Source organism: Taibaiella soli, from assembly GCF_003236175.1.
In the GTDB taxonomy this organism is placed as follows: domain Bacteria; phylum Bacteroidota; class Bacteroidia; order Chitinophagales; family Chitinophagaceae; genus QKTW01.
In genome coordinates, this window is the sequence record NZ_QKTW01000025.1 from 1 (window position 1) to 57,671 (window position 57,671).

The following is a 57,671-nucleotide window of genomic DNA, read 5'->3' on the forward strand; positions in this document are numbered from 1 at the left end:
AAAATCCCGGCCACTTGAGGCAACCGGGACTATTTAAAATCCGTCAACTTTTTTCAGGACTATTCAGACACAATTGGCAACTTAAATTTAGATTTACCTCCCGCCTTCATGTCTCCCTCTTTTTGCACATTTATAAGAACCTGCTGCTACAAAAAAACAAAAAACCGGAGCGTACCAACACCCCGGCCTTAAAACGCTGAGTTCTTACTTTATCCTTGCACCTCCGCTTTCTTTGGGAAATTGAACAACGCAGATGTAATAATCGGCACAAAGAAAATCAATACCGTAAGAACCGAGATACTTACGTCAGCAGTGTGACTTCCAAGGAACTTACTAAAGGCGGCTTCGGGATAAAAATGCTCGTAGAGTGACAATGCCAGTTTTATGCCAAGAATACCAATGACCACAAATGCTGCGGTTTCAAGAAATGCATATTTTTCCATCAGTTTTACAAACCATTGCGCTATAAAACGCATGGCCAGAATACCAATAAACACGCCAGTACAAACCAGTATGATATTTGGTGTAAATGCAACAGCCGCAAAAACATTGTCAATTGAAAATGCCATATCCATCAATTCAACAATCGCTACTGTAGCCCAAAAATTCCCAAGTGACCCTACAGTAACCCGATAAAGCCAATTGCCATTTTTATCGACAGTTTCCTTCCCACCTTCATCAGATTGTTTTCCTTTCCAGAAATCATATACCAGATAAAGCAAGTAAATACCGCCAACCGGCTTCAACCACCAGATTTTAATCAGAAACGAAGCAAAAATCATTGCAAAACCACGAAAAATATAGGCGCCCCAAATACCATAGCGTAATGCTTTTTTTCTTTCCTTGGGCTCAAGGTCCATCACCATTGTAGCCAGCACTGCCGCATTATCTACGGAAAGAAGACTTTCGATAACAACAAGATTTCCAATAATAGCAAGCGATGGAAGAGGATTATCTACAATCTGTTGAATTAACTCTGTCATTTAATTTAATAATTTGGAATTTTAGTAGTGTGGATTACATCAAATCTGTGTTCAGCATAGTTTTCAAAATATTGGCCTGTACATCCACATTACTGAGATTCTGAAGGAAATTTACGTCTTCTATCTTCTCTAAATATTCTGCCAGCAATTTTTGAATTTCCTTTGGAACACTTGTTTTGATAATGCCTGCCTGCATTTCCAATGCACTGTTTTTATGCTGCAGCTCTTGCACAATTTTTGCTTTCTTCGACACTTCATTGGGAAAATCCAGATCAGCAAACTGGCTAATATCTGTAAGTAAAAACAGTCCACGCGAAGGGAAAAACAAGAAATAACGATCTGTATCCTGTATTTTATAAAACTCCGCAAATAGATTACCTGCTTTGAGACCATTCAAAAACACTACTTTAAAATCATATTTACAAAGTAGCCCCATCAGCTTACGATGAATGGTAGCATGCGGATGCGTGTACACCTGATCTGGTTTGTATTGAATAAGCGCGCTCAATCGTTCCGGCGGAATAGCATGAAAGTAATCAGCGGCGTATTCGCTGAATGTCTCCAGATTATTAGAAAATGGATATTCACGTGAATTAGCAGACAATACCTGATAAAGTTTGCGTAACGAAATACCGAGCTTGATGGCCTGCCGCTGTTTGTCTTCATTGAAGTCAAGCTCAGACAATACCGAGATGCTCAGCGTGTCTATCAGCTCTTTATTAAGTCGGATCTCGTCATACAACACGCTTACGTTCTGTTCATTTGTCCGTTTGATTTTTTTTAATAATTCAATAACCGTAACGGTAAACTGCAAATGAAATAAATCAAGCTTGTTAATGTCGAGCTCCGGATTGTTTTCAAATAGCTTCTGAATTACCTGGCTGCGCAAAAAAATCTTGTAAATAATATCATCTTCAAAAAAGCCAGCTAGTAGCTGCAGTTTGCTGATGATTTTATTCGATTCTCTTAATATGTTAGCCTGATTTTCGTCCATTGTTAGCTCCCTATCCGTGTAAGATAGCAATTGATCAAAGCAATCAGTTACTATACATTCGTAACGTTCTTCTTCAATTCGTTTTCAAGATTCTGCAGCTCTCCGGTCAGTGTTTTGCGATTTGCAGCACCTTCTTCGTGGATACGTTTTACTTCGTTCAATGTTTCAATAAGCGATGCTGTCGTACGCTTCAGCGTATCGAGAGAAACCACTGTCTTCTCATTTTCTTTTGCTACATCGATGCTGTTCTGTTTAAGCATTTCTGCATTTTTCTGCAAGATAGTGTTTGTGGTATCAGAGATTTTCTTCTGCATTTCCACATTTGCCTTTTGTCTTTGCAGTGCAACTGCAATCGTGAGCTGATTTTTCCACACCGGAATCGTGGTAGAGACAATGGACTGTGCTTTCTCTGCAATCGATGTATTATTGTTTTGTACCACTCTTATTTGCGCCAGCGACTGCAACATAATAAAACGAACAACCTTCATATCAGCGAGACGCTTGTCCAAACGACTAATAAAATCACGCATATCGGCAATTTCATAATCGTTATAGTTTGCCGCGTTAGCCTCCATTTGCGCCAGCGTTTCGTTCAGCTCATTATATTTCAGCTGACCTGAGATAATCAGTTCTTCCATTTGTTTGATGTAGGCAATATTGTTATCAAACATGGTTTGCAGCGAACTATTATCCTTTATAGAGTTGAGTCTACCAGCTTTAATCTTATTGGTAATTTTATCTACATTGGTGATTACTGTATCATACTTCTGAAAAAGCTTTTGCGCATCCACGACCATTTTTTTCAGAAACGGAATTTTTGAAAGCAAACCTTTCACGCCTTTGTGATCGAGCTCGTCTACATCAATATAATTTAGCTCTGTCAGCAAATCACTAATAAGACCACCCACTTCACCCGAATTAAATGTTCGCACCGAAGTCAGAAATTCGTTGCTATACCGCTCCATCGTATTCTGCGTATCTGCACCATAATTGAGGATTGAGTTCACATCACCCGGTACGAGCGCCTTGCTGATCTCTCGATATTTCTGAGCTTCCTCCGGTGTTACAGCAGTTACATCCACATTGCCTTCTTTGTCTATTTTATTTTGATGCACGGTCAGTTCAGCCCCCCCGTTATCATTGGCATTTACGTCCATGAGTAATTACGTTTTAAAAAATAAGCTGTGAAAGAATTCCAGAGAAACGATTGCTCATTTCCCCGGAATATTTTTTATAAGTACTGCGCCATTACTGTATTTACGGTTTCCTGCAGTTTTTTATCTTTTGTTGGTTCACCAATCGCGTTAAACTTCCATTCATTGTTCTTTTTATAGAATACACCCATCACCATTGATACGTGGCCTGCAAAACCTGCCCCATGTGCTATGTCGTACTTAGCGAGTACTTCCGTAACATGTGTAGGTGTGCCTTCGTAGATGCGGATCGAGGCAAACGGAATGCTGCCGAAATCCTGTCCACGGAAGCTATTCAGCACAAATGCCACATAATTTATGGAAGGATGCAAATGTGAAAAATCAACCGTGATTACTTCATTATCCAGTCCATCGTCTCCGCCTACGTCGCCAGTCAGATCGTCACCGCTGTGTTTTACTGAATTATCTTTAGAACGAAGGTTGCCAAAATAAACTACATCATACAGACCTTTGTTTTCGTCAAACAGTGCACAGCTCGCATCGAGATCTACTGCTTCTTTTGTTTTGGTAAGACCAAAGAGCCCTTTCTTTTCTATAGCGCCCCAGTTGATGCCTACACAAACAGTTTGCACTGCCCTACCGTCTGCTTTCGCAAGGTTGATTCTTTGTCCTTTTTCCAGATTGATAGCCATAGTAAAATGGAATTTAAATTGCTTAGTTATATTTGTTTAAATAATCCTGCAGACCGCCTTTCATACCTGCGCCTACGGCTTCAAATTTCCATTTACCTTCACGTTTGTAGATGCGTCCGAATTCTACAGCCGTTTCAATAGAAAAATCTTCTTCCAGTTCATATTTCAACAATACTTCGTTAGTATCAGCATTGAAAATGCGCACGAAAGAATTACGTACCTGACCGAAGTTTTGGCGTCTGTTTTCTGCTTCATGAATAGTTACAACAATGCACAATTCAATTGCATTGCCATCGATTTTCGTAAGATCTACTTTAATTTGTTCATCGTCACCTGCACCATCACCAGTAAGATTATCGCCGGTATGTTCTACAGCTCCGTTTGGAGATTTGACATTGTTGTAAAAAACGAAATGTTCGTCTGAAAGAATCTTTTTATTATCGCCAAGAATAAAAACAGACGCGTCTAGGTCAAATGCGCTGCCGGTTGCTGAGTTATTGGCATCCCAGCCCAGTCCGATGGTGAATTTAGGAGCGTCAATTGCTTCACGCTGGCCTTTCTGTAAGTTAATTGCCATGTTGAATATGTTTGAATTTTGGAGTATTCAGATAATTGCTGATAAATTTAAGATTTTGTGCATACGCTTCAATGTTATGGTAGCCGTTGCCCAAAGCCATATTATATAAAAGCTCTATAAAACTAGTCGTCTGATTCTGAAAAAAAATACAAAATGCCTCAAAATCATAGTTCAAAATGTATTTGACGATCCGCGTGTTGATATAAAAATTATCGCTCTGAATAATCGGCTCCAGATCGAAAATTGACTTCACGCAGTGATAATTGAGAAAATTCTCAATGTTCGGATGAATATTGTGATTGACCAACTCGCCATAATACAGCATGAAAACATCATTCAGCAGTCCGTAGTCTTCCACCATTTTCGTGATCATGCGCTCGTGACTACCAGTAATCTTTATATCATCGAGAAATAAAATTGTTTTGCCCTCCAGAAAATGTTTGTCAATATGGAAACTATCGTTGCCAATCAAACGCATGCGTTCTTCAGCATTTAGCTCTCCGTAATCTTCCTTATAAGTAATAGTTCGATGTACTTTTGTTTCCTGTACTACTGGAAATCCATTTTCAGCCAGCCATCGGTTGAGTCGATAGACAAAATGATTTTTCATCGCGAAAGTTGCCGTAGGAATAAACGAATAAGGGCTGGAAACCACCACCATCTGTTGCGCAACAGGCGTTACCGACAAATGATTGCGAATAAAACCCTCGGCCAGCTGGTGACCAAACATTCGGGCTATGGCATCGTCACCGTATTTAAAACGGCTATAATCATTGGGTGAAAAACCAAAATGATCTACACTGCTTATTTTATGAAGTGAATAAGTCGTTGTCATTAGTTCAGAATAGTTGAGATACACTTGTTATTTGAATTAACGAGCAGGCCGTGCATACCCACACGCGTAGCACCAACGATATCAGCACGTTCATTATCGCCGATATGTATGATTTCAGAAAATGCTACCGTTTCATATTCAACGTGCCACAGTGTATCAACCGCTTTTTTCATCATTTGAAAAAAAAGCGGATTAGGTTTTGATAAAACAATTTCATCAGAATATAGCTGAAAGTCGAAATATGGCGCCAGTTCCAGTGTGTCCAGAACTTTACGCAACGTACGACCTTTGATAAAACCCGTGTTGCTCAGCAGACCGATAGTACTCTTACCGGTTTCTTTGATGCGTTGCAACACCTTATGCGTTTCGCCACAATACACAACCGGCATATATTTCACGACCAACTGCTCCATTTCTTCATATAGTTTCTGCACATCAATTTCCCGGAATGGACTAGTATAATCATTGATCATACTGATAACCATCAGATACATTTCCTCTGCATGAATGTTCCCTCCATTTTTTTCATTGATCGCATTACACATCAAATCCACATTACGAAACGTCTGTTGTATGGTTTCGAATGATTTACCGGTATAATTATAATTTTCGAAAAAATAACGGGTGCGTTCCTGTTTAAAAGAAGGATTTGATTTGATGAGTGTCATCCAAAGATCAAAGGAATAGTGTTTGTATACTGCCATGCGGAAAAATCAGGATTTAATTAGCGCGTTCTATCTGCTTTTCAATATTACTTTCATTGTCAAAGCCTTTACACAAGCACTTTTCGTTGGTTTACGCGGCAAGTTAATATATTTTGTAAACCCAAACGCAAACCGATAAGGCTAAATTTTGGGTGAGTTTTCACATGCAACCAAGCTCATACGTACAATTAAATAAACAATACATAAACAAACACATTATCAGACATTAATACCGACTAGTTGATGCCAGCTTTTGCTGCATCAGCTGTCTGTCCCCCTCGGTTCTGGTGAGCGTAAGCGCTTGCTCATAGTGCTGACGTGCGATTTTATCATCCACGTCACGGTATAATTCGCCAAGTAATGCGAAATAGAAATGATTGTTTTTGAGTTCGAGCTTTTCCGCTTCTGCAATGGCTTCTTTCTTCCCGCGTGCTTTAGACATAGCATAGGTGCGATTTAATGCAGCGAGCGGTGAGTATTCTATCAAAAGTAACTGATTGTATAGCTGTAAAATGTTTTCCCATTTTTCAACCGTATCCTCTTTGTGTGTATGCCAATATGCAATGGCGGCTTCCAGATGATAACGGCTCAGCTTACTACCAACGGCCGCGCGGTTGAGAAAGTATTCGCCTTCGTGGATCAGTGCTTCATCCCACAGCGATGTGTCTTGCTCTTCATAAAGTATCATTTCTCCCTGCGCATTTATTCTTGCTTCAAACCGCGAGGAATGAAAACACATCAATGACAGCAGAGCGTTAACCTGCGGCAAATTGGTGGCCTCATTTTCGGTAAGCATAAAACAAAGACGCATGGCCTCTACACAAAGCTCTTTGCGGATAGTTGCCTGCTGACTGGCGGAATGATACCCTTCACTAAATAAAAGATAAATGGTGGTCAAAACAGCTTCCAGTCTATGGTTCAGCTCAGACGCCGGAGGGAATTCAATCGAAATATTTTCTTCTCTCAGTTTTTCTTTGGCACGAAAAAGACGCTTGTTGATGGTTTCTTTATTCGTTAAAAAAGCATCTGCTATTTCTTCAATGCCAAAACCACAAAGAATGCGTAAAGCCAATCCTACCTGAGATTCTGCGGATATGGACGGATGACAAATAGCGAACAGCATTTGCAGTTGACTGTCCAGAATATTTTGCGGCGACAGATCTATTTCAACAGTTGGATTGCCTTCCGTCTTTGCAATATTTTTAGCGATTTCGTTTTTGAATAATGATTCGCGCTGCAGATAATTACGGGCTTTGTTTTTAGCCACATTATATAGCCATGCTGCCGGATTCGCGGGAATATCCTGCAGTTGTCCCCAGGTTTCAGACGCAGTGAGAAAAGTATCGCTGGCAATATCTTCGGCTACCGCCACCTGATCCAGACCAAAATATTTACACAGCACCGAAACAATTTTCCGGTACTCGGTTTTAAATAATTGCGGAATCAGTTCGGGAGAAGTCAACATTCAGAAGTTAAAAGTCAAAAATAGTGAAACGTCAATGGTATTTAAAACAAAGTCTCGCTGCAACACCGTGCCACCGCGAGACTTGACTGGTAATAAAAACAATTCAAATCAGAAGTCAACAATTTTTGTTTTTGAATTTTGACTTTTGACTTGCTATCACATTTCCATAAACGGTCGCACTTCCACGTTGCCGCCAACCATAAAGATCGGACAACCTTTGGCCAGCTCTGCAGCTTCGTCCAGATCCTTTGCTGAAAGCAACACAAATCCGCCAATCATTTCTTTCAGTTCTACGTAAGGACCATTTGTTACAGTGCTGCCGCCTCTCACTACTCTACCGTCGGTATCCAATCGCTTACCGGGGTTCACCACTCTGTTTTGAGCCGCCAGACTGCCCATCCAATCCTGCCATTTCATCATCATGTCCTGATATTGTTCCGGATTAAAAGGAATTGCTGACTGGTCTGCGTCTCTTCTGAATACTAACAAAAACTCTTTCATATTATTTGGTTTAAAAGATTAACGATGATGTGTATAAAATTATTGAAGCTTCGCGAAATCCCCTGGCTGGTAGTAACCTGCGGTTGTACGAAAGGCGATGTTGAAGCGGTTGTAACTATTGATCGTAGTTACAGCCAGTGTAAGATCTACAATTTCCTCTTCAGAAAACTGCGTGCGTACTTGTTGGTACACTTCATCCGGCACATCACCGCCGGCAATACGTGTTACTGCTTCAGCCCAGGCAAGTGCCGCACGTTCGCGATCACTATAGAAGGGTGCTCCATGCCATGCATTGAGTAAGTACAAACGTTGTTCGCTTTCGCCTTCAGCGCGCATATCCTTTGCGTGCATGTCCAGACAAAAAGCGCAACCATTGATTTGTGATACTCTGAAATAAATCAGATTCAGCAGTGGGGTTTCGATAGAACATTTGCTCAGATACGCACCGAGGCCATACATTGCTTTGAGCGCTGTAGCGCCTTTCTCCATGATGTTGATTCTTTGGTTTCTCATGTTGTTATTGTTTTTAAAAGTGTTGTTTTGAAATACACACCTATAACAAATGAGCTTTCCCAAATTGGACAGGATTGGAAAAATATTTTTTTTAAAAAAGCTAAAAGCATAACGCTCAAAGCATAAGACTTATCTCATTTTTCAAAAACGGATATGGCGGAACAGCTTTCAGCCTTAAGCTTTAGGCTTTCTGCTTTAGATACCAAACTGTCTTAAATGATGATCAGCGTGTTTATAAGCCAGCTGGCCGGATTGCTGACCGGTTACATTTCCGAAGAATGGATGCAGATGTTCTTTTTCGGGATGATTCGCATGCTCCTCGATCAGTGTCTTCCAACGAAGCTTTTCTGCAGCAATATCACCGTTATCAGTGATCACCAGATCAGGAATCGTTGGCGAACCTTTACTCAGCGGACGTTCATCTTTGGTTAAAGAATTCAATGCAATCCTGCCAAAAATTCTTCCGATAAAAGCGCGTTTATATAATTTTCTTCCCAACGCCATTTCCTCCCAAAGCGCACAGTGGCGCACCATCTGAAAAGCATTCATCTTTCCCCATTGACGGGTACTGTTTTCACTCAGCTGATCGATACGACGAAGCAGTTCAGCTTTTATTTCCGGATCATAAATTGTTTTCATGAGCGTTGAACTTACTCATTAAAAATACAAAATATTTGCCCGCGTTATAGAATCCCTTTTCCGTGCTTCAGCTTAAAAATCTCATCCACGGCCATTCTATAACCGCCTGCGTTTTTAAACGATTCACTGATTTTGTGAATGCTTTCGCGATAGCGATCTTCATTCATTACTTTTTCTACAGCACTGCGCAATAATTCTGGCGTGATCGTATTGGCATCTAGTGCGATCGTAGCACCCAGTTCTTCCGCACGCCGGGTCATTTCCGGTTGATCTGCGCCAAGTGGCAACGATACAAAAGGCACTTCATTGTAAATAAGATCGCTCATGCTATTCATACCGGCATGAGTCACCGCTGCATTTGCATACCTCAGAATGGCAGATTGCGGCACGTAATTACGTACAATAAAATTATCCGGAATAGTAAATTGCGAAATATCAACGCCGTAGGCAGTCATCACAACAACGGCATCCATATCGGCAAAACTCCGGAAGAAAATATCATAGAGACCGCGGTTAAAATTTCCGAATACAGTACCGAGCGAAACATAAATCACCTTTTTACCCGCCAGCTTTTCAAATGGAAAATCAAGGTTTTCTTTCCGGTCAAACACAGGCGGACCAACGAATTTCACAGTGTCACCAAAAATCTTGTATAAAAACTTCCGGTCTTCATCGGGAAGAAAATAATCGGAAGTATACACCAGATTCAGATCGCCTTTATTAAACATCAGCTGCATTACATCATCCGGCATTTGCACCGAATATTTTTCTTCAATTTCTTTTGACACCTTTCCGTAAGCACGCATCATCCTTTGCGCCAGAGGATGTTTCATTTGTTCATCGTTTTCATCCGTTTCCAGAAAGCCTTGCAAACCGGAATAAACAGCCAGTGAAGAAACTGTGGGCACCTGCAGCATTTGCGCCATAATACGCGCAAACGGCGACGAAACAGAATGAATGATATAATCAAACTGATAACCTTGCGTCTGTTCCAGAATATCATTGATCACCAGATCGGTCGATTGCAGTATCGTTAAAAACGGATCGGAATCTTCATCTTCTTCGCCCTGTGGTCCCATTTTAAAAAGGTCAAGATCGATGATGTATGGTTTATAAACGGCCCCAGTAGCTTCAATTTTATCTTTGAACTGTTCGGAAGAAAAATACACAACTTCTTCTCCACGTTTTACTAATTCTGCCACCAGTCCGATTGTTGGGTTGGTATGTCCATGAGAAGGAACACCCAGAAATAATACTTTCGACATAAATATGTGTCTTGTTTCCGCGAAGATCAACAGATTCATGCCAGCAGGAAAACGGATATAGGTAAACAGTAGGAAATAATCGGTGAATACGCCTCAGGTATAAATCTACAATCGCTAATACCCCTAACTTTATCAGACGTCTCGAAAAATCACTAGCTCATGAATTGGACCAATGACATCACTCGCTTACTCAATGTTACCTACCCGATTATACAAGCGCCGATGTTTGGTGTGAGTACGCCGGAAATGGCGGTAGCTGCATCGAACGCCGGGTGCCTCGGTTCGCTGGCCCTGGCCGATCTGCCCGCAGACAAATGTGCGCAACTGATCCGTGCTACCAGACAACTAACTACTAAGCCGTTTGCTGCTAATATTTTCCTGAACGAAATACCTGAAATAACGGACGAGTTAAAACGCCGGTACAATGCAGCCAGGCTCTTCATTGAGCAACTGGCACATGAACATCGGCTGGAAGTGGTGCTTCCGGAAATTGATTCGTTTAAAATCACCGATTATCATGATCAGGTCGATGCGTTGATTGAAGCACGATGTCCTATCGTAAGCTTCACCTTCGGCAATCTTGATACAAAGAGCATAGAAAAACTGAAGGCTGCAGGCACCCTATTAATGGGCACCTGCACTTCCGTAGCGGAAGCAATGGAACTAGAGCAGACAGGCAGCGATATTATTTGTGTGCAAGGATGGGAAGCGGGTGGGCACCGCGGTAGTTTTATTCCGGAAAACATTCCTCAGATTGGTGGATTTTCTTTGCTGGCGCAAGTTTATGATTCGGTAAAAACACCGGTTGTTTACGCCGGCGGCATTTATAACGCAACCACTTTGTCCGCAGCACGAAAACTCGGCGCACAGGGATTTCAGATCGGCAGCATTTTTATAGCTTCTAAAGAAAGCCAGTTACAGGAATTTGAAATAAAACGTCTGATGTCTGCACGTGAGGAAGATATTATACTGACCAAAAGTTTTTCGGGACGATATGCACGCGGCATAAAAAATATATTTACCGAAGCAGTGGAAAATGCAAGCCAGATTGTTCCTTATCCATACCAGAATAAACTCACCGGCGAATTGCGTAAAGCCGCAAAAGCGAATAAAAACGCGGATTTTGTAAACATTTGGGCAGGCCAATCGTTACATCCATTCAGTGAAGCGTCGACTGGTGTAATACTCAAAGAATTGATCGCGGCCGTCAATCAATTGGCTGTTGACAGTTGACAATGAACAGTTATTCGCGACGCAATAAAAACAAATCACTATTGAGGTTTGACGTTTCACAAAATTGACCATTCATCATTGACCATTCACAAAATTCAAAAATGGCACCATTCAACATACAATCAATATTAGAAAACGACCGTGCGATGCTTACGCCACTTCAGGAGAAAGATTTTGATGCACTTTATGCCGTAGCATCCGACCCGAAGGTTTGGGAACAACATCCAAACAAAGACCGTTGGAAACAAGAAGTATTCCGTACTTTTTTTGAAGGCGCAATGGAAAGTAAAGGCGCTTTTAAAATCATTGATAAAGCAACCGGACACGTTGCGGGCAGCACACGCTTTTATGACTACAACGAAAAAGAAAACAGTATTTTGATCGGCTATACTTTTTATGGCACTTCATTTTGGGGTACAGGCATGAATAAAGCTGTAAAAAAGATGATGCTCGATTATATTTTTCAGTTTGTATCGAAAGTGTATTTTCATATCGGAGCTGTCAATACCCGGTCACAGATTGCTATTGGACGGCTGGGTGCGCAAAAAGTAGCTGAAGAAGAAATCGCTTATTTCGGCGAGGCACCGAAATTGAATTTTATCTACGCTATTACGAAAGAAGAATGGGAAAGAACGTCAAAAAGTTAAAGCGGAACACTTAAAGCTTTCCCACCTTGCTTATCATATTGAGCGAGGTTGAAATATGGTTTAGAGGGATTTACTTTGCTACATTATTGAAATTACTTACCCGACTTAATAAAATCTGCCAGCAATTTCATACGATAATAAAGATTGCTGATCTGCAATGAAATATTGTTGCGCACGTTGGCCACAGAATTATTGTTCATCTTTTTGATGTTCTTCAATTCCTCTATTTTCTCATCGATCTTTTCCAGCAATTTTTCTGCCGACCAACCGACGTAACGTTTATTGCGCTCATCATAAACATGATGAGCTTCTATTTTGCCAAGATGTAATTTCTTAAAGTTGAAATTGGCTGTGATTGCCTGTTTGATCGCATCATTTGACAACATATCGATCAACGTATCGTAGGCTACATTGTTGAGAAATCCATTTTTAAATACATTCAGATTATTCTGTAGCTCACGGATCACCTGCCTTTTATGCACATCGTTGGTATCTGCCTTCTTTTGCAGAAACGATATTAAATCTTTCAACGGCCCTAATCCAGCCTTTAGCCATTCCAATTGCATTTGCTAAATTTAGAAGTCAAAAGCCAAAAGTCAAAACTAAAAGCGGAAAGCTTAACGCCTGAAGCCCATTGCTCGCGATGCAATATCTTTGCGCTTTAAGCCAGAATTTAAGGCTCAATTAAATAATTTCACTGACTGATCTTCAATCCACAATCTTTAATCTCAAATAACCATGTTTACTGTAGCACAAATCGAAGCCGCACATAGCAAAGTGAAATCTGGCGCAGATTTTCCAAAATATATTCAAGAGATAAAAGCCCTTGGTGTCACTGGATTTGAAACCTGGGTAAAAGATAGCCACACGGAATATTTGGGCAGCAATAACTACCGTACTGCCTCCAATGCGATGTACGAGCCTTTAGCAATTGCAGATGCTTCTGATAAAAACACATTTGCCGAACGATTGAAAATTCATCAGCAGGGTCAGACTGATTATATGACTTTCTGCAACGACTGCGCAGCAACCGGTGTGGAGAAATGGATTGTTGATCTTGATAAAATGACCTGCACCTATTTTGATAAAGCAGGCAATGAAGTTTTAATGGAGCCCATTCCGGCAGCCTAAATTAAAAAAGTAAGGAATCCATGTTATACTTCGACTCCGGTCAGTATGACAAAGGATTCCAGGTAACGAGAAACAGATATTGCAGAAATAACGCTGCCTAGGCAACGTTATTTCAATTCAAAAACATCCCCCAGCAATTGCAAACATTGCAGACGATGTTGCAGATTGTGCGTGATGCATTGTACCATGATTTCATCCACTTTAAATGTTGCCGCGATCGTCCGTAAATCTTTACGGATGGTTTCCGGTGTACCGATCAGATAACGCGGTGGAACCGTTGCGTCATCTAACACAGACGGACCGGGCATTCCACCCAATAGAGCGATTGCACCGTCTTCGGTTTCCGGTGGCTCATTAAGCTTGCCGGCACGCAGGCGCTGCATCATCAGCACAGCTGGCGCTGCCAGTTTGCACGCAACCTCCATCGTGTCCGCACAGTAAATGCTGAGCGAAAGAATTAGATGCGGCTTATCGCTACCCAATCCATTTGACTGTGGTTGAAAATTTTTGCGATAAGTATCGGTGATATAATAGGCATGATCTGGATTGATAAAACCGGCGAATGCATAATTCAGTCCCCATCTGGCGGCAGCAGCAGCACTCCACGCGCTCGATCCCAGTAACCAGAATTCCGGCAACGCTTCATCATGGTGCGTTTTGATTCCCGCAAAAGGATGTCCCTTTTCAAAACCCTTTGTCAGCCACATTATCAGCTCCTCTAGCTGTTCATCAGAATCATCCGTCATTTGACGGAATTTACGGTTGCGCTGTAATGCATAATCCGCTACAGGACCTGTTGTTGCACGCCCGATGCCCATATTGATCCGGCCGGGAAACATATCGCCCAACAATGTAAATACTTCAGCTACTTTAAACGGACTATAATGATTCAGCAATACAGAACCTGAACCCACTTTAATCTTAGAGGTATTGGACGCGACCATCGGAATAATCACCTCCGGCGCGCGACTAATAAAATTGGCTGTATCATGATGCTCTGCAAACCAGACGCGCGAGTATCCCCAGTCTTCCAGTTTCTGTGCGGTTTCTATCACATTCTTTACAGCCTGATGCCTGTTACCCTCAATCGGTATCGGCCCTAATTCAACAAACGAAAGCTTCACTTTGGATAAATTCAAAAGTCAAAAATCAAAAGTCAAAACCTAAAAGCGTACTGCCGACTATCCATTGTCGACTGTCCATTATTATAACTTGTATCCTGGTTTTTTATACAACTTATCTTCTTTGCTCATGATCTCATTGTCGTACACATTTTTCCATTCTGTTTTTGGGACTTCTTCAATGGAAACAGACAATGGATCGGCTCCGTAACCCAACAATTCCATAAAATCATTTACGATTTTGTCAGCGATGAGTTGTTTCTCTTCTTCGGTTTTTCCCGGAAACATTTTAATACTGATATGTGGCATAACTATGGTTAAAAAATTCGGGGCTAAGGTACAGAAAGCACTGCAGGACTATTTTATCATGCCATAGATTATGAATATAGAATACCGGCAAATCGCTGCTATACTGTCCATATCTCATCTTAGCCCGGAAAGAAGTGGCCGGGAGGTACTTTTTAAGTACCCCGCAATGACTTCTTTAGTACTCAAGAGGTACTTCGGAAATACCTCAGAGGTACTTTTTTAATACCTCACAATGACTTTTTTAGTACTTAAGAGGTACTTCGGAAATACCTCGGAGGTACCTTTTTAATACCTCGCAACCACTTTTTTAGTACTTAAGGGGTACTTCGGAAATACCTCGGAGGTACTTTTTTAATACCTCGCAACCACTTTTTTAGTACCTGATGGGTATACGCAAAAAATTGAAACTAGCTATTTCACCTAGTCCGTTTTTACCCATTCAATGCTGTCTTTCCGCACTAAAAAATAAACGGCACGAAACCATTCATTATAATTTTTTAAGCTGATGTCAAGCGCCACCATAATCTGATATCCGCCGTCTTTCGGAGGGCGAAACCAACTGGAAGCACTATGGCCAAAACCTGAAACAATCCGTATACGGGCAGCTGTATCCTGTATGGTATACATTATTGGTTCGTTTGTGGAATCAATCGCCCCATCAATCCAGAAATCATTTATGAGTTTGCCTTTCTTGTCTATAATATCGGGTAAATAGGGATTTCCGACTTGCCTGTGCGGCAATACTTTCACAGGAATTGGCTTTTCTGCCGGATAATCGTTGACCAGTATCAGTGTGTCATTTTTCATTTTCCAGACACCGGTCATATGCCAGTGACTTTCAAAATAATCACCGCGAAAAACGCATCGGTTATGCTTCTTCAGCTCTACGGTTAATGTATCCAGACGATTCACCCCGTCATTATTATGGACCGTCCCCATATAATGACCTGGAGCGATTTTTTTTAAAATATAAGGCTGCGCAAAACACTTCGATAGAAATAATGCAGCAACCAATAGGAGCAGGTACTTTCTCATTTTATAAAGTTAAAACGATGTTCACCATCGTACAGCAACGCCAATTAACACCATACAGGTATTGCAAGGACGAGGCACGAGGACGTCGTAACCTGACTTCGGAATTTGTTACGATAAAATATCGACTCGTTTGCTGCCTGCAATTCATCTGATGTTCTCAAACAATTCAGCACTCAGCACAATACTTTCCAGTAGCCGAACCATTCATCCTAATTCAGCTCCCGTCCTGCTGTACACTTTTACTCCTCGCTCGTTACCTCGCTGTGGGGTAACCGTTACCATCAGGGCTATTAACTCAGCAACTGTATTTCTATTCCACTATCAGGGTCCGTGCAGGGAAAATAATATCGCCTTCATCCGCACTTACATCAAAGAAACCGACTTTATACTTTTCCGCAAACTTCCGCGTGAAAAAATAAGCATCCTCCGCAAAATTCCAGGGAAAGCTAATGCAGATAAGATCCGTATCCATCCAATAACTGGCGACTCGGTTCTCCGTTTTATCACTGATGGCCAGCGGTTCGCCCACAGGAAAAACTTCCGTCATTGCCTTCATCCATGCCACCAGTTCCGGCGCAGCAGCATCGCGCTCATAGCATGCGGACTCCGTATCAGCTTCCATTTTCTGTTCATACCATTTCATAAAGAATTGTCTGTCCCGGGGAGCGGCGGCAGCACTGAAAACCATTAAATCGTAACTCATTCGTGTGTATGTGTGTGGTTCGTTCTAGTAAAAAGGATTTAAAAGTATTTTTTCAACCGGAAAATGTAAATCACCAAAAAAGGCTATTCAGATTGGCACGTTAGTAGGTTAATAGGTTGATAGGTTGATAGGTTAATAGGTTAATAGGGGTCGCTCCCTTGTCCCAACTAACACCATTGACATTTGACGTTTGACGTTTCACCGTATCAACCATTGACCATTCACCATTGACGTTTCACCGTATTCACCATTGACGTTTGACGTTTCACATTTCACCATACTCACCATTCACCATTGCCCATTGCCCATTCACCATTCACCATTGACCACTCACCATTGCCCCCTCTTACCATATGGTAATTTTTTCGTCCCTATTTTCCCGGATATTGAGTCGATTGAACCTGGCGGTTAGTTAAAATGCAGTCCCCCCGCGCATGGATAGTTCTGTGAACGACTCAGGAAACAACTGGTAGACGTACCGGCTCCACTGAAATGGGAATAAGTATTTAGCTAATCGCTGCAACAATCAGGTTTTAACCCAAAACAGAAACCAAATGTTTTAGACAGCTAATACTCAATAATTTCTTATGAGATTTACTTTTACCAATTCGTTTTCCCGCCGGCTGCTACGGCGCACAGGAGCACCCAACTTCTGGACACAATCCCTTACAATGATCCTACTGTTGCTTGCGGTCGTCAGTACACCCCGTAAAGCTTCCGCCTATTGTACTACAGGCCTCGGTGGTGCCAGTTATGCAGACATTGACAGCGTCTCTATTGTGGGTACAACGTTGGCCAACTACTCACCGGGCTATGCAAGCAGTTTTTACACTGCTTATCCAGCCTCAGGCAATACCACAGCGACTTTACTTCCTGGTTCCACTTATACCTTGTACGCATCTTTTAATGGTTCTCCAAACACCGCCATCGCGTCCCTTTGGATCGACTATAACCAGAATGGCACGTTTGAAGCCAGCGAATGGGTACAGATCTGTACCAATGCTGCAACAGCAACCGTATCGTTTACCGTACCTGCCACAGCATCTATCGGCACCACAGGCATGCGCGTGCGCAGTCGTGGCAACGGCAATACAAACGGCTCAGGTGATGCTTGCAGCAGCTTCGGCTCAGGCGAAACAGAAGATTATACTATTACAATTGCGTCCCCTACCCCATGCAGCGGCGCACCTACAGCGGGTACCGCCAGCGCAACGGTAGACAGCGCCTGTCTCGGCATTCCGTTCAACGTATCGCTTAGCGGCGCAACGATCGCGGGTAATGTTACCTATCAGTGGTTTAGTTCACCGCACGGAACAAACACATTTGCAGCCATCACCGGTGCTACCAACACCAGTTATACAGTTGCCAACCAAACTGCAGGCACCGATTACCGCTGTAAAGTAAAATGTAACAATACGAACGATAGTGTGTTGTCCAACATAGTTTGGGTAGGGCAAAATTCACCATCACAGTGTTATTGTACACCTACAGCAGGCGCCAGCAGCACCTCCTACTATTTCAACAATATCACCACTACCGGCGGCGTTACCAATATGAGCTATACAGCGACTTCTTTCGTGGGGTACAATGACCGTTATAATACTATTTCATTTTCGCAGAATGCAGGTTCGCCGGTAAATATTTCACTTGGCGTAGCCGGCGGCGGTACTTACTTTTATTACTGCTGGGTAGACTGGAACCAGAACGGATCATTTGCAGACCCCGGCGAAACAATCTTCGCAACTACAACGTATACGTCCTCACCGTTCACCAGCACTATTCCTATTGCATTAACGCAACCCGGCGGCAACTACCGCATGCGCATCGCACAGAGCTACATCGGCGCTGTACCGCCTTGTGGACCGGCTCCTTACGGAAACTATGTGGATGTAAAATTAACTGTGATACCATTGCCACCTTGTACGGGCATGCCTACAGCGGGCACAGCTTCCGCCTCAGTTGACAGCGCCTGTGTCAATGTGCCGTTCAACCTGACGCTTACCGGTATGACGACAGCAGGCGGCATCACTTATCAATGGTCCAGCAGCCCGCACGGTGCAAATACATACGCCAATATCAGCGGTGCATCAACAGTCATTTATACAGTTGCCAACCAAACTGCATCTACAGATTACCGTTGTGTAATAAAATGCACCAATACTGGCGACAGCATCATATCAAACATTGTCTGGGTAGGACAGAATACTCCTTCACAATGCTATTGTATACCGACAGGTGGCAGCAGTAGTACTTCTTTCTACCTTAATAATATCACCACTACCGGTGCGATGGCAAATATGTCTTACACGGCTGGTGCTTATCAGGCATATGATGACAAGTACAATGCCATTTCATTCTCGCAGATTGCAGGTCAGAATGTAAACGTATCGCTGGGTGTAGCCGGTGGCAGCACTTACTATTATTACTGTTGGGTGGATTGGAATCAGAACGGTTCATTTGCAGATCCGGGTGAAACCATATTCGCGACCAGCTCCTATATGTCGACGCCATATACGGATGTTATCCCGATCAATGCGAATCAGGCTGGCGGCAACTATCGTGTACGTTTTGCCCAGAGCTATATCGGTACCATTCCTATTTGCGGACCGGCTCCTTACGGAAATTATGTGGATGTAAAACTGACGGTCATTCCATTGACACCTTGTAATCAACCGGTGGCAGGAACCGTCACTCCCGTTACTCCTTGTGCCAACAACGATTTCAACCTGTCTGTAACAGGCAACGCGTTGGCTGCTGGTATCACTTATCAATGGCAGCAAAGCGCCAACGGCACCAGCGGCTGGACAAGCGCGGGTATTACCAATGCCACACAGATTCCGGCTACGGCAAATATTTCGCAGCCTACTTATTTCCGCATGATTGCGACTTGTAACAATACAAACCTGTCTGACACCACAGCTGCTTACACTGTACAGCTGGCGCCATTCTACTTCTGTTATTGCAACTCAGCTGCAGCCACCAATTACGATGATGACATTGGTAATGTAACGGTGATCTCACAACCAGCTAATGACACGTTACTCAATAACGGTATTGCCAGTCCACTGGTACCAAATGCCACTTCCATCAATACATACACCGATTTCAGACAATCAGTGGCGCCGGTTCCGCTGTTCCGCGACAGCACCTACTATTTAAGTGTTACACAGATCGACCAATCTTACTTCTATGCTTGTACCGCAGTGGCATTTATCGATTACAACCGCGATGGTATTTTCCAGACAAGTGAAAATGTCTTCCAGCAAGTAACAGCCGCGACAACGCAAATGGTGAGCGCAACGTTTACGGTTCCCGATACAGCGCAGATCGGCATTACAGGCTTACGAGTGATTCTTTCGGAGCAAACCAGCGGATCAATCAATCCATGTGGTACCAACACCTATTCTTATGGAGAAACAGAGGATTATTTAGCCAACATCAACATGCCGCCTTGTGATGGTCCTGCAAATCCGGGTATCGCATGGTGCACAGACACTGCAATGTGTACAGATTACACGTTCCAGCTGACGGATACCACTCATGAACGCTTCAAATCCGGTCTGACCTGGGTTTGGCAACAAACAACCAACAACGGCAGCAGCTGGACAGATATACCAAACAGCACAGGACAAGACACGCTCTCACTTGTTTTCACGGCGCAATCTTCTTACCGTCTGAAAATGTCCTGCAGTAATACAAATGATGTCACTTATTCCAACGCTGTATCCATAAACATTAAACCGCCGTATAAATGTTATTGTTATAGCACAGCAAACGGTGGTGCAGCAGATACATCAGACATCAGCTCTTTCTCTATCGGCGATTTTGTGGTGACTACAGGCGGCCCGCACATTATGAATCCGCAGGCCACACGCGGTCGTACTGATTATACAGATCTCGGTCCGATAGAATTGTATTCAGACTCCACGTATCCGCTGAGCTTCTATCACACGCTGCGTGGCACAGTAGACGCTGATGCACGAGTGACGATGTTTATGGATTTCAACAACAACCTGGTTTATGATATTCCGGCAGAAAGAATTACCCTGTCAAATGATGTCAGCACACCGGGCAACTGGTATCTGATTGATAGTGTCACGATTCCGGAGGCAATCATCCCTGACGTACCGACAGGTATGCGTATTATCATCAACAACAATGTTGGTCCGAATACGCCATCAGACGATGCCTGCGGTCCTTATACTTCAGGAGAGACAGAAGATTATACCGTTATCTTCCGGAAAGCGAATCCACTTTCGGCGGGCAATATCATCAACATGAAAGATCTGATGATTTACCCGAATCCGACAACCGGCAAATTTGCAATTAGTTTCAGCGCAGCAAGCATTTTACATAATCTACAGATCCGTGTGACGAACGTTACAGGCCAGCAGATCATTATGCGCAGCTATGGTGACAACATCAAACAATTCCACGAAGAGCTGGATATGACAGAACAAGCAAAAGGCGTATACTTTGTCGAATTCACAGCTGACGGCCAGAAACTGGTGCGTAAGCTTGTGGTGAGGTAGACTTCAGGTTTTTATATTTTTAAGTTGAAGAATCCCTGGTCGTTCCCGGCCGGGGATTCTTTTTGCTATTTGAGTTGATAATTCGTTATCGAAGGTTGACTGGTAACGTAAGGAAATGATTGTATAAAACCAGCATGGGAAACACAACTAAAAGCCTTTGGCGTTAGCGTTAAAGCTTAAAACATGCAGACGAAATTCTGATTTTCAACTTAAAAACAAAAAAGCCCGGAGATAGACATCTCCGGGCATACTGATCTATGATACCTCAAGTAGTAAGGTGCACAATTTTCTTACTTTTTTTCTGTAATAAAATTCTCCTCAGATAAACATTGCAAAAAAGAAAAAGCTAGTACCGTACGACGAAAAACGCCCGGAGATAAACATCTCCAGGCGTGTTAATATCACTATGTAATTTGACCCAAAAACTGAAGATAGAAATCTTCAGCTGCTCAATTGAGCACTATCGATACCACTTGATAATGCATCACAATATTCATCGATTTTTTTACGCAGAAATTCACCTGGGATAATTATTACGAAAAGGTAATAGTGCAGCAGATTAAAAAAACCCAGAGATAGAAATCTCCGGGCCTTACATTGTTAATCCATATTTCAAAGTAGTGGTAATATTCCGACATTTTTATTTTGCTATACTTCCCTTCAGTTAATTAGAACAAGGAAAAAAACAAAAAAACGGAGATAAACACCACAGATCTCTTATTCTTTAATCATACCATCGAAAGCTTTGCAATGACGCTACCTTTTTTCTAGAACAAAGCATTGAAACATCAGATGAATTCGAAGGCACTATCCGTAAATAACCCATCAAAATATATTTTTAGGCAATACTGAAAACAAAAAGCAAGAATCTCTGCATTCGAAATGTAGACCACTGATGTAAATCCAGATAATTTAATAAAGAACGATGCCTTATTAAACCATAAACAAAAATGAAAGTCAAAAGCAATTCCGCCTGGCAACTATAGGCAAACAGCTCCCTCATTTTGCAGCAACTAACCGACTGCATTTCTTCAACCCGCGTTCAAATCCCGCTGCTGTGAGAACTAATATTTTATCAAATATTATTTGTAAATATAATTTGCCGCAAATTCATGCTTTCTAAAAAAATCATCTGATGTATTCGCCACAGAATGGCTTCCTTATTGGATTTTCTAATTTTTACACAACTTACCCAAGGGTAATTTTTAGGGATTAAAATTTGGCAATATTGGGAAACTACTATTTTTTTAATCAAAAATTAACATCTTAGTGCATGAAGAATTATTACAACCAACAATGACCAGGTAAATACAGCATCCGCATTCAAGCGAGAAAAAGTTAACCGAACAACCCACCTTGACCTATCAGCCCGCCCAATAAAGAAATGTTCATCCCATACAAAAAACACCTTAATGCTAAAAATTCAAGAACGGATAACAGAGTTTATCAAAAACTCTAACATCGATCTGAAAAGTAACCCGACAATAGACATTATAAAGATGATCATCGACACCGTTAATGGAGAAGAAGATGAATGCTTATGGTCTAAATTCGTAACAAGACGTTTCAGCAAGTGGGAAATAATCAAACATTACGACCGCATCGAGCGTTATTTAAACGTCATTGTAAAAGGCGCGGTAGGCACATTTGCCCGTGGCCCAAAGGAAGATATCTGCATTAATCTCACCTTCGAGAATGAGACCGTTACCGATTACCTTTCTGTATTACAACAAAAACCAACACCAATAAAAACAGTAGCACTCGAAGACTGCGAAGTGCTTTCCATATCACACAACGAACTGTACAAAGCCTATGAATCGAATCCTTACAATTTATACATCCCGAAGACGGGCGTTGAAATAATGTACATCAAAAAATACACGGAGCAGATCGATTGCCTGACGCTTTCTCCGGAACAACGTTATGAACGATTGATGGAGCTGCGTCCGCATATTCTGGAACGTGTACCATTTAAGATTATTGCTTCTTATTTAAAGCTCACGCCACAAAGTTTCAGCAGAATGAAGAGGCGCTATGAGATGAAATGAACGTCTACCAATACTATCGAATAAAAACAACAAAGCCGGAGTGTGATACTCCGGCTTTGTTGTTACTACATCGACATTGAAGGCAATATCTCACAATTTGACGAATCTTTTAGATACCATACTACCACCAGAACCAACTACTATTATATACGTCGCTGGAGATAAGTCTGAAGTATTAATATTTACATTACGATTAAAAATCCCTCTTTCGATACGACTACCATTAAGCGTCCAAATTTCATATGTGCATTGTTGATCACTTTGTATTGATAATGAAAGCTCATTGCTGACAACAGAGGCAACATTCAAACCCGGAATACTACTCAAGTTATCTACCCCCAATGAAGAGGCCCACCATGAAACATAAAAGCTATCAAGATAGCTTGCGCCTCCATTTCCGGAAAGAATCAATTTGACAGGCTCATTTGAATACGTATAAAAATCATTGCTTCCTGTGTAAAAAGTTCCATTTCTTACAAAGATCGGGGCGGCCAACCCGTCACTACCCAAATCAAATAGAGATATACTGCAAACATTCCCGTTGATGCTGACGTTTCCCTCAAGCTTGTACCAATTTCCATCAACAAGCGTGCCTCCATTGACGAAAGTGTAAGAACACGAGCCAGACGGACTGGCTATCGTTATAAGTTCCCGTTCTGCTGATATGCTTATGTAGCCCGTATGATTACACTGCATAATCTTCAATTCCACCGACGGACCATTTCCTTTGTTTTGAAATGAATATTTATCAAATTTAAAACAGACAGACATCGTGGTAGGCAACCGAGACAAATTTCCCAATTGATTAAAAACAGCTTCGCCACCGCGAGATGAAAGTTGCACGCCTCCTCCTGTAATACCCGTACCAGGTATTTGCACCAATCCCGCACGCGTCAAGGTAAAATTATTCACAAAGTCATTATCTGTTGCTGAGGTATAATTATCGAAGTTTATTGAACTCGATTGCATCTGCGCTTTAACAGAGAAAAAAAAGGAGCCGGCTAATAAAATCAGTAAAAGTCTTTTCATGAATAGGTGATAAAGTCTCGATAGCGCCGCCAAAATACCAAAATTATTCGGCAGTCTCTATTTCAAATTTAGACGACGAGTACGATTCACTTCGGCACACCATGAAAATACCGCACTATCTCGTGCATTTTCTTTCTGCTGATGTTGCACAATTCTTCCTGCTCAAAAATTAATTTGCCTGACAGATAAATATTCAACCGGTAAAAATTGCATTCATCTACTATTGTTTCCACCTCAAAACGCAAGTCTCTCACCGGAACGACTATATCCATAAAGGCTGCGTCCTTTTTTAAAAGTCTCAGGTGGCAGGTGGCATTTTCCTCGTCTACATCAATTGTATCAATCCAGTTCACCTCATATTCATGCCTGTCTACTATTCCAAAAAGAAAAAGAAACAAACCCGTGGCAAAACACACAATCAACACACCTGTCGCATCTGACGATACAGACAAAAGTACCAATGTAGACGCCATCAGCGCATCAGCCCAATAATAAACTCTCGGATATAAAAACCGGTCGGTAAAACTGATGTGGTCGTTTATTAGTTCCATAAAAAACAATTTATAGCCTGGTATGGCTTCCTAAACATACCAGCGGAACTAATATAACAGAAATATTACATTTTAAAAATAACAACAATATGTTACCCTCGCCATTCAATCCTATTTTCCGTAGATATAGTAAAACGTGAAACGGTAAACCAGATCATAATCATTGTTGGCTGCGCCATAATCTTTAGGACCGGCGTTTTTGTAACTATTGTACCAGATATTGGGCATCAGGTGTACATTTTTCACCGGCGTAAAATCGATGCCCGCAGTGATGAATTGTTCCTTTGTATTCGGGTCATACTGAGCCGTCAAAGGAGTATATTCTTTGTATTTACTGTTATCAATATTACCTGAAGGATTGTAGTTATCATAGCGGGCAAAGAAACCGAGCTTATCCTTGTAAATACGGCCACGCACAAACACGGAAACCGCCATAGCTTTGGTAGTGATCGTATCTTTTCCGTCGTTCAATGCGTGCGTGGCAACATTATCACCCATCAGACGATTGTAAAACGCTTCTACGCCAACTGTAAACCGGTCAGCGGAATAAGTAACAGCGCCTTTGATCATATTGCGATCATGATGAAAACCCGGATCCCAGTTTATACGGCTATAATCTGCGTATAGATCGACCAGCAGTTTTTTGTCAAGAAATTTACCGAAGACATCTCCATAAAAAGTTTTGAAAAGATCGTTTTCCGGCCTTGCACTGCTGCCGTTGCCCAACATCAGATCGTAACCATATTCATTTTTACCTACCGTATATCTGCCCTGCAGGCTTACGCCAAGATCAAAAGAAGGTGTACGGCGGATATCAGCTACTGTGCGCTCAATAGAACGATACCCCCACACCGTTTCAGTTGTCATCGGAAACGCAGGAGTGACTGCCTGACCAAGCACCAGATCAGTACCTTTAAAAATGCTTTTCCAGCGAAGATTCGCCAGTTTTATGTAGAGAGAAGCTTTTCCGTCTGAAAGCAGGTCACCTGTTGGAGGAAGCTGTGGCGCCGCGTTGTTGTCTTCATACGCGAGCAAAAACTCAGCAGAAAACTTCTGACTGATATCGTAGTTATATCCGAGATAGATGCGGCGGAATTCGAATGAACCATTGTCTTTCGGCACTTTTGTGTACTGATTATTACCACCACGGCCGCCCCCGACTGTATCCGCATGACTTTTAAACGCATAGTCGGCAAATACATAACCCCAAAGCTGCCCTTTTGCAACAAATGCTTTTTTACCGGCTGTATCAGCTGTATTCGTTGTCTGTGCAGTCGACGCTGAAGTACTTAACAACACTATAAAGCTCGCGCTGCAAACCTGAGTAAAGAATCTTTTCATTCAGCTGAAGTATGTAAAATTACCAGACAGAAGTCGTTGCCTCAAAACGCCTGGAGCCTGTTTTTGTAAAAAAGAGTAAAACTAAACAATAGTTTTATATTAAATAATCGTTATCCTTAAATAATTATTGCAGAATGAAAAACCGGGATTTACAGTAAAATCCGGGATCGGAAAAATCAGAAAACGGCACAGGAGAACCGCCCGAAAAATATAAACGCCCCGCGACTTTTTTATCGCAGGGCGTCCTGATAAAATATAAACCTTGTTATTGCAGCTGTGTTACATTCGTTGACAACTGAACGCTATCCACAAATCCTGCGTGAGAAGCATGATCTGCCACCCATACATTGTTACATGTAAAAGCAGGCTTGCCATTATTCATTTTTACCGTCAGAGTCTTATTATCGTTACCAGTGCTCCAGTAACTGAACAGCGGACTAAAAGAGGTAGCGCTGATGTTTACTTCATTATCTGCAAGCTCTTTGGTACTTACAATTTTATAAACGCCATTTTGAGTCGGGTAATTTTTGAAAAAAAATGAAACAGTCGCACCCGAATTGCCGGTAAAGGAGATTGCGTCATCGTTTTTCGTACTAGTAATTGCAGCGCTGTTTCCCTGGCCGGTCAGCACCCAATTATTATCCGCTACTTCCTGGTTCGTATTGTTGCTATCGTTTTTCTTGCACGACAGAGCCGTTACCACACACAAAGCCACAGCAATCAAAAGTTGCTTTTTCATTTTTTAATAATTGGAATGTTAAACTGAATACTCCCGTTTACCCGGGATCAAGCCTTAATACTGTCTGGGAAGGTTTCCTTAACTTATTGCGCCGCAAATTTACCGATTTACCGAAACCATTAATTCTGATTCTATTGAATCTACATTCAAATTTCATCCAAAACTGCCCGTATTCAGGCACTTTGAGTTATAAAATCCGCGGCGTTACGTTCCTTAAAATCATCTGATGTTTTCAGTAACCATTTATCCTATCGCTTATCACCCGCTGTCCCGCTATACGCTTTTACTCCGCGCTCGTCACCTCGCTGTGGGGTAACCGCTTCTATCGGGGTTATTAACTGAGCGGCCGGCGCGTTATTAAGCGTGCAAGCCAAAAACATGGCAACAAGAACAGCTTATTTGTTTTTCGTACCTTCAAAAAAAGATGTAAAATGCTAGTCTTGACGAATACTGATGAGGAGAAAGTAATTAGAGCGATTCGCGAAGTCCCGGAAAACATGCGAGAAAGTCTGCTAAAAAAACTACTCCGAATTGCAATATCAGCACAACTGAATGATATCGATAGCTCCACGAAAGCAAACAAAATAACCATGGAAGAGATCGTTAAAGAAACCCGTATTGTTAGAAAAAAGCGTCATGAAAAAAACTAAGTATGTTTTGGACGTGAATGTTTGGATAAGTGTTTTGTTGGGAAAAAAATTGCAGGAATTATATACGAACATCATCGAGAAAGACATTGGTGTGCCCAGAACTCCTGGAGGAGCTAAGTGAAGTAATCGCACGACCAAAATTTAAAAAGTATATTTTACAGGATATTGGCCACATTATTGAATCAATCACATTATTTACCGAAATGGCGGTCGCGCCGGCACCGTATCCAGAATGCCCTGATCCCGACGATGCATACTTATTTGCATTGACTAAAGCTAACAATGCAATTCTTGTTACTGGCGATAAAGCATTACTTAATGCAGCATTATCCGACATAAAACGCACCACATTCACAGAATTCAAAAACTTCTTTAAATAATTGGCAGCTTTACTCAAGACCAGCTTTTTAAGAAAACCATTTATCCGCTTGGCGTAACATAAAAGAAAAGACGCCCGACTTCCGTCACGCGCCTTTTTACTCAAAACAGTTATTAGCAGTATTAATTCGTCCTATCATTCAGCCAACCAACAATATCATTCATCACCACTTCTTTATCAATATCGTTCAGCAAATCGTGATAGTGCCCTTCGTAGAACTTAAGGGTTTTATCGCCTGATGAAGCGTTATCATGAAAGTATTGACTGCCGCTCGGTTTAGTAGCTTTGTCTGCGGTGCCATGCAAAATCAGCAACGGCAGATTTACACTAGCAGCTTCCGCTTTAATTCTTTCGTCAGCAAGAACTAGTTGCTGCATTGTTTTCGTTGGCTGCACTTCATGCGCAATCAACGGATCATTGTTCATAAAAGCCACCACGTCCGGATTGCGGGAAAAATCTTCGTTCTTCAATTTTACTACGTGTGCATGTGGAAAAACATGACTAATGCCTTTCAATACAGCCAATGCGAAATCCGGCGCCGGCACCTGGAATGCAAAGCTTTCACAAATAAAGCCTTTCAGTTTATTTTGATTACCTAAAGCATAGATAGCTGACAATACGCCTCCGGCGCTGTGGCCCAACAAAAATACAGGTAAGCCCGGATTTGCTGCCTGCGCGATGTCCACCAATTTATTCAGCTCAGTCACAAACGCATTGTAGTCACCGATGTAATAACGTTCGCCATCAGAATTTCCTCTTCCCGGAAAATCGATTGCATAGACTTCATAATTCTGTGCGGCCAATTGCTCTGCCGTCCATTGATAATAGGCACTGTGTGAGTTAAAGCCGTGTGCAATCACGACCTGGGCTTTGGGCTGGCCTGTAGCTTTCCAGTTCCTGTAAAACACCTTCATTCCATCTTCCGAAGCGAAAGTATTTGTTTGTGGTTGAGTGTTTGTTTCCATGAGAAAACTTTTTTGCTGTTGAAGTTTTAGCAATTGTATTGATTTTTTTTGTCATGCAAAAATTAATAACATGGACTGAGACAAAAATGTTGCAAAACAGGCCATTAGAGAGGCGATATACGATGCTCTTCTTTCGTTTTATCAGAACAAAAATGAAAGAAAAAGGCCGGATGTAAAAACACCCAGCCTATCTCAGAACTTGACCTTTGTTTCTGATTTGAACCCAATTTTCACTCAAATCTTTCAGCTATTGCTTCATAATTTTTGTTTGACGAATTAATGTGCCATCATTACTATACAACTGCAGAATATATAATCCTGTAGCGTATGACGAAACGTTGATCCAGTGTACATCCTGACCGGAGAATATCTCCCGCCCGTCTACGGTATAAAGTATTGCTTTTGTTGCCGCTGGCATCTCAATATGGATCATATCGGAAACCGGATTGGGATATACCTTAACGTTTTCATTGGCATTCACCTCTGGTATCATCGTAGGCCATACATCATATACCAACGACTTATTGGTACATCCATTGGCATCGGTAACGACCACATAATACTGACCAGTAGCTGCCGGTGTATATGCATAACCAGTTGCGCCTGCTATAATCTGTGTACCTTTCAGCCATTGATAAGCGGCATAACTTCCCGTTTGTAGTATACCCTGCACATTTGCAGTAACAACAGGCTGCGGCAGTGGAAACACACTGATCTGCTGCGGTGTGGACGAAACAGCACACACCCCTTCCGATACTTTCACGGTATAAGAACCATCTTCATTAATCATCAACATACTATCGGTAGCCCCGCTAATAGCCGATCCGTTTTTAAACCACTGATAGGCGTAAGCCGTATCTGTAAAGGCTTTGAGCAATACACTATCACCGCTGCAGAAATTAAGCGGATTATTCGCCGAAACGATTGCAAATGGAACCTGATTCACTTGTACGGTTACTGTATCATAAGAAGCACAACCATTATTTATGCCACCACTTGTATCGTGCGCCTGCAAATAATACTGCGTCGTAACGTTTGGCGTCAGTGCTACGGTGCCGCCAGTTTGTCCGATAGGATCCCAGTAATAGCTATAGCCACTATTGGTTGATGTAGCAGAGAGATTCACCGTCTGACCGAGACATACACCGGGCGTATCTGGCGTGAAATGTACAGCTGGCGCAGGTATGATGTTTACCGGAACTGCAATATGCTGTGCCTCACAACCGCCGCCACCGATTTTCCATTTGTAGAAATAGTAATAATAAGATGAAGACGCACCGCCAGTGTAAGCCGATGTTATCGACACCAGGTTTGGAATGGTGTATGGATACGTAAAACCGGTGTTATAATCTCTGTTAAGATAAGTCATACCTGTAGCACTCGTCACCACAAGACGGTAATTGGTACCAGGCTGTATACTGAAATTTAATGGTACTGTGTTCGCAATTCCCGGAGCAGCTGTAACATTTACACTTGCTGTTGCAGATTGAAGCACTGTACCAGCGCTATTCTTAAGCGCAATGGTAATAGTCCCCGATCCTACACTGCCCTGCGGATAGACATCCACGCTTTGCAGTATAAACGGAGCATAAGCAGTGAACATCAGACCAACGTCGGAGAAACCATTATTACCTGTCGTCGCATTTACCGGAACCAATGAACCTACCGTCTGTACCGGTGTGCCTGATGAAGCGGCTGCCACATAATAAGTAGTGCTGTTATACAGGAAAGGCGTTGTATAAGTGTTGCCCGTGTCTATTGGCATCGTAGCCGTCGGGAGATCAAACCATCTCATAACAACACCCGACATTGGCGCTACTTCCAGCACAGCTGTACCTGGTCCGCAACGTGGTGTAACCGTGATACCATTTATTGCAGGATTGAATACCGGCACCATAAATACAGTTCCTGTTGTATACAAATTTGAGAACTGACAAGTATCGATTACTCGATAATAAGTAGTATCTGTCAATGCAGGAGTTATGTAGTTAAGCGAATGCGCACCCGCAATACTCATCCACGGACCCAAAGGTGATGCAGACTGCTGCCATTGATAAGTCATACCAGCAGCGTTATTCGGATCGGAAGCGCTCAGCCAGATTGTATCGCCTACACAACGCGGCGTTGCGAAAGCCGGCGTGCTCACTACGGTTGCCACCGGCTGACCGTTACAATTTTCCATTCTTGCTGTTTGTAATCCAAAGCCAGTAACGGTTGGCGCATTTACAATCTTACGATTCACATCTACTGAACCCGGTGTTGTAAATGTATTCCATGCTTGCCCACCTACTTTTTCGGTTAAATGCAACGCATTTTCAAGGGTTACACTACCCACCCAGGATGGCTTGTAATAGATTTCTGATTTATATCCGGTAGCAGTTCCAGTCGCCTGCAGACTATCATAGAAATACATGAAAGAGCCTGCCGGGAATGATGGCGGCAACGTTCCTGCATATTGGCGCAGTTTTAATACTGATGGCACAGTGCCTGATGCCCATGTCAGAACTGCAACGGTATCTTGTCCGAATGTATAAACCTGTGCCGTACCCGCTGCCGGAGCTGCCGGCGTGGCAATTGCTGCAGGCGGGGCCACAGTTGGCGTAAACTCATATGGACCGATATCCGGCACACCTGCTGTTGTTAAAACAGGACGGGCATTACCATTCATGTCAACATTATTACCTGCAACCTGCACGCCATGTCCGTTCAAAGACCAGCTTGCCGTATCGGCCGGATTCGGTGCGAGGTTCGTAGTACTTGTGAAACCTGGTCGATAGCTGATTGAATACCGATCGAATCCTGTAGCGGCACGCCATGCATTCAATGTCGTATAAGACGCCGCCGGACTGGCCATGTAAAACAAGTTAGTTCCTCCTCCATAAACGTTGTTGTAGTTTACATCAACGCCAGGAATGACCATGTATACCGCCAGCGGATAACCAGTTGTGCCTGCACTGTAAAAAATATTATTGTACACATTTACATTGGTGTAAGTAGCACTGGAATTATAGATATAGCCGGCATAGTTGGTAGACCCTGTTGAATTGGAGTAAAAAGTATTGTTCAGAATATCGATATTCCCGGAGTAATAATTGCGCAATCCATATACCGTTGACGAACCGCCCACTGATACAATATTATTCTTTATCGTCGTCATCGTATTGGTCGTATAGTTAGAATAATACGGCTGTAATCCATAACAGGTGGAGGTAATACCAGTCAACGTTATTTTATTGTTCGCAATCAATGCAGGTGCAGTGTTTCCGTCGCAGTAATAATAGTAGATACCATAAGCGGTTGCTGCAGAAGATACCGTAACCGTATTACCGGTTATCTCCAGCGCATCGTCGCAATAGCCGGTATATATAGAATAGAACGTACCGCCGGAAGTAGTACGCGTTACCGTGTTATTCCGCACTTTCAGATTGTCTGTATAATATGGATAGATGCCGTAGTAATAAACATTCGTCACTGTGTTGCTGTCAATTACACAACTATCAGTAAGTGCAGTTGTACCAGTGCCGCGGTAGTAGATACCATAATATCCGTTCGTAATTGTGTTGCCGATGATACGGTTTTTATCTCCTGTAACGGAAGCATAAATGGCCCCAGTAGTTGTTGCTGTCGCTGTTGAAGGAATTGTAAAGACACATTTGCGTATTGTATTTTCAGCGGAAGTACCGTCCATCGTTACACAATAACCATAAGTAGCACTTGCCGCAGCAAAGGTGATATTTTTCAGCGTTACGTACGACGAAGAGGAAAGTTTGAAAATGTAGTTGGCAGCCGTCGTGTTGGTATAGCCAATGGTTACATTCGCAGCATTACCGGTAGCCGAGGTAAAAGTGATCGTGTTGACGGAACTTGCGCCGGAAATAGTATTTAACGCTACCTGTTCTGTATAAGTTCCGCTGTTTATATTCATCGTTACCGGACCACAAACGCCATAGTTATTCAATGCATTGACAGCCGCTGCTATTGTCGGATAATCAGCAGTAGCACCGCCTACCGTATAAACGCCATTTAGCGCCGCACCCATTGTACGACTCACAGTATCATCTGCGTTGTATCCGTCCGCCACATTGTTTGGCATAGTGGTCCATGCTTTGATCGTGTGTGTTGTATTACCGGTAAATGCCACGTTACCGAGCGTAACGATCGCAGTGTTTCCTCCGGCGCCGCCGAATGTATCAAGCAGACTCGTATAGTTGACCTGCGTCTGCGCCACACCATCAACAGTCCACGATATTTTAACCGGTTGAATCTGATTTAATCCATAGTTGGCAATCTTCACTTTTACGGGATAAGTACCCGCACAGAAATTATTAGGATCTGTTATTGCTACAGCAGCCGCGTTATTATTTACCGGCGGAATCCAATCAAAACCAAAATCCACCAGGCCCGTACCAGCACCTGTCGGAGCCGCACCTATACTGGTTCCCCACTCCCTGCGACTGCCACCACTGCTATTCTGTGGAACCGAAAAACTGGTGGTATACGCGCTGTTAGCAGCATCAAATACAAGATTGGAAACACCATCATAAAAAAATGGGGTCTGTAGTGTAACTCCGATCCAACCATTTAATGCTACCGCTGATATGGTGTAACTAGACGCAGAAAAAACCGTAGTCATCGGTGTAAACCATGCAGCTGAAGAAGTAGTCGTAGCAGTAGTTGTCCCCAGCCGAATCACAAAATTAGAAAGCGTGGTACTAGTAATAGCTGTTGCCGTTTTGATGTACACTTTGGTAATAAAACCTTGCTGCGGCGCAGTTGAAAAATCCGTCGGATAGTACAACCACTGTACACGGTTCGTTGTGCTGCCAAAAGGGAAAACATTGGCGGAAGTGCCGCCTGTCACGGTATATTGCTGTGCATTGGCCGCCACCAGAGTCAGCAGCAATGACAACATAGAAAGAAATATCTTTTTTATCATGGTAGTTTTTTTGAAAATTGTTTCTGAAAACAACAGTGGCGAATTATCGCACAAGCGTCACATCACCTTTATATACTTGTGACATACCATCTGGTGACGCTATCCTGATGATGTAATTGTATACACCGACTTCCTGGTCTTTACCATTCAGTTTACCATCCCAGCCTTTGTTCGTACCATCATCTTTGTATACTTCCATGCCCCAGCGATTAAATATGCGAAACTCCTGCACCTTGCGGAATGTGAGATTTACGATATGGAACACATCATTTCGGCCATCATTATTTGGTGTAAATGCATTCGGTATCATCAGCGGATCTGAATAATCGACACTTACTCTTACCGTATCATAACTCAGACAATTCGTGTTGCTATCCGTCATCCCGATCACATTGTAAAACATCGGCTCTACAGCGAGCACCACAGGGTTTGACAACAACGGATCGCTCAGATATTGCTGCGGCTGCCAGTAATATTTATCAGCGCCGGTGGCACGCAGCTGCACATACGTTCCATACTTCACAATGGTGTCTGAGGTCAGTATTTTCAATGGAGGATATGGTGTCGTTTTCACGTAAACACTAAATGTATCAAGACATCCATGATCTGTTGTTACCAGATAATACTGCGTGTGTCTCGACGGTTTCGCAATGGCGGTATCACAAGTGGCGCAGCTGAGTGAAATAGGTGTCGCGAAAGCATCCTGATACCACTGATATTGCGGCGCATTCCTTGCAATCAATTCCAGGGTTGTCCCCAGACAGATATTTGTGTCTGTCGTCAGCAATTCCGGAGCCGGCACATAAACATTGAGTGTATCAGATACCACACAGCCAAAGCGGTTGACAGTATGCACGTAGACATTATTCGAAGCAGAAATATAAGCCTCTGGCGATTTCACATTCCCACTTGGTTCATAAACCGCATGATCCCATTTATAGCTCCAGTCTTCAGATTCCGGCGCCTGGTAATATTCAAACTGCATTACCGGCAATTGATTCTGCGCTACCGGTGTTGTACCGACGCCACCATTGCAGATACTTCCTGTATTGCTGAAACTATATAATGTGGCCGCATAAGAGGTATTGGCGTAGTAGCAGTCGGCCATATTCACGTTGGCGGGATTACTGTAACAAATGTCTATGATAAGATTCTGCGTAGTGTCCCAGTTATAAAGTATCGGAAAATCGAAAGACACAAAACCGCCGGGAGCAGGAATGTTGACTGTTGCGGCGCTGTTATAAACAGGTATCATACCATTTTCAAAACCGTTGTTCTGACTCAGCTCACTTTGCGTAGTACACTTCAGCGCAATTTTTACATTGCTCACAGAAGAACCGATTCCCGAAAGATATTTAAAAGCAATTCCTTTGATCGTACCCGAAAACATACCGGCCTTCTTCATGTCTGATGCCTTCACCAGATACTGATGCCTGGCCGAAATCCTGTTCCCGATAATTGGTGACGCCAGCGAACCGTTATTATTTTGCTCAGGAACAAGATAGGGCTTAACCTCCACGTCCACTACCGGAGTTGTAGGAACGGACGGAGCGATGGTACAGGCCAGGTTTTTAAAAGGTTTCTGTCCCGTCACGTCAGCTTGCAATTGCAACATGCCGGGCCGGCACAACACAATAGAATCGCCTTGCGTAATGGTAATGGCCGTGCTGCGATCTACAGCTACAGAAACGGTATCAGTATTCGCACACCCAAGTACCGTGGTGGAACTTGCGTAGTAAACAGTGTTTACATCAGGCGTTGCAATCGGAGATGCGCAGGTAATACAGCTAAGTGTGGTGATAGCAGCATTGTTGCCCAGCACATGCCAGGTAATGTTGGCTGCCCCACTCGATGCCAATTGCACACTGGCACCGGGACATACTGACGCGCTCGCCTTTGTAACAGTAGCAGGCCGTACATTAATTGGTATGGTAAATGTCTGCGACATCAGAATACCCGGAGGCAGACAGGTGGAATCTTTAATCGTAATGGTGAGCGATTTTAAACCCGTATCATTGGTGTTAGGTGTCCATGAAAAACAACCTGTAATACTGCCGGTAGCCTGCCCCGTATAGGTTACGGTAGCGCCGGGAGTTGCAATCGCATGATTATCGCTTGCAACCAGCACGGGGTTAGCAGAAGTGGACGTAGCATTAAAACAGAACGAAATGGAACCATTGGCACAAGTCTGCAATACACCGGCATTATCCAGCGTAGCGCCCTGAATGGAACTGGTAATTGTAGCGAGTGTAGGTTGCACACTATTACATGAGATAACCTGTATCTGCATATCACGCACAATTGTTGCCAGCAGCAGACCATGCCTGTATTTTTTTACCTTAACAGCAAGCGCCCATGCACCTTGAATGGAAGGTGTAAAATTCATCTGACCACTTACCGGACTCATCACAAAAGTATTGCTGCTTGCAAATGGATTATTGGTAAGGTTGTATGGCGCATTCAATATAGAAGTGACATTACTGGCGTTGGCAGCGCATCCAGGTGCAGCACGTGGTGAAACCAGTTCGAAAGCCAGAGAATCGGAATTAGGATCTACCGCACCATTATTATAAGCATATGGTTGATTAATGCAAACATACGGCACCGGCAATACGGAGAATACCGGAGATGAATAGCCCTGATACGCAGTATTATCAAGCGTTGCGTCTACATAAAAATTTGGCTGACCTGTATAATTCAAAGCACCGTTGCGTGCACTGAGGTAGGTATAAAATGTCCAGTTGCTGCGCGCGGGCAATGTAAAGTTTGCGGTGTAAATATGTTCTCTGTAACCTGGCAACGCACTGGTGGTCTGCGTGCAGGTAGTAGGAAATCCCGGGCAACCCGGCGAGACCTCTGTGGGCGTGTTTGTGAGTGTAAGCTGAAAGCTGCCACTTCTTGTTCCGTCTGCGTTATAATAACAGATGGTCGTTGGCCCGCTGGTAAGTGTACTACTGCAATCGCGGTAAAAATGCAGTGTAAATTTGTAGGTTGAATCACTGACCCATTCGTAGGTAATTTCTCCACCGGCACAGTGACTGGCGCGGGCTGGCGAGATACCGAAGAACAGAACGGCAATCAGGGTGGCAAGTAAATAACGGCACATAGATCTTAATTATTGGTTTTTATTACAAACAATAGGTTTCCTTCATGGGCATTTGCTAAAAGCAGATACACATGCAGCTATCTTTCCAGAAATTGCTTTTGTATGTAACGGGTGATTATTCGATAGTGGGAAACACTTATCAGGGCCGTCGGTGTGGGTTTACTGTGGATACTGAAAATCTTCCGGGGTAGTGATAATTTCTACCACAACCGTAGATTACCGGTATGCTCAAATATAAAAAAGCGGGGGCAGCTTTTGATAGTCATTTAGAATCCGGCGCTATGTTCGGAAAAAAATGCAAAAAACGAATAGAATATGGATGCAGCACAAATCACCGGCTGAACTCGAGAAATGCGCGCAGCAATTCTTCTTTCTTTCGCCTCGAAACCTGTATCTGCGAATTATCAGACATCTCCAGCCATCCACCATCGTTGCGATAATAATTCACCACATGATTCAGATTAATCAGATGCGATTGATGCACACGGATAAAACAATCATTTTTAAGTTGCTCTTCTAATCTGCCGATTGTTATCGCACAAAGAATCTTGGTACCATTAGCCAGAAACAACTCACTGTAATTGTTGGTTGATTTTATATGTACGACCTCATCAATGTCTACGAATTTGATACCTCCTTCAAATGGTATCCGCATTTTTCTGCTTTTGGCTATCGCGGCTTGCGTAAAAGCTTGTGGCATCACTACACTACCAGCGTCTTTTCTCTTTTCATGAACCTTGCGTATCGCCACTTCAAGCTCTTCATGATCAATTGGCTTCAGCAGATAATCCATAGCCTGCTCCTTTAATGCCCGCAATGCATAATCGTCATAAGCCGTCACGAATATGATATCAAATTTCCGTTCAGGAAATTCATGCAGCAGCTCAAAACCAAGGCATCCCTGAAGCTCTACATCCATAAAGACGATATCAGGTTCTGTTTCGCGGATCAGCGCCGCTGCCGTTTCCGGTTCACCTGTGTTGCCTGCCACCTGCACACTACTGCAGTATTCCGCAAGCATCAGTTCTAGATTAAGCCTGCTTTTAGGCTCGTCGTCAACAATAATTGCCTTCATCATGTTTGTGTTTTTTTCGCTGAAACGCCAGCGGTACGGTAATAGTCACCAGCGTTCCAGTTGCGTTGCCCGAAGCATCGGTTTTATCCGTGATTTCCAGCGCAACACTGTTATGGTTTATTTTGTTCAGTACTTCCATTCTTTCAGCCGAAAGTCGCATTCCCCAGGATTTCCGGTATTCTCGCCCGGCATCTTTAGACTGGCCGGCAGCCGCTCGTCCCACACCATTGTCTTCAATGGTACACACCAGACGGTCTCCTTGCGCTTCAAAATGTATTTGCAATAAGCCAGCTTCTTTTTTGCCGAGCAAACCATGATTGATTGCATTTTCTACAAATGGCTGCGTCAGCATCGATGGAAAATAAGCTTGCTGTACCTCCGCAAATTTGTTGCTGGAAATAGTGTAGTTAAACCGATTTTCAAAACGCAGTTTCTCCAGCGCACAATACAAAGACAGCATCTCCATTTCGTGCTGCACCGTTGTAAATGGCTGCCGCGATGCATCCAGAAACATTCGCATAAGCCGCGAAACTTTCACCAGGTACTCATTTGCCCTTTTACGATCCATCACATTGATGTACATCTGAATCGAATTAAGCACATTGAATATGAAATGTGGATTCAATTGCGACTGCAATAATCGCAGCTCCATATCAGCGATTTGTCGCACCGTTTCTTCCCGCTTTTGTGTTTCCTTTTTTATGATCTGCACTCTCCGCATGGCAATAATAATTACAACACCGGCAAAGAATAATGCAGCCAGACCATAGAACCACCAGGTTTTCCAGAATGGAGGTCTGATAAAAAAACGGATCGTGTGCGGCAAGCCGCCATCTGTCTTTACTTCAAACTTATAACTGCCTGGAGCCAGCCCTGCAAAGTCTATCGTATTTTCTGTCGTTGTTCGCCAAAGCGTATCCGTCTGATCACTTAGCATCCGGTACCAATACCGCACATGCCCATTGCTGCTATAACAGATTCCCGAAAAACTTACAGAGATATCATCATCAAGATAACTCAGTGTATAACTGTCAGACACCGGATATTCATTATAGCGCACTTTTACTTTTGTAAAAAAAAGCGGTATCACCTGCTGCCGCGGCAAATCCGCAAAAACGCAGAGCCCTTCTGAGGTGGCTGCATATACGGTATCATTCTTTACGCACACATCATTCACCGTGTTTACAGCAAGACCAGAACCGGCAGTGTATGTGTAAATATTTTCAATCGCTATACTGTCGCCATATTGCTTGTAACGTATTTTACAAAGCCCTTTATAAGTGGCAATCCACGCATTTTCATGCAACTCGTCAATGTATATTTTACGAACGATATCACACGCCAGTCCATTATTTTCACTGATGCTCAAAATCCGGCCATTGGGTTGTATCACTGCGAGGCCATATGAATTACTGGCTACCCACAATGCGCCACCCGCTGTACCTGCAATACAAGAAATCACATTATGCAGTATTTTATCGTCCGTGTGATAAGTAGAACTTGTATCCTGCGCATCGTCAAGCATGTGCAATCCATCCAATGCGCCAAACCAGATACGCCCTTTCCGATCAATAAAAGTTGCCGTGATCCTTCGATTAAATTCAGTGATTACTTTCTGCCGGACATTATCCCATATTGTGAGTAATCCATGACCACCCAATGCGTAAATAGTACCGTCTGCTGATTCTGCAAATGATTTGGTAAGCGCGCCGATTTCTCCAGGCGGCAGACCAGGCCAGCGATGCAGATTGTAATAGTTCCGAGAGTCGGAGGTCAGCATACCTGCATCCGTAATTACCATCAGGCGATCATCATGGGAGCGATCAATACTTCTTACGCTGCAGTAAATATGTTTTTCAATATCGAGATTAATGTTACGCGCTACTTTACCATGCTCAATTACATCGATATAGCCTTTATCGTTACCCGCAAAAATGCGCCCATCACGATCTGCGTACACCGACAGAATATTATCTGAAGACAGCCCTGCAGCCGTATTGTATATGATACCTGAGCTTTTCAATTCACAGTACACCCCATCATGCCCCGATGCATACCATTTATTTCCCTGATGATCGCAACAAACATCATAGATACTGACGCCTGTAAGTAAACTATCCCGCAGCACGCTATCCTGCGAAAAAATATAGATCCCGTTTTCCGTAGCATAATACAATTCATCCGCTACAACGCGGATATGATAAACATTAAACGTCTGATGTATCGGCTGGATTTTGGGAACATGTTTATGCCTGCCCCAGAAGCTCAGTGGCGTGTGCGTTTTTATGGCGGTATCATTCTTATCTGAAATTATTCTCTGCCGGCGGGAATCGTAATACGAGACTACTTTATTAAAAGCACCCAGCCATATTCTGTTCTGGCTGTCTACACGCATGTACAATATTTCATTATCCGGCAAACCATCTCGTACAGTAAAATTGGTAAAACTCTGACCGTCAAACCGCGATAAACCAGCATCTGTAGCAAACCACATAAAACCATTCAAATCTTCGACCGCCTGATAGACAGTCGTTGACGGCAAACCGTTGGACGGAAGGAACTGCATTATTTTATGGTAACGACCAAAACACGGAACCGCAATCAGCGACAACAACACAAAAAATATCCTCTTCAAGGGCATGCGGAAAATTTGATAGCATTGATACAGACAGGTAAACGAAATTCAGTCGTGAAGAATATGTAAAATGTTTGAATCAAATACCAGTACTATTTAAGTTTCCTGCCTTGAAAAAATGCAAGACTTGAGAAAAAAATTAACGATAAAACAATCCCCCAACATTGTTACTACTCATCAAGAGTAGGGTTTGGATAAGCGCTAAGTTATAACAAACCCTTGACAGATGCGAGTTCCAAAGACCGCCTTCGATGGTGACCGTTAATTTTTACAGTTTTAGTTTTCATTGCTCTTGGTGGTGATTGGATTAAATATAAAGAAGCGTGCTACCCAACCAAATAATATTTAGAATTCGGCCGCAAATGAAAACTATCGAATCAATTTAGCCTAGAATTCGGAAAGTATCATTACCGAGGTGTATGCAAAAAATAACTTGTAAACTGTCACCTGCGCGCTGTGGTATCGCATATTCAGCGAAAAAGCAATTTACTCTTCTCCCAAAAGGGAAATATCTGTTTTTCCTTTACATGCTCCGAAGAAGCATACCGGCAAGAAAACGGAATAAATATTACCCATCACATTTATACAAACTCGATTCTAGGTCAAAAAACATCGATACTGCGCCGCGCAATTCTCCTCGCATTTTTACAACTAAACGACGACAAACCAACCAGTCTGTAAAATCCAACCAACAAAAAGCTACCTATCCTTACAATATGCCCAATGTATTATTGATAGAAGACGATGAGCGTATAACATCATTAATTGTCCGAAGCCTGCAAGAGCAGGAGTTTACGGTAATGCAGGCTTTTGACGGTGTCATGGGTAAAAAATTAGCAATTGCCAACAATTACGACATCATCATATCAGATATTATTTTGCCGCAACTGAATGGCCTTGACCTCTGCAAAGAATCCCCGATGTCTGCTATTCCTAAGCTCTGCGTATGCAGGGCTTTTTTATTAATAGTACCATTTGTTTGCAGCGTATAAAATTTTGTACCGGATTTATGATCGTTTCTAAGCTTAAAATAGCAGTGTCCCATTCCGAGTAACCCGGAGAAAGAAATATTTTCAACTTTTTTTCATTTTTTTTTATTAGAACATTACGCATAGTAATATAATTTTTTTTGAGGCCATTATGGCCTTATTTGAAGTATGCCTTTGGTTTGTTTTCCTGTTTGAATACAGCGTGGCAAATGGTTTTAGCTCTTTTATGTGTGCGCTTTGGATGTGGTTTCTATTTAATTTCCGGGCTCAATCCCCCCGTTGAGAGTCTGATTTTTAGATAGAAAAACTCTTTAAAAATGGCAACACTTGCAAACGAGGGAAAACCCAATACAGATACCGGCGCTTTGGAGAAAGCGGCATTGAAACAGGCCGAAGAGCTGGTGATAAACAAATTAGAGCAAAAAGTCGGCGCGGAGTTTCAGAAAATCGCCGGAACGGCACAACAAGCAGCGGCCGTTCCTCAATTCGCCGAGCAATTCGTGGATCCTGATCAGCTCATTACCAGAGACAATCAACCGGTAATACCGGGTTTTGAAGTTAACAAGCCTTCGTTGGATGCAGCGATAGAAGAGCCTGTCTATGCTACTCCAAAGAAAAAAATTGATTGGGAAAACAATGATAACGTTGCAGCCTATACTTGTGCTGATATTTTTGTTGGAAGCTATACCATCAAATCTTTCGAGTCTTTTCAGCTGTCGCAGAGCGTAACCGCGCACCATACTTTTGAGCTCGTTATTGGTCACGACGCACTGCTTTCACAAGATGGCAGCCGGGTTGTCGACGATCAATGGTTAAGTAATGCCTGCAAGCTGATGGGCGAAAAAATCAGCATTGGTTTTTACTATCACATCTGGCCCGATCAAAAGCGATGGTTTGAAGGTATTGTAACGAATGTTAGTTATCGCCGCTGTACCTATGGCTTTGGTGAAATCGTCATCTCGGGCGGCAGTCCTACATTGCTATTGGACGCAGCACCACATACGCAAAGTTTTACGGGCAATACAGTACAAAGCATCGCTACCGAAATTTTAAATCAGGCGGGACTAGACACAAAAGGAGTAAAGTCGCGCTTCGGAAGGCCGTTGCCCTATTCTTGCCAGTACAACGAAACCCACTACAACTATCTCGCAAGGCTGGCCGCGGGCTATGGTGACTGGTTTTGGTACGATGGTGTGGATTTGTACTTTGGTAAGCCGGAATTTTTCAAGCCGGATGTAAAACTGGTGCTGGGCCGCGATGTGTATGAAATGGAAGCCGGCATGAATGCGCGTCACACCCAAACGGAGCATTATGGGTATAATAGTTCAGATCATGAAGCACTGCGACACGATACATTTGAAATAACAGGCGTAGACTATTTCGGCGAAAAAGCACTTACTACCAGCGAGCAGATGTTCAAAACGCCGACACGACAAGTGGCACCGGTCCGCGCTATCGATGCCAAAGAAGTCACAGCTTCGCAAAAAAGTATGGCTACCGCAAAGGCCACAGAACTGTTTAATATCAAAGGTCGCAGTACCAATCCATATTTATTTCCCGGCTGTGTAGTGATTTTAGAAATCCGCGATGTCAGCACCAACAAGAAGACGCATTACGCCACGTTGATCATCACCGAGCTAAGACAGATCTTGAGTTACGACGGCAGCTATGATTGTGAGTTCGTCGGTATCCCACAGAAAACGGAGAATCTGCCGTTCCATCAATTCACGATGCCGATAGCAGAGCCACAACTGGCCACTGTCACCGATAACAAAGACAGTCAGGGCCGTGTAAAAGTGCAGTTCCCATGGCAGGAAGATCCTACGGATTTTATCAGAGTACTCAGCCCCGACGCGGGTAGCAGTGATAAAGTTGGCACTAACAGAGGATTTGTATCCATTCCCGAAATCGGCGATCAGGTTTTAGTTGGCTTCATGCACAATAACCCCGACAGGCCATTTGTAATGGGCGGCATGTTTCATGGAAAAATAGGCGGCGGCGGTGGTGAAGGTAATAATGTGAAGAGCTTGACGAGTAAAAGTGGCCATACGGTTAGGTTGGATGACGGTGGCGGGATATTAGTGAAGGATAAAAATGGGAATGAAGTACATGTAGATGGGGCGGGAAATATTACTGCTACATCGTCTGCAACTAATGAGAGTATTGTTGGTGCTACCAAAGGCAATCCTAACGGCGTTGCCAAAATAAAAATGGACAGTGGAGGAAATATTACAGTGGAAGGAAATACAGGCATAACATTTAAAACCGGCGAAAGCTCTATTACAATGCTTAGCACAGGAGTCATCATGGTTAAAGGAAAAATAATTGGTGTAGCGGGGGAAAATATAGGAGTAAGCGGTACTAAATCAATTGTAATTACTTCACCGGATAACAACCTGACAGGTAAAAGCACAAAGCTCAATGGTGGCGACGTTTTTATAAACTAACACACAATGGCACTTCAAATAAAAATACACCAACCGTTCACGGAACAATACACACTACTGATAGATGCAGATACCAAAGCGGTGAATGCACAATTGACCTCTCGTTCGTTAATACGCTGGGATGTAAATTTCATAAACGTAGCAGCAGATCAGATAGAAATGCGCCTGCTTTTAACAGACCATATACTGCTACAGGCAAACAATCCTTTAATAAAGGAAGTGGCTGCACTTACTAAAGCCATGGGGCGTATGTACAGCGAATTACATTTATTTATAGACCACAATGGCATTATAAAAGAGGTGCTGAACATGGATATTATACTAAGCAAATGGGAACAGGCTAAAAAGGAAATGTCGAAAGTAGCTGATGCTAATCCTGACATAAAAAAGGTGATATTGCTTAATGATAGTATTTTCTACAATGCAGACAATTTGAAAGCAGGTATTCAGAAGAGCGAATTCTTTTTGGTTTACTTCAACAAGTTGTACAATCAAGTGTTTCCCTGCGTTAGCCCGAAATATATAAAACCCAATCCCTTTACCACAGCCAATTTACAATGGGAGACTTTTGTGCGTCAGGAACAGGTACAGAATGGTGTTCTGGTGCTGGAAGTACAAAGTACACCCGATATACCTACAGATTTTAATAAACTTGCTTATAGCCAGTTTGCGGACAAAATCGACATTCAAAAATTGAAGCCTGTTATTATAGAACGAGGTAGGTACATTATTGACCATAAGACGGGACGGCTTATCGAAGCTATATTAGGTACGCAGGAAACAGCGGATAAGGAGCAGCTTTACACGCGCCTTACCTATACGCTTATGTCGGAAGCGATATATAGGCAAGAGCTTTCCCAAAACGAAATATCCGACGCTTGGGTCATAAATCAAGAACCAATTGCTCCTGCCTTTTCAAAGTCTATGACCCATGCAGAATATTCTATCTGGCTTTATGAGCGAGATGTAGCAAGAAGGAAATTAAAAGAAGCAGAAAAAAAGAACAAGCCTAAAAAATGGTGGCAATAATACGCTTAAAAAAAACACGGCATACACTTACTGTCAAACGGACTGTAATAGCTGATACAAACAAAACATTAAGCATACGTTATACCCGGTCTTGCGAAAATAGAGCTTATGTCAATAACTACTACTTTATAATACAGTTCATATTGTATGGAAGCACACTGCGTACCAGATGTATGAAAAGAACACAAATCCTGAAGAAAATGCAATAGTATGGGTGCTAAATATGTAACCGAAAAAGACTTCTGGATGTGCAGCTGTGGTGCCGTGCCTGCACAATTACAAGGTACCCGAAAGAGCAATAAGAAAGAAAGTGGCGCCGTGTTTATCACCATTCAAGATACCGCTACTTCAAGCTGGATAGACTTCGGCTGTACCAAAAATATGCTGACGGATGCACTGATAGGTGCGATAGTAGCAGTTGTTGTAGTTGTTGCCATCGTGGGCACCGGAGGAGTTGCTGCCATTGGTATTATGGGCATGATGGCAATAGGAGCAGCAGCCGGCCTAACTGCAGGTGTGATATCTGCCGTAGAGGGAGCACTCACCTGCGGACAGAAAAATGCTACGCAGCGAACCTGGAGCAAAAGCAAAGAAAGTGTAATTGCCACGGGGGCTACTTCCATTACAAGTGATTGCACAATGACCTGCAAAATTGGTGGAACTATAGCTTTTGCGCCGAATGTGAAAAACTGGATGGATGCAGTATCGCTTGGATGCATGAACTACCTTACCCAACTGGCAGGCTGTGCTATGGCAGGCGCCGCGGTAGGTGCCGGCGGATTCCTGGGAAGTGGTTTGGCCGCAGGAACACTATCAGTTACAGCACCCACATTGGGGAGCGTCCTTACTAATGTTGCTGGCAGTTTTACAGGGATATGGGGAACAAGCAGGGTATTTTTCGGGCTTGATGCATTAGCCAATGCAGATGCTATGGGAAAAGTAAAGAACGACGAAGATAGTGATGCTGTTTTTTTTGATGGCGCTGTACCGGAAGTAGGTATGTTAAAACGCATATTTACGGGAAAGGCTCATCCTTCTGACTACATGGTTTTGTTATATTTGCTGAACGTAAAAGTAAAAGAACCAACAACCGTTAGCGAACCTGTGCCGGAAGAAGAAAATAATGGCAACAGTAACAATGAAGAAGATGGTAATATCGATAGTGAGGAAGAACAGGCACCGGAATCTGTAGCTGAGCCGGAGCCAAATGAAACACCAAGCGGTGAAGGAGAGTTTGAAGCGTACGAGGGTGCACAACGCTTAAAACTCATAGAAGCTGATCCTCCGTTCAGACCAGGAGAAAGCCATGATGTAGCAGAATTTGAAAGACAAATTCAAGGCCAACAGGATGGTATGAATGATTTGACAGTTGATGAGTTTTTGAGAAATAGAGATGAGTATTTGGCAAATGGCAGAAGTACTGAAAGCGCAAATGCACAGGATGCATTCCGGAAACAACAAATAAGAGCTATGGCGGAAGAATATCGGAATAATGATCCTAGCCTAAGTAGAAAAGATGCACTCAGTAGAGCAAAGGATTATTATAGTGATCAAGCCGCTTTGCATGATCCAGATCAGATTGCGGGTGGTCATGGTGATAGAGTTACAGGAATGGGAGATTCAAGAGTAAATTCATCAATTGGTTCCCAATGGAAAACCAGAATAGAGAGTATTGATGCCCAAGTTAGAGAACAAGCTCAAAACATGACACCTGAGCAAATGAGAAGCACAAAACTAAACATACATTTATATCCATAAAGTTGATTTATGAATAGCAGTTTAAAAATAGATGATTTTAATAGAACAGAAGACGTAACAAGTGAAGTCTTAATCAAATATTCTAGTCGTCTGCCTACCCAAATTGTAGATATATGGAAACACTATGGTTTTGGAACATTTTTAGATGGTTATCTTAAGGTTGTTAATCCAGATGTTTACCAAGATTTTTTAAAGAATAGTTTTGAACTTTGGGATTCAACTTGCATTACGCTATTCGCCACATCAATGGCAGATTTAATTGTTTTGAAAAATGGTTATTTGTATTTTTTAAATTTCCGGTATAAAAAATTTGATGTTATAGCAAAGGATATTAAATTTTTTTTTATAGATATTCAAGACGAGGAATTTTTAGACGAAGAATTAGAATGGAATCCATATGCAAAGGCCAAGGAAAAATTAGGTGTTCCTGCTTTTAGCGAATGTTTTGGGTATGAACCAATATTAGCTGCTGGAGGAAGTGAAAAAATTGAAAAGTTAAAAAAAGTTAAATTGATTGAACATATTAATCTGATAGTACAGTTTACAGGTAAAATCTAATATGAAAAGAGACGATCACTTATTAGTCGGGTTGCAGCTTTGATGATATAGGTAAGAAGGTTTGCCCCCATGCTGGCGCGAGAATGAGGCGATGGAAAGTGCGTTGGCTTCTCGTGCCTTGCAAACTCGGGTTGTGTGAAACAAGATGTTCCCCAACTAGTCCAAGTATGTATAACTAGAATTTCTGGCGCAAGGATAAGTAGTTGAGCTGGTGTGTCGGCTCCTTGTGCCTTGCGTGTCGGCAGGTTAAAAGCTAAAAAGATGTGTCGAATCAATTCTGTTTCGACACGTCTTACATGTACAATTGCAATTAACCTTTTTGTTCTTTTACAACAACATTGCCGTACTCTTACTGCATTAGTGAGCTCTCATGCTGTTTTTGTACCCGGCGTCGCAATTGCTTGCATCTTCTCTTTCAACAGCTTCATATCATCCCCCACTTTTCTGTCTACTATCTTAGCATAGTGCTGCGTGGTACGGAGGTTTTTATGTCCAAGCATTTTACTCACGCTTTCGATAGGCACACCGTTGGTAAGTGTAACCGTTGTAGCAAATGTGTGACGTGCGATGTGAAAAGTCAATTCCTTTTTGATGCCACATATGTCGGCTATCTCCTTTAAATAGCTGTTCATTTTTTGATTGCTCAATACAGGCAGCAGCTTTCCTTCATTCAAACATTGCGGATGTTGTTTGTATTTCTCAAGTATCATTTCTGCCATCGGCAACAAAGGAATGTTAGAACGCGTATCCGTTTTTTGTCGGCTAGTCAATATCCATCGCTCGCCATCTATACCAATACCGATATTGCCACGTGTAAGTTTCTTAACATCGATATAGGCTAAACCCGTGAAGCAACTAAACAGGAATATGTCTTTTACTTGATTGAGCCGTTCGGTAGGGAATTCTTTGTCGGCAATGGCTTGTATTTCCTCCTGTACCAAGAAAGCGCGCTCTACCTCCTTTACTTTGGCTCTATAGCCCGCAAACGGGTTTCTATCCATCCAGCCGTTTGCAAGGCAAATGCGAATGATCTTGCCGAAGTTTTTAATGTACTTGACTGCAGTATTGTTGTTGCACTTGCGAACACTACGGAGGTAAAACTCGTACTCGGTCACAAAAGCATGATCTATTTTATCGATGTCAATATCGGAAACGCTGTATTTCCATTTCAGGAAATCGATGGTATGCTTGAGGGATGTTTTGTAACGTTCTAATGTGCCTGGAGAAAACTCGTCGCCAAGCAGGGCTTCTATTTTGTTGTTGTGGTCTTGAAAAATGGGCACGAGCATCCGTGCTTTTTCTTCGGTGCCGAACAGTTTGCCGCGTAATGTTTCTATGGTGACAGAGACTTTGTCTTTTAATAGCTCATGCTGTGCCGCAAGTATTTGCTGCTCAAATGTCTTTAAATATGCGTTGATGGCTTTTACCGCTTCCGTATTGCCCGTTGCTTTCTGCGCTTGCGGACTCCAATTGGTGGGTATAACGTACCGCTTAGTGGATAGTTCTGTAATCTTCCCATCTATGGTAATACGCAGATAGATGGGCGCGGTGCCGTCAGCAATTGCTTTTGCCTTCTTTACATAAAAGAGTAAACTAAAGGTCTTGTTCATGTGTGGTGACTTTAACAAGGATGACAAATCTATTTACTTGCACGACTGCAAACAAGATGTTCAAAAGCTGAACCGCTTGCCTGTAGGCACTTTCGGCGATTTCCAGTGACCTGTTTTGGTGTTTTTAAAACTGGTCACTGAATGGGTCACTGAAAGAATAAGACTTGATGAACTTGTTTGTAGGGTCACCAAAAACAAAAACGCTGTAAATCATACGATTTACAGCGTTATTGCTTGTTTTGCATTTCTGCTGGCGGAGAGAGAGGCTCCACTCTCATCTCCTACAAAGCGCTACCAGTAAGGGTTTCAAGATGCAATTCCAAAAGACTACACGAAAGACTCACTGGCACAAATATCTTCTAAATAACTGTTTTCAAATCTCACTCATAAAGGTAAGAATTTCATTGATATTAACTCACTGAAAATTCAAGATTGCTCCTACATCCTAACCAAACATCTTATGTCATTTGATTAAACAATGAGTTCTATTCAACGCATAACATCTTTAGAATTTCTCATAAAGTGGTAACATGTCCCGCCCTACTTTAGTATCCATCAACTTTGCATAATGTTCTGTCGTCGCAATGCTTTTATGCCCTAACATTTTGGAAACACTTTCAATAGGCACGTTATTGTTTAAAGTCACAGTAGTGGCGAATGTGTGTCTGGCAACATGAAACGTCAACCTCTTCTTTATTCCACAGATATCAGCAATTTCTTTTAAATACCCATTCATTTTCTGATTGCTTAGCACAGGTAGCAATTTAGCTTGACCGCTATATTTATCAATTATACGTAATGCCGGCTGCAGCAGTGGAACGTTTACCATCGAACGTGTTTTGGTTCGAACAAACGATAGCCATTTTTGACTGTCCACCCCTATCACAATATTTTCAATCGTCAATTTTGCAACATCCGCGTATGCTAATCCAGTAAAGCAAGAAAACAAAAAGATATCTTTAACTTGATTGAGGCGATCGATCACAAATATCTTTGCAATGATTGCCCGCAACTCCTGCTCATCCAAACATACCGGATAAACAGTTTTTATTTTTGCCTTATAAAGAACAAATGGGTCGCTATCTATCCATCCGTTGGCCAGGCAAATCCGAATTATCTTTCTAAAATTTTTAAGATACTTAACCGTCGTATTATTGGAACATTTCCGAACGGTACGTAAATACAAATCATAATCAGCAATAAATTCCGGATCAATTTGTTTTACGTCAATATCTGAAGACCCGTATTTCCACTTGACGAATTCGACCGTATGAGATAAACTGGTTTTATATCGTTCCAGCGTGCCGGCAGCATATTGAACAGGCACCAATGCTGCTATTCGTCTATTATGCTTTTGAAATATTCCTACGAGCATTTTAGGTTCATCATCGATTCCCTTTAACCTATTTTTGACTTTAAGTGCCGTAATAACCTCTCCCCTGCGCACTAAGCTTTCATACGCTTCATACACCTTGCCCTCTATAAGATTTAAATACTTGTTTATCTCCTTTGCGACTTTATTAACCGCCTCAATTCGCCCCTGTGATTTAATCCATAAATAGCGGCTGACTTTTCTATCGAGCGACATTTCTGCTCTTTTACCGGAAACTGTGATTCGCAAATAAATTGGTACAGTTTCCATATTGCGTATATCTCTTTTCAAAAAAAAGAGATGATGAAAATTGGCTAACATTTTGAAGACTTTTAGGATACATTAAACCACAATTCAATAATGCACCGGCCAAGTAGTTTAAATAAAAATGCACGAATAAAAATTCTGTATTAAGGTACAGTTATAAGTTACACTCATTTGCTTTCTATGATGTGTACACTTTTGGAAGTAATGCGTTTATTGACGGCACATTTTTTTTGCCCCTTTCATAAACTCTTCATTATGGAAAAAGCAACACACTATAAAAATGAGGCGACTGCAACGGCCAAAAAACATCGAAAGATTCAAAAGCAGGCAATTGCAGCTGATAAAGAACACCCTGTAAGAAAACATAAACACGCCATGCAAGCAGGAGCACGTAAATATCCTGAACCACCTATGCCGGGAGAACCGCTACCAAAACCCGGTGAAGAAGGAAACATGTCTATGCAACCTATGTGCGATGCTCCCTACTATAAAGGTTCGGAAAAACTAAAAGGCAAAACAGCCATTATAACCGGTGGTGATTCGGGAATCGGCCGCTCGGTGGCGATTTTATTTGCAAGGGAAGGCGCCAATATCTGTATCGTATACCTTGATGAACATGAAGACGCTGCAACGACCCAACAATTGGTAGAACAAGAAGGCCAACAATGCATCGTATTATCGGGAGATGTTGCCGACAGATCATTTTGTCTGTATGCGGTGAGTGAAACAGTGAAGCATTTCGGGCAGTTGGATATTCTCGTCAACAATGCAGCGTTTCAACAGCATGTGCCACGGTTCGAAGATATTACCGAAGAACATTTTGATTGTACGTTGAAAACAAATCTGTATGGATATTTCCATATGGCACAAGCAGCCATCGAGCATATGAAACCGGGAAGTGCCATCATTAATACAGGCTCTGTCACCGGTCTTATGGGCAATAAAAACATCATCGACTATGCACTTACCAAAGGCGGCATCCATGCATTCACGCGTTCACTGGGTACTCATTTGATAGACAAGGGGATAAGGGTAAATGCTGTGGCACCCGGTCCTGTTTGGACGCCGCTCAATCCTGCCGACAAGAAGCCTGAAGACATTGAACAGTTTGGCGCTAAAACACCGATGAAACGCGCGGCGCAGCCGGAAGAAATTGCGCCTGCTTATGTTTTTTTGGCTTCGCCTCAATGCTCGGGATTTATTACAGGGGAAGTGCTACCTATCATTGGCGGCTACAGTGGCGGATAGTAAAGAAAGCTGTGGCGGCATATTTTTTTTGCGTCTGTTATTATGGCTCGAAAGATGAAACGGGGTTATACCATTGCTTTGATCGTTGTTGTGCTGCTGATTGTCTTTCGGCTGCTGTTGCCGACCATCGTGTTGCACTATGCCAACAACAAACTAAGTCACATGCACGGTTATTACGGGCATGTGCGTGATATTGATATTTCGCTCTACCGAGGTGCCTACCAGATCAAAGATATTTATATCAATAAGATGGATAGTACCACCGGCAAACAGACCGAGTTTTTCAAGGCTGTCAAAATCGATCTGTCAATAGAATGGCATGCGCTTTTCAATCGACGCCTGGTAGGTGAACTGATTTTTTTTCAACCCACTGTTATTTTCACAAAAGACAAAGTAGAAGTAAAACACGTCGTGGCAGACAAAGATGATTTCAGAAAAATACTGCGTGACTTCATGCCGTTGAAAGTGAATCGTTTTGAGGTAAACGACGGCTCCATTCATTACAAAGACCCGAATGCGACACCCGCCGTAGATATCTTTTTACACAAAACTTTCGTGCTCGCCCATAACCTGAGTAATGCTACACGCGACCGGACAAAATTGCCGGCCGATATGGAAGCAAGCGCCGAAGTCTACAGTGGTACACTGAAGATGAACATGAAACTAAATCCGCTCGCCAATGATGCTGCCTTCGATTTGAACCTCACCATGACGGGCGCCAACCTCGTTGCATTAAACGATTTCTTTAAAGCTTACGGCAATTTCGACGTGAGTAAAGGGACCTTAGGTCTGTACACCGAATTTGCCGCCGAAAACGGCAAGTATAAAGGCTATGTCAAGCCGATTATCAAAGACTTGAAAGTTTATGGCCCGCAAGACCGCAGCAAAAGTTTTTTACAACAGGCCTGGGAAGTCATTATCGGCACTGCAGCTAAAGTTTTAACCAATCAGCGCAAAGATCAAATAGCCACCAAAGTAGAGATTGAAGGTCGGTTCCATGAGGAACACACCGATGTACTGGAAGCTATCTTTCAACTCCTGCGCAATGCTTTTATTCAGGCGCTCATGCCAAGTATTGACAATGAAATCAATTTACAATCAGTTGAAACGAAACAGCCCGAAGACAAGAGAAATTTTCTGCAAAGGCTTTTCGGTAAAAAGCACAAGGATAAGCAAAAGGATAAAGACGACTCACCGAACAAAAAACAATAAGCCGCGCCGGCATCATTTTTCTATCACATGATTATCACTAATCCCATTTACTATGGCAACTAAATATTCAAAAGGCGCTTCCGATAAAGTGGAAAAAGCCATGCACGAAAAAAAGGAAGGCACGCTTAAAAGCGGACGCTCCGGTAAAAAGGTAACAAGCCGTAAACAAGCAATTGCCATCGGACTCTCCGAAGCCCGCGAGGAAGGAAAAAAAGTCCCAAAGAAGACCGCTTCAAAAAAAACGGCCTCAAAAAAATCAGCAACGAAAAAAAGTACTTCCAAGAAGGCCGCGAGCAAGAAAAGTACTGCGTCCAAATCATCACATACCAAAAAGTCGGCCTCAAAAAAAACAGCCACAAAAAAGTCAACCGCAAAACGCTCGTAAGAGCACACTATCACTATGAATAGGATGCATGCTACCCGCGTGCATCCTTATTTCATTGATCGTTTCAATATACAAAATACACTTGCTATGCATTTACTAAATGACATCTTCGGCACAGGCAAAGAGCTTACAACTTTACAAATGTGTAGCAGAGGTATTATTGTGTTCATTGTGTCCTGGTTGTTGATACGTTTGTCGGGACGAAGATCTTTTGGACTCGGCACACCGCTCGATAATATCATAGTAATTCTCTTAGGCACTTTACTGGGTCGCGCTGTGGTCGGCGCCTCCCCATTTATCCCGATTATTGCGGTGAGTACTTTAATTGTATTACTGCATCGCCTTGCCGCAATGTTGATGGTGCGTAGTGAAAAATTCGCTCGCTTATTTGAAGGACGCAAAATCGTATTGTTTCAAAGCGGACGTTTTCAAAAAGAGAATATGGACAAAGGACTGGTATGCAAAGAAGACGTAATGCAAGGTGTACGCAAGTCCGCACTCACAAATGATTTAAATGATATAGACAAAGTGTACATGGAACGTAACGGGGAGATCAGCCCCATCAAAAAGCAAAAAGATTAAGGCCTTCTATTTTGGGTTGTTTCCAACTGTCCCTTTCGCAATAATTTTTTCTGCAGCTTTAATCCCTGCCCAACGCAGCGGCTTAAAAACTCTTCCTTCTGCTTTATTGTAATCGATAAAAAAACGTTCTATTTCCGCTACCATCGACTCGCTGAGTTCCTTGATCTTAGTAACGCTCCTGTAAATAACCGAGCAATCAGCCACCGCAACCAACCGATCATTGCGTATGGCCTTTTCTCCTTTTTCCTGTTGCCGTGCTTCCAGTACGCCAAGCAATCGACAAGGTATTATACAACCGGGATACACCGGACCTTCCAGGATCACCAATACATCCAATGGATCTCCGTCCTCTCCTTTTGTTCCTGGAATAAAACCAAAGTCAAAAGGAAACATCATGCCCAACGGTAACGTTTTTTTCAAACAAAAAACATCCCGATCCGGGTCATACGCATACTTATTTTGTGAACACTTAGGTGTTTCTATTAAAACGTTGGTAAGGTCTTTATCGTATGGATTAATCTTTGAAACATTCATTGTGATTTGTTTTAAAACAAGCGATAACAGAAAGCATCCCGTTACCCTCCCGTAGATTGAAAATAAATCAGCGCTATTGCAGAAACTGTCATCAATAATAGTGTTAAGGCGCCCAATACATTTGAAATCACTTTGTTCGTCCGCCTTTCCATGATTTTTTTATTATTGCTGATGTGCAGGATAACGGCAATCATAACGGGCGCCGTTATACCGTACAGAATAGCAGTATACACCAGGGCTTTCATCGGAGATAGCCCGATAAAATTGATACAAAGCCCTACGATCAGCGACAGAATAATGCAGGCATAAAAACTAGGTGCTCGCGAGAATGTCTTGTCCAAACCCATTTTCCAACCAAAGGTTTCGCTGATAATATAAGAGAGTGAGCCGCAAAGGATAGGAATGGCCAAAAAGCCCGTACCGATGATGCCAACGGCAAACAATGCATAGGATAATTTGCCGGCCAGCGGCTCCAATGCTTTGGCTGCTTGTTCTACCGTATCGATCTTTGTGATATGGCCGTGTAACACTGCACCCGTTGTGAGGATAATAAAAAACATAACCAAATTGGAGGCGAACATACCTGCTCCAACATCTTGTTTAATATCGCTGAGTACCCGTTTATTTACCACAATCTGTTGCTTACTGTGCTGCTTATCTTCTGCTTCCATCGTTGCTTGCCAGAAAAACAAATACGGCGAAATAGTAGTGCCTAAGATCGCCACTAACATTTCCAGGTAATCTTTGCTCCATGTTACATGAGGGATAAACGTATAAACCGCGACCTTATGCCAATCAGGATGCAATAAAAAGGGCACTGCGATGTACAGTAGCATGCAAAGACAAAGCCATTTGAGGATGTTTGCAATTTTTTGATACGGGAAACGGACGATCACTACAATGAGTATGATTGTCATTGCTATAGAAAACAACCAGGCCGGAATACCGGGTAGCAGCAAGTGGCTGACCTCTCCCATACCTGCAATATCGGATCCTATATTCAACACGGTTGCCGGAATACTGAACAGCAACATTATATAAAGGATGCTTTTGGGATAATGCTCTTTGAGCGTATGTGTTAAGCCACGCGAAGTCACGAAACCGATGCGGGCGCACATCTCTTGAATGGCGGCCATTAAAGGAAAAGTAACCAGTGCTGTCCACAAGGTTGCAAAGCCGAACAATGTACCGGCCTGGGAATAGGTAGCAATACCGGAAGGATCATCATCCCCCGCACCGGTAATCAACCCCGGTCCCAATATTTGAAAAAAACGTCTAAATCCTTTTTTCTTTTCAGGTGCTTGTTTTTGTGGCTTCCTTGCAGGTGGTTTCATAAAAAAACTGATCAAAAAAATATGCCAATGGTTACCACGATTAAACTTGAATTTGCAATCTTTCGGAAAGAATTTTCAAAACTGCATCAGTGTAAAACAATTGAACTTGCAATGCTTCGGCTTGCTTGGCTTCCAGTTTCCCTGCATCTATTATAATACCATGAAAGGCTATTGCGTAATAAGCGAAAAGTGCTTCTATGCCCTTTTCAGGCACTGACGCCGCATAGCCCGTAATCCCAATCCCATAATCGCTTAAGAATCGTCCGGCAACTGCCAATGCCAAAACACTTGCCACTTCCTCAGATACACAATTACAAGCAAGAGCCTTTATGGGGTCAACACCGAGTTGCTTTGCTTTCTGTCCCAAATTATACACAGTAAGGCCTCCCTGATAAAAACAAGCAGCGTTATCTGCGAGTGAAAAAGCTGCTTGCAAATGTCCTGATGTTACACTTTCCGCCACCGATATCGTTTGGCCTGCTTGTATCAATTTGTCTTTAATCTTGTTAATTTCTGTGAGCGGATACATGTACTAAATTTTTTCTAGTAGGAGACATGAAAATTTCATGCCTCCCAAAAACAGAGGCACAATTTTTTATTGCTATTCCAATACTCAATTTTATCACCTTAGAACATACGCACTATGACAACAGCAACAAAAAAATCGGCAAGTACCAAAACCTCGGTATCATCTCAAAGTCGTGATAACGGTGCTTTGGAAAAATTATTCATCGATGAAATCAAGGACATTTATTGGGCAGAAAAAAAATTGGTAAAGACGCTTCCCAAAATGCAAAAGGCTGCGACGACTGAAGCGTTACAGACAGCTATCGGCAACCATCTGGAACAAACCAAAGAGCACGTAACCAGACTTGAACAAGTATTTGATATACTCGGCAAGAAAGCCACTGCAAAAAAATGTGATGCCATGGAGGGACTTACTACGGAAGGGGAAGGTATTATCGAAGATACCGAAGACGGCACCCTGACACGTGATGTGGGTATTATCATGGCCGCGCAAAAAGTAGAACACTATGAAATCGCCACATACGGTTCACTGCGTCAACTCGCCTTGGTACTGGGTTACGAAGATGCCGCCGAAATTTTTGAAACTACCCTCAACGAAGAAAAAGAGGCGGATGAAACATTGACCTCCATTGCCGAAAATGACATCAACTATCAAGCAGAAACAGATGATTAAACGAACCACTCATTATGCGATGCGGTTTTCATTTGAAAAGAAATTTATCCGGAAAGAAAAAGTCTTCCAATCGTGTTTTGATTTGAGATAAGATCTCGGTTAGATGTATGGGCACCGGTTCAAGCGGTGTCCATCTTTTATCTCGGCGTTCTACCAATAAAATGAATTCTTTACATGCAGCGCGTCTCTTTATTTCAAGTGCTATCAAGCTACGGAGCGACTGAAAGTCAAAAATCAAGTTGACGGAGCAATTGTTATCTACTGTTTTCGAAAGAAGGTTTATGATCATAATAAAGAGTTCAAAAGTGATCGATTCATGCAAACATCTTCAAATAATGATCCAACATATTTTTGAATGCTTCGACCGAAGAAGGTTTGGCGATACAGGCTAATGCACCTGCAGCTTTTCCTTCATCTTGCAATCGCGGCGACATGCCTGTCGAAACTAAAATCATGGGGATTGATTTCACCAACAGTTTTTTCAATGCAGCGATGCATTCAATGCCGTTCATTTTCGGCATATTGTAATCAACAAAAATGATGTCCGGCGCAGCCTGAACAATGCCTGACAAAGCTTCCTGCCCGCCGGGCGCGAGCGTAGCTACATATTCCGTCCCTAAAGCCTTAAGAGCGCCCAAATAAAAAACAAATTCATCTG

Annotated in this window: 50 protein-coding genes (1 of these 50 running past the window's edge); 18 read left to right on the top strand and 32 right to left on the bottom strand. The window is 42.6% G+C overall.

What is annotated here, in order from left to right:
• Positions 1 to 200 (top strand): hypothetical protein (locus tag DN068_RS22315; protein WP_207799025.1); only part of this gene is annotated, 200 nt, incomplete at its 5' end.
• Between the two features lie 9 nt (positions 201 to 209).
• On the opposite strand, the gene DN068_RS18225 is transcribed toward DN068_RS22315, so the two are convergent.
• The 12 genes from DN068_RS18225 to DN068_RS18280 form a co-directional block, all read right to left on the bottom strand.
• The gene (locus DN068_RS18225; protein ID WP_111000380.1) at positions 210 to 983 is read right to left on the bottom strand and encodes a TerC family protein; all 774 of its coding nucleotides are present in this window, start codon (positions 981 to 983) and stop codon (positions 210 to 212) included.
• 34 nt (positions 984 to 1,017) lie between these two features.
• Complete coding sequence (locus DN068_RS18230; RefSeq protein ID WP_111000381.1) at positions 1,018 to 1,977, bottom strand: hypothetical protein; 960 nt, start codon at positions 1,975 to 1,977, stop codon at positions 1,018 to 1,020.
• A 50-nt stretch (positions 1,978 to 2,027) separates the two neighbouring features.
• Positions 2,028 to 3,134: a toxic anion resistance protein gene (locus DN068_RS18235; RefSeq protein WP_111000382.1), complete on the bottom strand. Its 1,107-nt coding sequence runs from the start codon at positions 3,132 to 3,134 to the stop codon at positions 2,028 to 2,030.
• 74 nt (positions 3,135 to 3,208) lie between these two features.
• Entirely contained in the window at positions 3,209 to 3,823 is a 615-nt protein-coding gene (locus tag DN068_RS18240) for a TerD family protein (RefSeq protein ID WP_111000383.1), read from the bottom strand.
• Between the two features lie 22 nt (positions 3,824 to 3,845).
• Positions 3,846 to 4,400, bottom strand: a complete 555-nt coding sequence (locus DN068_RS18245; protein ID WP_111000384.1) for a TerD family protein — start codon at positions 4,398 to 4,400, stop codon at positions 3,846 to 3,848.
• Positions 4,390 to 5,235 carry a phosphoribosyltransferase family protein gene (locus DN068_RS18250; RefSeq protein WP_111000385.1) on the bottom strand — a complete coding sequence of 282 codons (846 nt, stop codon included), beginning with the start codon at positions 5,233 to 5,235 and terminating at the stop codon, positions 4,390 to 4,392. Before DN068_RS18250 ends, DN068_RS18245 begins: the two co-directional genes overlap by 11 nt.
• Positions 5,235 to 5,939 (bottom strand): HAD family hydrolase, encoded by a 705-nt coding sequence (locus DN068_RS18255; RefSeq protein ID WP_111000386.1) that lies wholly within the window; start codon positions 5,937 to 5,939, stop codon positions 5,235 to 5,237. The genes DN068_RS18250 and DN068_RS18255 overlap by 1 nt, the downstream gene beginning before the upstream one ends.
• 226 nt (positions 5,940 to 6,165) lie before the next feature.
• The gene (locus DN068_RS18260) at positions 6,166 to 7,404 is read right to left on the bottom strand and encodes an RNA polymerase sigma factor (protein ID WP_207799026.1); all 1,239 of its coding nucleotides are present in this window, start codon (positions 7,402 to 7,404) and stop codon (positions 6,166 to 6,168) included.
• A gap of 156 nt (positions 7,405 to 7,560) precedes the next feature.
• On the bottom strand, positions 7,561 to 7,905 hold the full coding sequence (locus tag DN068_RS18265) for a YciI family protein (protein ID WP_111000387.1): 345 nt from the start codon (positions 7,903 to 7,905) through the stop codon (positions 7,561 to 7,563).
• 39 nt (positions 7,906 to 7,944) lie between these two features.
• Entirely contained in the window at positions 7,945 to 8,418 is a 474-nt protein-coding gene (locus DN068_RS18270; protein WP_111000388.1) for a carboxymuconolactone decarboxylase family protein, read from the bottom strand.
• Between the two features lie 195 nt (positions 8,419 to 8,613).
• Entirely contained in the window at positions 8,614 to 9,057 is a 444-nt protein-coding gene (locus tag DN068_RS18275) for a DUF1569 domain-containing protein (RefSeq protein ID WP_111000389.1), read from the bottom strand.
• Positions 9,058 to 9,101: 44 nt separating this feature from the next.
• A complete protein-coding gene (locus DN068_RS18280; RefSeq protein WP_111000596.1) occupies positions 9,102 to 10,322 on the bottom strand; it encodes a macrolide family glycosyltransferase in 1,221 nt (406 codons plus the stop codon).
• A gap of 159 nt (positions 10,323 to 10,481) precedes the next feature.
• On the opposite strand from DN068_RS18280, the gene DN068_RS18285 reads away from it, so the two are divergent.
• Positions 10,482 to 11,555 (top strand): NAD(P)H-dependent flavin oxidoreductase, encoded by a 1,074-nt coding sequence (locus DN068_RS18285; protein ID WP_111000390.1) that lies wholly within the window; start codon positions 10,482 to 10,484, stop codon positions 11,553 to 11,555.
• Positions 11,556 to 11,656: 101 nt separating this feature from the next.
• Positions 11,657 to 12,202, top strand: coding sequence for a GNAT family N-acetyltransferase (locus tag DN068_RS18290; protein ID WP_111000391.1), 546 nt, complete (start codon positions 11,657 to 11,659; stop codon positions 12,200 to 12,202).
• 92 nt (positions 12,203 to 12,294) lie between these two features.
• Here the strand turns inward: DN068_RS18290 and DN068_RS18295 are convergent, their stop codons facing one another.
• Positions 12,295 to 12,768: a hypothetical protein gene (locus tag DN068_RS18295; RefSeq protein WP_111000392.1), complete on the bottom strand. Its 474-nt coding sequence runs from the start codon at positions 12,766 to 12,768 to the stop codon at positions 12,295 to 12,297.
• A gap of 172 nt (positions 12,769 to 12,940) precedes the next feature.
• On the opposite strand from DN068_RS18295, the gene DN068_RS18300 reads away from it, so the two are divergent.
• Positions 12,941 to 13,333, top strand: a complete 393-nt coding sequence (locus DN068_RS18300; protein ID WP_111000393.1) for a DUF1398 domain-containing protein — start codon at positions 12,941 to 12,943, stop codon at positions 13,331 to 13,333.
• A 107-nt stretch (positions 13,334 to 13,440) separates the two neighbouring features.
• On the opposite strand, the gene DN068_RS18305 is transcribed toward DN068_RS18300, so the two are convergent.
• The 4 genes from DN068_RS18305 to DN068_RS18320 form a co-directional block, all read right to left on the bottom strand.
• On the bottom strand, positions 13,441 to 14,472 hold the full coding sequence (locus DN068_RS18305) for an MsnO8 family LLM class oxidoreductase (protein ID WP_111000394.1): 1,032 nt from the start codon (positions 14,470 to 14,472) through the stop codon (positions 13,441 to 13,443).
• A gap of 66 nt (positions 14,473 to 14,538) precedes the next feature.
• Positions 14,539 to 14,763 carry a tautomerase family protein gene (locus DN068_RS18310; RefSeq protein ID WP_111000395.1) on the bottom strand — a complete coding sequence of 75 codons (225 nt, stop codon included), beginning with the start codon at positions 14,761 to 14,763 and terminating at the stop codon, positions 14,539 to 14,541.
• A gap of 420 nt (positions 14,764 to 15,183) precedes the next feature.
• Positions 15,184 to 15,798, bottom strand: a complete 615-nt coding sequence (locus DN068_RS18315) for a hypothetical protein (RefSeq protein ID WP_111000396.1) — start codon at positions 15,796 to 15,798, stop codon at positions 15,184 to 15,186.
• A gap of 310 nt (positions 15,799 to 16,108) precedes the next feature.
• Positions 16,109 to 16,501 carry a hypothetical protein gene (locus DN068_RS18320; protein WP_111000397.1) on the bottom strand — a complete coding sequence of 131 codons (393 nt, stop codon included), beginning with the start codon at positions 16,499 to 16,501 and terminating at the stop codon, positions 16,109 to 16,111.
• Between the two features lie 671 nt (positions 16,502 to 17,172).
• Between DN068_RS18320 and DN068_RS18325 the strand changes: the two genes are divergently transcribed.
• Both DN068_RS18325 and DN068_RS18330 read left to right on the top strand, forming a co-directional pair.
• A complete protein-coding gene (locus DN068_RS18325; protein WP_165836448.1) occupies positions 17,173 to 21,033 on the top strand; it encodes a GEVED domain-containing protein in 3,861 nt (1,286 codons plus the stop codon).
• A 1,412-nt stretch (positions 21,034 to 22,445) separates the two neighbouring features.
• A complete protein-coding gene (locus DN068_RS18330; protein WP_123985400.1) occupies positions 22,446 to 23,081 on the top strand; it encodes a Crp/Fnr family transcriptional regulator in 636 nt (211 codons plus the stop codon).
• A gap of 90 nt (positions 23,082 to 23,171) precedes the next feature.
• On the opposite strand, the gene DN068_RS18335 is transcribed toward DN068_RS18330, so the two are convergent.
• The 4 genes from DN068_RS18335 to DN068_RS18350 all read right to left on the bottom strand — a co-directional run bounded on the left by DN068_RS18335 (position 23,172) and on the right by DN068_RS18350 (position 26,741).
• The gene (locus tag DN068_RS18335; RefSeq protein WP_111000400.1) at positions 23,172 to 24,110 is read right to left on the bottom strand and encodes a T9SS type A sorting domain-containing protein; all 939 of its coding nucleotides are present in this window, start codon (positions 24,108 to 24,110) and stop codon (positions 23,172 to 23,174) included.
• 86 nt (positions 24,111 to 24,196) lie between these two features.
• The gene (locus DN068_RS18340) at positions 24,197 to 24,661 is read right to left on the bottom strand and encodes a hypothetical protein (RefSeq protein ID WP_111000401.1); all 465 of its coding nucleotides are present in this window, start codon (positions 24,659 to 24,661) and stop codon (positions 24,197 to 24,199) included.
• Between the two features lie 111 nt (positions 24,662 to 24,772).
• Positions 24,773 to 26,002, bottom strand: coding sequence for a hypothetical protein (locus DN068_RS18345; protein ID WP_123985401.1), 1,230 nt, complete (start codon positions 26,000 to 26,002; stop codon positions 24,773 to 24,775).
• A 265-nt stretch (positions 26,003 to 26,267) separates the two neighbouring features.
• The gene (locus DN068_RS18350; protein ID WP_111000403.1) at positions 26,268 to 26,741 is read right to left on the bottom strand and encodes a hypothetical protein; all 474 of its coding nucleotides are present in this window, start codon (positions 26,739 to 26,741) and stop codon (positions 26,268 to 26,270) included.
• A gap of 440 nt (positions 26,742 to 27,181) precedes the next feature.
• Here DN068_RS18350 and DN068_RS18355 point away from each other — a divergent pair, with 440 nt between their 5' ends.
• Together DN068_RS18355 and DN068_RS22540 are read left to right on the top strand one after the other, a co-directional pair.
• Positions 27,182 to 27,391, top strand: a complete 210-nt coding sequence (locus tag DN068_RS18355) for a hypothetical protein (protein WP_123985402.1) — start codon at positions 27,182 to 27,184, stop codon at positions 27,389 to 27,391.
• Positions 27,392 to 27,480: 89 nt separating this feature from the next.
• Entirely contained in the window at positions 27,481 to 27,771 is a 291-nt protein-coding gene (locus DN068_RS22540) for a putative toxin-antitoxin system toxin component, PIN family (protein ID WP_165836449.1), read from the top strand.
• Between the two features lie 121 nt (positions 27,772 to 27,892).
• Here the strand turns inward: DN068_RS22540 and DN068_RS18365 are convergent, their stop codons facing one another.
• The 5 genes from DN068_RS18365 to DN068_RS18385 form a co-directional block, all read right to left on the bottom strand.
• Positions 27,893 to 28,735, bottom strand: a complete 843-nt coding sequence (locus DN068_RS18365) for an alpha/beta hydrolase (RefSeq protein WP_111000406.1) — start codon at positions 28,733 to 28,735, stop codon at positions 27,893 to 27,895.
• Positions 28,736 to 28,982: 247 nt separating this feature from the next.
• Complete coding sequence (locus DN068_RS18370; RefSeq protein ID WP_111000407.1) at positions 28,983 to 33,671, bottom strand: Ig-like domain-containing protein; 4,689 nt, start codon at positions 33,669 to 33,671, stop codon at positions 28,983 to 28,985.
• Positions 33,672 to 33,714: 43 nt separating this feature from the next.
• A complete protein-coding gene (locus DN068_RS18375) occupies positions 33,715 to 36,777 on the bottom strand; it encodes a gliding motility-associated C-terminal domain-containing protein (protein ID WP_111000408.1) in 3,063 nt (1,020 codons plus the stop codon).
• A gap of 331 nt (positions 36,778 to 37,108) precedes the next feature.
• Positions 37,109 to 37,855, bottom strand: a complete 747-nt coding sequence (locus tag DN068_RS18380) for a LytR/AlgR family response regulator transcription factor (RefSeq protein ID WP_111000409.1) — start codon at positions 37,853 to 37,855, stop codon at positions 37,109 to 37,111.
• Positions 37,833 to 40,487: a sensor histidine kinase gene (locus DN068_RS18385; RefSeq protein ID WP_165836450.1), complete on the bottom strand. Its 2,655-nt coding sequence runs from the start codon at positions 40,485 to 40,487 to the stop codon at positions 37,833 to 37,835. Before DN068_RS18385 ends, DN068_RS18380 begins: the two co-directional genes overlap by 23 nt.
• 419 nt (positions 40,488 to 40,906) lie before the next feature.
• Here DN068_RS18385 and DN068_RS18390 point away from each other — a divergent pair, with 419 nt between their 5' ends.
• The 5 genes from DN068_RS18390 to DN068_RS18410 all read left to right on the top strand — a co-directional run bounded on the left by DN068_RS18390 (position 40,907) and on the right by DN068_RS18410 (position 47,268).
• Positions 40,907 to 41,479, top strand: a complete 573-nt coding sequence (locus DN068_RS18390) for a response regulator (protein ID WP_111000411.1) — start codon at positions 40,907 to 40,909, stop codon at positions 41,477 to 41,479.
• A 314-nt stretch (positions 41,480 to 41,793) separates the two neighbouring features.
• Entirely contained in the window at positions 41,794 to 43,923 is a 2,130-nt protein-coding gene (locus tag DN068_RS18395; protein ID WP_111000412.1) for a type VI secretion system Vgr family protein, read from the top strand.
• 6 nt (positions 43,924 to 43,929) lie between these two features.
• Positions 43,930 to 44,952 (top strand): hypothetical protein, encoded by a 1,023-nt coding sequence (locus DN068_RS18400; protein WP_111000413.1) that lies wholly within the window; start codon positions 43,930 to 43,932, stop codon positions 44,950 to 44,952.
• Between the two features lie 210 nt (positions 44,953 to 45,162).
• Positions 45,163 to 46,710 carry a polymorphic toxin type 15 domain-containing protein gene (locus tag DN068_RS18405; protein WP_111000414.1) on the top strand — a complete coding sequence of 516 codons (1,548 nt, stop codon included), beginning with the start codon at positions 45,163 to 45,165 and terminating at the stop codon, positions 46,708 to 46,710.
• Positions 46,711 to 46,719: 9 nt separating this feature from the next.
• Positions 46,720 to 47,268, top strand: a complete 549-nt coding sequence (locus DN068_RS18410) for a T6SS immunity protein Tdi1 domain-containing protein (RefSeq protein ID WP_111000415.1) — start codon at positions 46,720 to 46,722, stop codon at positions 47,266 to 47,268.
• 368 nt (positions 47,269 to 47,636) lie between these two features.
• Here the strand turns inward: DN068_RS18410 and DN068_RS18415 are convergent, their stop codons facing one another.
• Positions 47,637 to 48,878 (bottom strand): site-specific integrase, encoded by a 1,242-nt coding sequence (locus DN068_RS18415; RefSeq protein WP_111000416.1) that lies wholly within the window; start codon positions 48,876 to 48,878, stop codon positions 47,637 to 47,639.
• A 505-nt stretch (positions 48,879 to 49,383) separates the two neighbouring features.
• Positions 49,384 to 50,571 carry a site-specific integrase gene (locus DN068_RS18420; RefSeq protein WP_111000417.1) on the bottom strand — a complete coding sequence of 396 codons (1,188 nt, stop codon included), beginning with the start codon at positions 50,569 to 50,571 and terminating at the stop codon, positions 49,384 to 49,386.
• Between the two features lie 201 nt (positions 50,572 to 50,772).
• Between DN068_RS18420 and DN068_RS18425 the strand changes: the two genes are divergently transcribed.
• Genes DN068_RS18425 through DN068_RS18440 form a run of 4 tightly spaced genes read left to right on the top strand, consistent with a single transcriptional unit; the run spans position 50,773 to position 53,944 of the window.
• Positions 50,773 to 51,765 (top strand): SDR family oxidoreductase, encoded by a 993-nt coding sequence (locus DN068_RS18425; protein WP_111000418.1) that lies wholly within the window; start codon positions 50,773 to 50,775, stop codon positions 51,763 to 51,765.
• Between the two features lie 42 nt (positions 51,766 to 51,807).
• On the top strand, positions 51,808 to 52,977 hold the full coding sequence (locus DN068_RS18430) for a DUF748 domain-containing protein (protein ID WP_111000419.1): 1,170 nt from the start codon (positions 51,808 to 51,810) through the stop codon (positions 52,975 to 52,977).
• A 52-nt stretch (positions 52,978 to 53,029) separates the two neighbouring features.
• A complete protein-coding gene (locus tag DN068_RS18435) occupies positions 53,030 to 53,362 on the top strand; it encodes a DUF6496 domain-containing protein (protein WP_111000420.1) in 333 nt (110 codons plus the stop codon).
• Positions 53,363 to 53,377: 15 nt separating this feature from the next.
• Positions 53,378 to 53,944, top strand: coding sequence for a DUF421 domain-containing protein (locus tag DN068_RS18440; RefSeq protein WP_111000421.1), 567 nt, complete (start codon positions 53,378 to 53,380; stop codon positions 53,942 to 53,944).
• A 6-nt stretch (positions 53,945 to 53,950) separates the two neighbouring features.
• Here DN068_RS18440 and DN068_RS18445 read toward each other — a convergent pair whose 3' ends face one another.
• From DN068_RS18445 to DN068_RS18455, 3 genes are read right to left on the bottom strand one after another with little or no spacing between them, the layout of a single operon-like run.
• On the bottom strand, positions 53,951 to 54,478 hold the full coding sequence (locus DN068_RS18445) for an inorganic diphosphatase (protein ID WP_111000422.1): 528 nt from the start codon (positions 54,476 to 54,478) through the stop codon (positions 53,951 to 53,953).
• Between the two features lie 41 nt (positions 54,479 to 54,519).
• On the bottom strand, positions 54,520 to 55,812 hold the full coding sequence (locus tag DN068_RS18450; RefSeq protein WP_111000423.1) for an NRAMP family divalent metal transporter: 1,293 nt from the start codon (positions 55,810 to 55,812) through the stop codon (positions 54,520 to 54,522).
• A 40-nt stretch (positions 55,813 to 55,852) separates the two neighbouring features.
• Positions 55,853 to 56,341, bottom strand: a complete 489-nt coding sequence (locus DN068_RS18455; protein ID WP_111000424.1) for a CinA family protein — start codon at positions 56,339 to 56,341, stop codon at positions 55,853 to 55,855.
• A 114-nt stretch (positions 56,342 to 56,455) separates the two neighbouring features.
• Here DN068_RS18455 and DN068_RS18460 point away from each other — a divergent pair, with 114 nt between their 5' ends.
• Positions 56,456 to 57,013, top strand: coding sequence for a YciE/YciF ferroxidase family protein (locus DN068_RS18460; protein WP_111000425.1), 558 nt, complete (start codon positions 56,456 to 56,458; stop codon positions 57,011 to 57,013).
• 314 nt (positions 57,014 to 57,327) lie between these two features.
• Here DN068_RS18460 and DN068_RS18470 read toward each other — a convergent pair whose 3' ends face one another.
• Positions 57,328 to 57,671 carry the 3' portion of a response regulator gene (locus DN068_RS18470; RefSeq protein ID WP_111000427.1) on the bottom strand. Its footprint extends 34 nt past the window's final position, so 344 of the gene's 378 nt are visible here — the last part of the coding sequence; its start codon lies off the right edge, out of view; its stop codon occupies positions 57,328 to 57,330.

What these genes read in the sequence shown, in the direction of transcription:
- DN068_RS18235 (WP_111000382.1), bottom strand. Translation starts at nt 3,134, where the DNA reads ATGGACGTAAATGCCAATGATAACGGGGGGGCTGAACTGACCGTGCAT.
- DN068_RS18335 (WP_111000400.1), bottom strand. Translation starts at nt 24,110, where the DNA reads ATGAAAAGACTTTTACTGATTTTATTAGCCGGCTCCTTTTTTTTCTCT.
- DN068_RS18325 (WP_165836448.1), top strand. Translation starts at nt 17,173, where the DNA reads ATGATCCTACTGTTGCTTGCGGTCGTCAGTACACCCCGTAAAGCTTCC.
- DN068_RS18285 (WP_111000390.1), top strand. Translation starts at nt 10,482, where the DNA reads ATGAATTGGACCAATGACATCACTCGCTTACTCAATGTTACCTACCCG.
- DN068_RS18395 (WP_111000412.1), top strand. Translation starts at nt 41,794, where the DNA reads ATGGCAACACTTGCAAACGAGGGAAAACCCAATACAGATACCGGCGCT.
- DN068_RS18340 (WP_111000401.1), bottom strand. Translation starts at nt 24,661, where the DNA reads ATGGAACTAATAAACGACCACATCAGTTTTACCGACCGGTTTTTATAT.
- DN068_RS18445 (WP_111000422.1), bottom strand. Translation starts at nt 54,478, where the DNA reads ATGAATGTTTCAAAGATTAATCCATACGATAAAGACCTTACCAACGTT.
- DN068_RS18245 (WP_111000384.1), bottom strand. Translation starts at nt 4,400, where the DNA reads ATGGCAATTAACTTACAGAAAGGCCAGCGTGAAGCAATTGACGCTCCT.
- DN068_RS18300 (WP_111000393.1), top strand. Translation starts at nt 12,941, where the DNA reads ATGTTTACTGTAGCACAAATCGAAGCCGCACATAGCAAAGTGAAATCT.
- DN068_RS18230 (WP_111000381.1), bottom strand. Translation starts at nt 1,977, where the DNA reads ATGGACGAAAATCAGGCTAACATATTAAGAGAATCGAATAAAATCATC.
- DN068_RS18290 (WP_111000391.1), top strand. Translation starts at nt 11,657, where the DNA reads ATGGCACCATTCAACATACAATCAATATTAGAAAACGACCGTGCGATG.
- DN068_RS18315 (WP_111000396.1), bottom strand. Translation starts at nt 15,798, where the DNA reads ATGAGAAAGTACCTGCTCCTATTGGTTGCTGCATTATTTCTATCGAAG.
- DN068_RS18405 (WP_111000414.1), top strand. Translation starts at nt 45,163, where the DNA reads ATGGGTGCTAAATATGTAACCGAAAAAGACTTCTGGATGTGCAGCTGT.
- DN068_RS18400 (WP_111000413.1), top strand. Translation starts at nt 43,930, where the DNA reads ATGGCACTTCAAATAAAAATACACCAACCGTTCACGGAACAATACACA.
- DN068_RS18390 (WP_111000411.1), top strand. Translation starts at nt 40,907, where the DNA reads ATGCAAAAAATAACTTGTAAACTGTCACCTGCGCGCTGTGGTATCGCA.
- DN068_RS18260 (WP_207799026.1), bottom strand. Translation starts at nt 7,404, where the DNA reads ATGTTGACTTCTCCCGAACTGATTCCGCAATTATTTAAAACCGAGTAC.
- DN068_RS18460 (WP_111000425.1), top strand. Translation starts at nt 56,456, where the DNA reads ATGACAACAGCAACAAAAAAATCGGCAAGTACCAAAACCTCGGTATCA.
- DN068_RS18345 (WP_123985401.1), bottom strand. Translation starts at nt 26,002, where the DNA reads ATGAAAAGATTCTTTACTCAGGTTTGCAGCGCGAGCTTTATAGTGTTG.
- DN068_RS18450 (WP_111000423.1), bottom strand. Translation starts at nt 55,812, where the DNA reads ATGAAACCACCTGCAAGGAAGCCACAAAAACAAGCACCTGAAAAGAAA.
- DN068_RS18265 (WP_111000387.1), bottom strand. Translation starts at nt 7,905, where the DNA reads ATGAAAGAGTTTTTGTTAGTATTCAGAAGAGACGCAGACCAGTCAGCA.
- DN068_RS18455 (WP_111000424.1), bottom strand. Translation starts at nt 56,341, where the DNA reads ATGTATCCGCTCACAGAAATTAACAAGATTAAAGACAAATTGATACAA.
- DN068_RS18435 (WP_111000420.1), top strand. Translation starts at nt 53,030, where the DNA reads ATGGCAACTAAATATTCAAAAGGCGCTTCCGATAAAGTGGAAAAAGCC.
- DN068_RS18365 (WP_111000406.1), bottom strand. Translation starts at nt 28,735, where the DNA reads ATGGAAACAAACACTCAACCACAAACAAATACTTTCGCTTCGGAAGAT.
- DN068_RS18380 (WP_111000409.1), bottom strand. Translation starts at nt 37,855, where the DNA reads ATGATGAAGGCAATTATTGTTGACGACGAGCCTAAAAGCAGGCTTAAT.
- DN068_RS18275 (WP_111000389.1), bottom strand. Translation starts at nt 9,057, where the DNA reads ATGAAAACAATTTATGATCCGGAAATAAAAGCTGAACTGCTTCGTCGT.
- DN068_RS18295 (WP_111000392.1), bottom strand. Translation starts at nt 12,768, where the DNA reads ATGCAATTGGAATGGCTAAAGGCTGGATTAGGGCCGTTGAAAGATTTA.
- DN068_RS18270 (WP_111000388.1), bottom strand. Translation starts at nt 8,418, where the DNA reads ATGAGAAACCAAAGAATCAACATCATGGAGAAAGGCGCTACAGCGCTC.
- DN068_RS18320 (WP_111000397.1), bottom strand. Translation starts at nt 16,501, where the DNA reads ATGAGTTACGATTTAATGGTTTTCAGTGCTGCCGCCGCTCCCCGGGAC.
- DN068_RS18280 (WP_111000596.1), bottom strand. Translation starts at nt 10,322, where the DNA reads ATGTCGAAAGTATTATTTCTGGGTGTTCCTTCTCATGGACATACCAAC.
- DN068_RS18370 (WP_111000407.1), bottom strand. Translation starts at nt 33,671, where the DNA reads ATGATAAAAAAGATATTTCTTTCTATGTTGTCATTGCTGCTGACTCTG.
- DN068_RS18310 (WP_111000395.1), bottom strand. Translation starts at nt 14,763, where the DNA reads ATGCCACATATCAGTATTAAAATGTTTCCGGGAAAAACCGAAGAAGAG.
- DN068_RS18410 (WP_111000415.1), top strand. Translation starts at nt 46,720, where the DNA reads ATGAATAGCAGTTTAAAAATAGATGATTTTAATAGAACAGAAGACGTA.
- DN068_RS18420 (WP_111000417.1), bottom strand. Translation starts at nt 50,571, where the DNA reads ATGTTAGCCAATTTTCATCATCTCTTTTTTTTGAAAAGAGATATACGC.
- DN068_RS18240 (WP_111000383.1), bottom strand. Translation starts at nt 3,823, where the DNA reads ATGGCTATCAATCTGGAAAAAGGACAAAGAATCAACCTTGCGAAAGCA.
- DN068_RS18330 (WP_123985400.1), top strand. Translation starts at nt 22,446, where the DNA reads ATGCTAAAAATTCAAGAACGGATAACAGAGTTTATCAAAAACTCTAAC.
- DN068_RS18225 (WP_111000380.1), bottom strand. Translation starts at nt 983, where the DNA reads ATGACAGAGTTAATTCAACAGATTGTAGATAATCCTCTTCCATCGCTT.
- DN068_RS18350 (WP_111000403.1), bottom strand. Translation starts at nt 26,741, where the DNA reads ATGAAAAAGCAACTTTTGATTGCTGTGGCTTTGTGTGTGGTAACGGCT.
- DN068_RS18255 (WP_111000386.1), bottom strand. Translation starts at nt 5,939, where the DNA reads ATGGCAGTATACAAACACTATTCCTTTGATCTTTGGATGACACTCATC.
- DN068_RS18250 (WP_111000385.1), bottom strand. Translation starts at nt 5,235, where the DNA reads ATGACAACGACTTATTCACTTCATAAAATAAGCAGTGTAGATCATTTT.
- DN068_RS18430 (WP_111000419.1), top strand. Translation starts at nt 51,808, where the DNA reads ATGGCTCGAAAGATGAAACGGGGTTATACCATTGCTTTGATCGTTGTT.
- DN068_RS18375 (WP_111000408.1), bottom strand. Translation starts at nt 36,777, where the DNA reads ATGTGCCGTTATTTACTTGCCACCCTGATTGCCGTTCTGTTCTTCGGT.
- DN068_RS18440 (WP_111000421.1), top strand. Translation starts at nt 53,378, where the DNA reads ATGAATAGGATGCATGCTACCCGCGTGCATCCTTATTTCATTGATCGT.
- DN068_RS18415 (WP_111000416.1), bottom strand. Translation starts at nt 48,878, where the DNA reads ATGAACAAGACCTTTAGTTTACTCTTTTATGTAAAGAAGGCAAAAGCA.
- DN068_RS18425 (WP_111000418.1), top strand. Translation starts at nt 50,773, where the DNA reads ATGGAAAAAGCAACACACTATAAAAATGAGGCGACTGCAACGGCCAAA.